At 62.0% G+C, this 49,910-nt stretch carries 53 protein-coding genes and 2 pseudogenes (1 of these 55 only partly in view); 29 read left to right on the top strand and 26 right to left on the bottom strand.

Going from position 1 to position 49,910, the window contains the following annotated elements; translation table 11 throughout:
• Window positions 1-612, bottom strand: partial view of a DEAD/DEAH box helicase gene (locus tag HU762_RS23635; RefSeq protein WP_186641041.1) — the start only. 3,702 nt of this gene lie to the left of the window's left edge; the window shows 612 of its 4,314 coding nt (coding positions 1-612); its start codon is at window positions 610-612; the stop codon falls past the left edge of the window.
• A 205-nt stretch (window positions 613-817) separates the two neighbouring features.
• Between HU762_RS23635 and HU762_RS23640 the strand changes: the two genes are divergently transcribed.
• Together HU762_RS23640 and HU762_RS23645 are read left to right on the top strand one after the other, a co-directional pair.
• On the top strand, window positions 818-1,702 hold the full coding sequence (locus tag HU762_RS23640) for a sugar nucleotide-binding protein (protein ID WP_186641043.1): 885 nt from the start codon (window positions 818-820) through the stop codon (window positions 1,700-1,702).
• A complete protein-coding gene (locus tag HU762_RS23645) occupies window positions 1,695-2,624 on the top strand; it encodes an NAD-dependent epimerase/dehydratase family protein (protein WP_186641046.1) in 930 nt (309 codons plus the stop codon). Before HU762_RS23640 ends, HU762_RS23645 begins: the two co-directional genes overlap by 8 nt.
• 93 nt (window positions 2,625-2,717) lie before the next feature.
• Here the strand turns inward: HU762_RS23645 and HU762_RS23650 are convergent, their stop codons facing one another.
• The 5 genes from HU762_RS23650 to HU762_RS23670 all read right to left on the bottom strand — a co-directional run bounded on the left by HU762_RS23650 (window position 2,718) and on the right by HU762_RS23670 (window position 6,683).
• Window positions 2,718-3,416, bottom strand: coding sequence for an OmpW family outer membrane protein (locus HU762_RS23650; protein ID WP_186641048.1), 699 nt, complete (start codon window positions 3,414-3,416; stop codon window positions 2,718-2,720).
• A gap of 98 nt (window positions 3,417-3,514) precedes the next feature.
• Window positions 3,515-4,033 carry a DUF3299 domain-containing protein gene (locus HU762_RS23655; RefSeq protein WP_186641050.1) on the bottom strand — a complete coding sequence of 173 codons (519 nt, stop codon included), beginning with the start codon at window positions 4,031-4,033 and terminating at the stop codon, window positions 3,515-3,517.
• 11 nt (window positions 4,034-4,044) lie between these two features.
• Window positions 4,045-5,310: an ABC transporter permease gene (locus HU762_RS23660; protein ID WP_186641051.1), complete on the bottom strand. Its 1,266-nt coding sequence runs from the start codon at window positions 5,308-5,310 to the stop codon at window positions 4,045-4,047.
• A gap of 1 nt (window position 5,311) precedes the next feature.
• Complete coding sequence (locus tag HU762_RS23665) at window positions 5,312-6,022, bottom strand: ABC transporter ATP-binding protein (protein ID WP_186641052.1); 711 nt, start codon at window positions 6,020-6,022, stop codon at window positions 5,312-5,314.
• 70 nt (window positions 6,023-6,092) lie between these two features.
• Entirely contained in the window at window positions 6,093-6,683 is a 591-nt protein-coding gene (locus HU762_RS23670) for a DUF2796 domain-containing protein (protein ID WP_186641053.1), read from the bottom strand.
• Window positions 6,684-6,802: 119 nt separating this feature from the next.
• On the opposite strand from HU762_RS23670, the gene HU762_RS23675 reads away from it, so the two are divergent.
• The gene (locus HU762_RS23675; protein ID WP_186641054.1) at window positions 6,803-7,162 is read left to right on the top strand and encodes a hypothetical protein; all 360 of its coding nucleotides are present in this window, start codon (window positions 6,803-6,805) and stop codon (window positions 7,160-7,162) included.
• Here the strand turns inward: HU762_RS23675 and trxA are convergent.
• The 3 genes from trxA to HU762_RS23690 all read right to left on the bottom strand — a co-directional run bounded on the left by trxA (window position 7,156) and on the right by HU762_RS23690 (window position 9,228).
• Complete coding sequence (gene trxA / locus HU762_RS23680) at window positions 7,156-8,028, bottom strand: thioredoxin (protein WP_186641055.1); 873 nt, start codon at window positions 8,026-8,028, stop codon at window positions 7,156-7,158. The two genes, HU762_RS23675 and trxA, sit on opposite strands and share 7 nt — an antisense overlap.
• Window positions 8,029-8,113: 85 nt before the next feature.
• Window positions 8,114-8,767, bottom strand: a complete 654-nt coding sequence (locus HU762_RS23685; RefSeq protein ID WP_186641056.1) for a 50S ribosomal protein L11 methyltransferase — start codon at window positions 8,765-8,767, stop codon at window positions 8,114-8,116.
• Window positions 8,764-9,228 (bottom strand): YbaY family lipoprotein, encoded by a 465-nt coding sequence (locus HU762_RS23690; RefSeq protein WP_186641057.1) that lies wholly within the window; start codon window positions 9,226-9,228, stop codon window positions 8,764-8,766. Before HU762_RS23690 ends, HU762_RS23685 begins: the two co-directional genes overlap by 4 nt.
• 127 nt (window positions 9,229-9,355) lie before the next feature.
• Between HU762_RS23690 and nrdR the strand changes: the two genes are divergently transcribed.
• From nrdR to HU762_RS23750, 12 genes are all read left to right on the top strand, one after another.
• The gene (gene nrdR, locus HU762_RS23695) at window positions 9,356-9,820 is read left to right on the top strand and encodes a transcriptional regulator NrdR (RefSeq protein WP_163006734.1); all 465 of its coding nucleotides are present in this window, start codon (window positions 9,356-9,358) and stop codon (window positions 9,818-9,820) included.
• Complete coding sequence (ribD, locus tag HU762_RS23700) at window positions 9,817-10,950, top strand: bifunctional diaminohydroxyphosphoribosylaminopyrimidine deaminase/5-amino-6-(5-phosphoribosylamino)uracil reductase RibD (RefSeq protein ID WP_186641059.1); 1,134 nt, start codon at window positions 9,817-9,819, stop codon at window positions 10,948-10,950. The genes nrdR and ribD overlap by 4 nt, the downstream gene beginning before the upstream one ends.
• Before the next feature lie 46 nt (window positions 10,951-10,996).
• Window positions 10,997-11,674, top strand: coding sequence for a riboflavin synthase (locus HU762_RS23705; RefSeq protein ID WP_186641061.1), 678 nt, complete (start codon window positions 10,997-10,999; stop codon window positions 11,672-11,674).
• Window positions 11,675-11,690: 16 nt separating this feature from the next.
• A complete protein-coding gene (gene ribBA / locus HU762_RS23710) occupies window positions 11,691-12,782 on the top strand; it encodes a bifunctional 3,4-dihydroxy-2-butanone-4-phosphate synthase/GTP cyclohydrolase II (RefSeq protein WP_186641063.1) in 1,092 nt (363 codons plus the stop codon).
• A 107-nt stretch (window positions 12,783-12,889) separates the two neighbouring features.
• The gene (gene ribE / locus HU762_RS23715; protein WP_181288414.1) at window positions 12,890-13,366 is read left to right on the top strand and encodes a 6,7-dimethyl-8-ribityllumazine synthase; all 477 of its coding nucleotides are present in this window, start codon (window positions 12,890-12,892) and stop codon (window positions 13,364-13,366) included.
• Window positions 13,363-13,863 carry a transcription antitermination factor NusB gene (gene nusB, locus HU762_RS23720; protein WP_186641065.1) on the top strand — a complete coding sequence of 167 codons (501 nt, stop codon included), beginning with the start codon at window positions 13,363-13,365 and terminating at the stop codon, window positions 13,861-13,863. The genes ribE and nusB overlap by 4 nt, the downstream gene beginning before the upstream one ends.
• Before the next feature lie 16 nt (window positions 13,864-13,879).
• A complete protein-coding gene (thiL, locus tag HU762_RS23725) occupies window positions 13,880-14,845 on the top strand; it encodes a thiamine-phosphate kinase (protein ID WP_186641067.1) in 966 nt (321 codons plus the stop codon).
• Window positions 14,842-15,345, top strand: a complete 504-nt coding sequence (locus HU762_RS23730; protein ID WP_186614572.1) for a phosphatidylglycerophosphatase A — start codon at window positions 14,842-14,844, stop codon at window positions 15,343-15,345. The genes thiL and HU762_RS23730 overlap by 4 nt, the downstream gene beginning before the upstream one ends.
• A gap of 11 nt (window positions 15,346-15,356) precedes the next feature.
• Complete coding sequence (locus HU762_RS23735) at window positions 15,357-16,115, top strand: transporter substrate-binding domain-containing protein (protein ID WP_186641069.1); 759 nt, start codon at window positions 15,357-15,359, stop codon at window positions 16,113-16,115.
• Between the two features lie 109 nt (window positions 16,116-16,224).
• Window positions 16,225-16,842, top strand: coding sequence for a GTP cyclohydrolase II (ribA, locus tag HU762_RS23740; RefSeq protein WP_186641071.1), 618 nt, complete (start codon window positions 16,225-16,227; stop codon window positions 16,840-16,842).
• On the top strand, window positions 16,839-17,258 hold the full coding sequence (locus HU762_RS23745; RefSeq protein ID WP_186641073.1) for an MFS transporter: 420 nt from the start codon (window positions 16,839-16,841) through the stop codon (window positions 17,256-17,258). Before ribA ends, HU762_RS23745 begins: the two co-directional genes overlap by 4 nt.
• Window positions 17,258-18,043, top strand: coding sequence for a cobalamin-binding protein (locus tag HU762_RS23750; RefSeq protein ID WP_186641074.1), 786 nt, complete (start codon window positions 17,258-17,260; stop codon window positions 18,041-18,043). The genes HU762_RS23745 and HU762_RS23750 overlap by 1 nt, the downstream gene beginning before the upstream one ends.
• Before the next feature lie 35 nt (window positions 18,044-18,078).
• Here the strand turns inward: HU762_RS23750 and HU762_RS23755 are convergent, their stop codons facing one another.
• From HU762_RS23755 to HU762_RS23775, 5 genes and pseudogenes are all read right to left on the bottom strand, one after another.
• Window positions 18,079-19,956 carry a TonB-dependent receptor gene (locus HU762_RS23755; protein WP_186641075.1) on the bottom strand — a complete coding sequence of 626 codons (1,878 nt, stop codon included), beginning with the start codon at window positions 19,954-19,956 and terminating at the stop codon, window positions 18,079-18,081.
• Window positions 19,957-20,032: 76 nt separating this feature from the next.
• A complete protein-coding gene (dxs, locus tag HU762_RS23760; protein WP_186641076.1) occupies window positions 20,033-21,931 on the bottom strand; it encodes a 1-deoxy-D-xylulose-5-phosphate synthase in 1,899 nt (632 codons plus the stop codon).
• Window positions 21,932-22,044: 113 nt separating this feature from the next.
• Window positions 22,045-22,932, bottom strand: a complete 888-nt coding sequence (gene ispA / locus HU762_RS23765; RefSeq protein ID WP_186641077.1) for a (2E,6E)-farnesyl diphosphate synthase — start codon at window positions 22,930-22,932, stop codon at window positions 22,045-22,047.
• Window positions 22,929-23,171, bottom strand: a complete 243-nt coding sequence (locus tag HU762_RS23770) for an exodeoxyribonuclease VII small subunit (RefSeq protein ID WP_003185917.1) — start codon at window positions 23,169-23,171, stop codon at window positions 22,929-22,931. Before HU762_RS23770 ends, ispA begins: the two co-directional genes overlap by 4 nt.
• Before the next feature lie 247 nt (window positions 23,172-23,418).
• A pseudogene (locus tag HU762_RS23775) lies at window positions 23,419-23,667 on the bottom strand (DUF4172 domain-containing protein); the annotation flags it as partial.
• Window positions 23,668-23,899: 232 nt separating this feature from the next.
• On the opposite strand from HU762_RS23775, the gene HU762_RS23780 reads away from it, so the two are divergent.
• From HU762_RS23780 to HU762_RS23805, 6 genes are read left to right on the top strand one after another with little or no spacing between them, the layout of a single operon-like run.
• On the top strand, window positions 23,900-24,688 hold the full coding sequence (locus HU762_RS23780) for a DUF2135 domain-containing protein (RefSeq protein ID WP_186641078.1): 789 nt from the start codon (window positions 23,900-23,902) through the stop codon (window positions 24,686-24,688).
• A gap of 35 nt (window positions 24,689-24,723) precedes the next feature.
• Window positions 24,724-26,433, top strand: coding sequence for a DUF2138 domain-containing protein (locus HU762_RS23785; RefSeq protein WP_186641079.1), 1,710 nt, complete (start codon window positions 24,724-24,726; stop codon window positions 26,431-26,433).
• Window positions 26,430-27,077 (top strand): DUF1175 family protein, encoded by a 648-nt coding sequence (locus HU762_RS23790; protein WP_346656880.1) that lies wholly within the window; start codon window positions 26,430-26,432, stop codon window positions 27,075-27,077. The genes HU762_RS23785 and HU762_RS23790 overlap by 4 nt, the downstream gene beginning before the upstream one ends.
• The gene (locus HU762_RS23795) at window positions 27,074-31,642 is read left to right on the top strand and encodes an alpha-2-macroglobulin (protein ID WP_186641112.1); all 4,569 of its coding nucleotides are present in this window, start codon (window positions 27,074-27,076) and stop codon (window positions 31,640-31,642) included. Before HU762_RS23790 ends, HU762_RS23795 begins: the two co-directional genes overlap by 4 nt.
• A gap of 1 nt (window position 31,643) precedes the next feature.
• Window positions 31,644-33,263 carry a DUF2300 domain-containing protein gene (locus HU762_RS23800; protein WP_186641082.1) on the top strand — a complete coding sequence of 540 codons (1,620 nt, stop codon included), beginning with the start codon at window positions 31,644-31,646 and terminating at the stop codon, window positions 33,261-33,263.
• 3 nt (window positions 33,264-33,266) lie between these two features.
• Window positions 33,267-34,100 (top strand): DUF2135 domain-containing protein, encoded by an 834-nt coding sequence (locus HU762_RS23805; protein ID WP_186641084.1) that lies wholly within the window; start codon window positions 33,267-33,269, stop codon window positions 34,098-34,100.
• 65 nt (window positions 34,101-34,165) lie between these two features.
• On the opposite strand, the gene HU762_RS23810 is transcribed toward HU762_RS23805, so the two are convergent.
• Both HU762_RS23810 and HU762_RS23815 read right to left on the bottom strand, forming a co-directional pair.
• On the bottom strand, window positions 34,166-34,459 hold the full coding sequence (locus tag HU762_RS23810) for a type II toxin-antitoxin system RelE/ParE family toxin (RefSeq protein ID WP_186641086.1): 294 nt from the start codon (window positions 34,457-34,459) through the stop codon (window positions 34,166-34,168).
• Entirely contained in the window at window positions 34,449-34,688 is a 240-nt protein-coding gene (locus HU762_RS23815; RefSeq protein WP_186641088.1) for a type II toxin-antitoxin system RelB/DinJ family antitoxin, read from the bottom strand. The genes HU762_RS23810 and HU762_RS23815 overlap by 11 nt, the downstream gene beginning before the upstream one ends.
• A 222-nt stretch (window positions 34,689-34,910) precedes the next feature.
• On the opposite strand from HU762_RS23815, the gene HU762_RS23820 reads away from it, so the two are divergent.
• The 6 genes from HU762_RS23820 (at window position 34,911) to cyoD (ending at window position 40,073) form a co-directional block, all read left to right on the top strand.
• The gene (locus tag HU762_RS23820) at window positions 34,911-35,798 is read left to right on the top strand and encodes an MBL fold metallo-hydrolase (protein WP_186641090.1); all 888 of its coding nucleotides are present in this window, start codon (window positions 34,911-34,913) and stop codon (window positions 35,796-35,798) included.
• A 160-nt stretch (window positions 35,799-35,958) separates the two neighbouring features.
• Window positions 35,959-36,201: a DUF465 domain-containing protein gene (locus HU762_RS23825; protein WP_186641092.1), complete on the top strand. Its 243-nt coding sequence runs from the start codon at window positions 35,959-35,961 to the stop codon at window positions 36,199-36,201.
• A 14-nt stretch (window positions 36,202-36,215) separates the two neighbouring features.
• Complete coding sequence (gene cyoA / locus HU762_RS23830; protein WP_186641093.1) at window positions 36,216-37,148, top strand: ubiquinol oxidase subunit II; 933 nt, start codon at window positions 36,216-36,218, stop codon at window positions 37,146-37,148.
• 3 nt (window positions 37,149-37,151) lie between these two features.
• The gene (gene cyoB, locus HU762_RS23835) at window positions 37,152-39,125 is read left to right on the top strand and encodes a cytochrome o ubiquinol oxidase subunit I (RefSeq protein ID WP_186641095.1); all 1,974 of its coding nucleotides are present in this window, start codon (window positions 37,152-37,154) and stop codon (window positions 39,123-39,125) included.
• Window positions 39,126-39,128: 3 nt separating this feature from the next.
• Complete coding sequence (gene cyoC / locus HU762_RS23840; protein ID WP_186641097.1) at window positions 39,129-39,743, top strand: cytochrome o ubiquinol oxidase subunit III; 615 nt, start codon at window positions 39,129-39,131, stop codon at window positions 39,741-39,743.
• Entirely contained in the window at window positions 39,744-40,073 is a 330-nt protein-coding gene (gene cyoD / locus HU762_RS23845) for a cytochrome o ubiquinol oxidase subunit IV (RefSeq protein ID WP_186641099.1), read from the top strand.
• A gap of 142 nt (window positions 40,074-40,215) precedes the next feature.
• Here the strand turns inward: cyoD and HU762_RS23850 are convergent, their stop codons facing one another.
• The 6 genes from HU762_RS23850 to HU762_RS23875 all read right to left on the bottom strand — a co-directional run bounded on the left by HU762_RS23850 (window position 40,216) and on the right by HU762_RS23875 (window position 46,078).
• Window positions 40,216-41,148 carry a phosphatidate cytidylyltransferase gene (locus tag HU762_RS23850; RefSeq protein ID WP_186641101.1) on the bottom strand — a complete coding sequence of 311 codons (933 nt, stop codon included), beginning with the start codon at window positions 41,146-41,148 and terminating at the stop codon, window positions 40,216-40,218.
• A gap of 1 nt (window position 41,149) precedes the next feature.
• Window positions 41,150-41,770: a lysophospholipid acyltransferase family protein gene (locus tag HU762_RS23855; RefSeq protein WP_186641103.1), complete on the bottom strand. Its 621-nt coding sequence runs from the start codon at window positions 41,768-41,770 to the stop codon at window positions 41,150-41,152.
• A gap of 118 nt (window positions 41,771-41,888) precedes the next feature.
• Complete coding sequence (locus HU762_RS23860; protein WP_186641114.1) at window positions 41,889-42,353, bottom strand: hypothetical protein; 465 nt, start codon at window positions 42,351-42,353, stop codon at window positions 41,889-41,891.
• Entirely contained in the window at window positions 42,350-43,687 is a 1,338-nt protein-coding gene (locus HU762_RS23865) for a phosphatase PAP2/dual specificity phosphatase family protein (RefSeq protein WP_186641105.1), read from the bottom strand. The genes HU762_RS23860 and HU762_RS23865 overlap by 4 nt, the downstream gene beginning before the upstream one ends.
• A complete protein-coding gene (locus tag HU762_RS23870; RefSeq protein ID WP_186641106.1) occupies window positions 43,687-45,444 on the bottom strand; it encodes a bifunctional alpha/beta hydrolase/class I SAM-dependent methyltransferase in 1,758 nt (585 codons plus the stop codon). The genes HU762_RS23865 and HU762_RS23870 overlap by 1 nt, the downstream gene beginning before the upstream one ends.
• A gap of 10 nt (window positions 45,445-45,454) precedes the next feature.
• Window positions 45,455-46,078 carry a CDP-alcohol phosphatidyltransferase family protein gene (locus tag HU762_RS23875; protein WP_186641107.1) on the bottom strand — a complete coding sequence of 208 codons (624 nt, stop codon included), beginning with the start codon at window positions 46,076-46,078 and terminating at the stop codon, window positions 45,455-45,457.
• A gap of 159 nt (window positions 46,079-46,237) precedes the next feature.
• Here HU762_RS23875 and HU762_RS23880 point away from each other — a divergent pair, with 159 nt between their 5' ends.
• Entirely contained in the window at window positions 46,238-46,696 is a 459-nt protein-coding gene (locus HU762_RS23880; protein WP_186641108.1) for a GNAT family N-acetyltransferase, read from the top strand.
• 14 nt (window positions 46,697-46,710) lie between these two features.
• Here HU762_RS23880 and HU762_RS23885 read toward each other — a convergent pair whose 3' ends face one another.
• A complete protein-coding gene (locus HU762_RS23885) occupies window positions 46,711-46,947 on the bottom strand; it encodes a hypothetical protein (RefSeq protein WP_045157348.1) in 237 nt (78 codons plus the stop codon).
• A gap of 418 nt (window positions 46,948-47,365) precedes the next feature.
• Here HU762_RS23885 and HU762_RS26810 point away from each other — a divergent pair.
• Window positions 47,366-47,725, top strand: a pseudogene (locus tag HU762_RS26810) (DUF6124 family protein).
• Between the two features lie 174 nt (window positions 47,726-47,899).
• Here the strand turns inward: HU762_RS26810 and HU762_RS23890 are convergent.
• From HU762_RS23890 to HU762_RS23900, 3 genes are all read right to left on the bottom strand, one after another.
• On the bottom strand, window positions 47,900-48,298 hold the full coding sequence (locus HU762_RS23890) for a hypothetical protein (RefSeq protein ID WP_186641109.1): 399 nt from the start codon (window positions 48,296-48,298) through the stop codon (window positions 47,900-47,902).
• Window positions 48,299-48,344: 46 nt separating this feature from the next.
• Window positions 48,345-48,743: a hypothetical protein gene (locus tag HU762_RS23895; protein ID WP_346656881.1), complete on the bottom strand. Its 399-nt coding sequence runs from the start codon at window positions 48,741-48,743 to the stop codon at window positions 48,345-48,347.
• Between the two features lie 14 nt (window positions 48,744-48,757).
• On the bottom strand, window positions 48,758-49,910 hold a 1,153-nt coding region (locus HU762_RS23900), incomplete at its 5' end, for an RHS repeat-associated core domain-containing protein (protein WP_238340431.1).

The following is a 49,910-nucleotide window of genomic DNA, read 5'->3' on the forward strand; positions in this document are numbered from 1 at the left end:
CGGCTCGGCGCACAGCGCTTGCAACCGTTCCAGGCTCAAGGCCAGGTGGCTGCCGCGCTTGCTGGCGGCGATGGCGTGGATCTCATCGACGATCACCGTGCGGGTGCTGGCGAGCATTTGCCGGCCGGAATCGGAGCCGAGCAGCACATAAAGCGATTCGGGGGTGGTCACCAGGATGTGCGGCGCCGTCTTGCGCATCGCCGAGCGTTCTTTTTGCGGCGTATCACCCGTGCGCACGGCGGTGGTGATGTGCAGGGGCGGCAAATCCATCCGGCGCAATTGCTCGGTGATACCGGCCAGCGGGTTCTGCAGGTTGATCTGGATATCGTTGCTCAGCGCCTTCAGCGGCGAGACATAGACCATCAGGGTCTGGTCCGGTAGGCCACCCTGTTCCAGGCCGCGATGCACCAAGTCATCGAGCACCGCCAGGAACGCCGTCAGGGTCTTGCCCGAGCCCGTGGGCGCCGCGACCAACACCGAGCGGCGGTCGCCGATCAACGGCCACGCCCGGGCCTGGGCGGCCGTGACCGCCGGGAATGTCTGATTGAACCAGGCGCGAACGGCAGGGTGAAAGCCTGCCATGGCGTGGTCGGCTGCAAGGGGCAGATTCATGGGGGCAGTTTAGGCGGGTGGGGTGGGGGAGGTGCAAGTACCGCTTGAGCCTCCCATTGACGGCCCCAAGGCCTGCACAAACTCGGCGATCTACACTTTACGGATGACGGTTGCGCACTAAACCCGCAAAATGCAACGATTCCGGCGACGCCCACGGGCGTTGTCGACCAAATTCTTGTGCCAACAGACTGGGCCTGCTGACTTTATGCGAATGCGCCTTATGTTACTGGGCGGCGGAAATGCCCTTGGGCAGGCGCTGATTCGCCTCGGTGCAGAAGAAGACATCGGTTTTCTTGCCCCCCGCCCACCCGAAGACGGCTGGGATGCCGCGAGCCTGACTCAATTGCTCGACGACACCCGGCCGGACGCCTTGATCAACCTGGCGTACTACTTCGACTGGTTCCAGGCCGAGGCTGTCAGCGAGCAGCGCCTGGCCAGCCAGGAGCGGGCGGTCGAGCGCCTGGCCGAACTGTGCCAGCATCACAATATCGTCTTGCTGCAACCGTCGAGCTACCGCGTGTTCGATGGCTCCCGCGCCACCGCCTACAGCGAAAAAGACGAGCCCGTGCCCCTGGGTTTGCGTGGCCAGGCATTGTGGCGCATCGAGCAAAGTGTGCGCGCCACTTGCCCGCAGCACGTGTTGCTGCGTTTCGGCTGGCTGTTGGATGACAGCCCCGACGGCATCCTCGGGCGTTTCCTGGCCCGGGCCGAGCAGCCCGAAGAATTGCTGCTGGCCGATGACCGGCGAGGCAATCCGACGCCAGTGGACGATGCCGCGCGGGTAATCATCTCGGTGCTCAAGCAACTCGACTGCGCGGCGCCGCTGTGGGGCACCTATCACTATGCGGGCCACGAGGCGACCACGCCGCTGGCGCTGGGGCAGGCGATCCTCACCGAAGCCCGCGCCCTGCATCCTCTGGCCATCGAGTCGCCCACGCCCCAGGCCCATGCCGCAAGGCCGGACGCGGCGGAAGAACCGCAGCACGCGGTCCTGGCCTGCAAGAAAATTCTGCACACCTTCGGGATCAAGCCCCGCGCCTGGCGCGCGGCACTCCCGGGCTTACTGGATAGGTTTTATCGCCATGGCTGAAGGCCCTGTTTTAATCACCGGCGGCGCGGGTTTCATTGGTTCGCACCTGACCGACGCCTTACTCGCAAAGGGGCATTCGGTGCGCATCCTTGACGACTTGTCCACCGGCAAGCGCGGCAATCTGCCGCTGGACAACCCCGCGCTCGAACTGATCGAGGGCGATGTCGCCGATGCCGCGCTGGTCGCCCGGGCCATGCTCGGTTGCAGCGCCGTGGCGCACTTGGCGGCCGTGGCTTCGGTGCAAGCTTCGGTGGATGACCCGGTGCGCACGCACCAGAGCAATTTCATCGGCACCCTCAATGTTTGCGAGGCCATGCGCCAGGCCGGCGTGAAGCGTGTGTTGTTCGCCTCCAGTGCGGCGGTCTATGGCAACAACGGCGAAGGTCAGTCCATCGACGAGGACACGCCCAAGGCTCCGCTGACGCCCTATGCCTCGGACAAACTGGCCAGCGAGTTCTACCTCGATTTCTACCGTCGCCAGCATGACCTGGAGCCGGTGGTGTTCCGCTTCTTCAACATTTATGGTCCGCGCCAGGATCCGTCTTCGCCCTATTCCGGGGTGATCAGTATCTTCAGCGAACGGGCACAGAAAGGCTTGCCGATCAGCGTATTCGGCGATGGCGAGCAGACCCGCGATTTCGTCTATGTCGAAGACCTGGTGGACGTGCTGGTGCAGGCCATTGAAAAAACTGAAGTGGACGCAGGCGCGGTGAATGTCGGCTGGAACCAGGCCACCAATCTCAAGCAGATGCTCCAGGCCCTGGCCGAGGTCGTGGGTGACTTGCCGACGATCAGCTATGGCCCGGCGCGCTCCGGCGACATTCGTCATTCGCGGGCCGATAACCGTCGGTTGCTGGAGCGTTTCCGATTGCCAGCGCAGACGCCAATGAGCGTCGGGCTGGCGCGGTTGCTGGGGCGCTGAGTTTCCATCGGCCAAAAAAAAGGCGCCTTTCGAGGCGCCTTTTTGTGCGTCATGCATCGCTATTGTGGCAAGTGAAACCTGTGGCGAGGGAGCTTAGAACTTGTAGCCCAAGCCCACCATGTAGACGAACGGGTCCACGTCGACGTCCACCTTGGCCCGGGTGCCGCCGGCCACGGCGTTGTTGTCGACATAGGCGGTGGTGTCGATGTCGATGTAGCGGACCTGGCCGTTGATCATGATGTTATCGGTCAGCATGTAGTCGGCGCCGACTTGCCACGCCAAGCCCCAGCTGTTTTTCGCCCGGAAATTGCTGAAGCCGTTGGCGCTGGCTTCGCTGCCGACGTGTTCATCGTAGATCCAGGTGTAGTTGATGCCAGCGCCGACGTAAGGCTGGAAGGCCGACTTGGCGTCGAGCGGGTAGTAAACCACGCTCAGGGTTGGCGGCAGGTGCTTGAGGGTGCCGAGCTTGTTATTGGCCGCGCCCAGGGCGGTGCCTTTGATTTTGACGTCGTGCTCGAATGGCGAGGCCGCCAGCAATTCGATACCCCAGTTGTTGGTGAGCATGTAGGCGAAGTTCAGGCCCAACTGAGTGTCGCTGCTCATGGTTGCCTTGCCGCCCAGATCAGTGCCGGCCAGCGGGCCACGGTCGACCTTGACGCTGGAGCTGTCGGCATCCGGATTGACGGTGATGGCGCCCGCGCGAACGATGATATCGCCGGCGGTATGGGCCTGGGCGAGCGGGGCAGCGAGCGCGAGGGCAACGAGGGAAGCGCTGAGCAAAGACTTGTTCATGAGGGCTCCAGAGGGCATCGAAAATTGATGTCCCATGGTACGAAGCCGTCTAGTCCGGTCTTTTGATTCAGCTCAATGAAAGTGTGATGAGCACGGATTCACTCCGGCAGCTCATACACATAGATTTTCTCGGCCTCCATCTGATACCCGGCATCGGCCAGTTCACTGCTGGACGGCTTGACCTGCATCGGCCCTTCGACCCAGTACGGCTGGTACAACTCGTCGAGCTTGACCCCGACCTCGCTTTTCACATGCACGATCTGGTTCGACGGCGGTGGCGGCACGTGGATGCAGGCGCCGAAATACGGCACCAGCAGAAAGTCGGTGGTGCGGCCTTCCTCGCTGACTTCCAGCGGCACGATATAACCCGGCAAGCGAATCTGCTGGCCGTCCAGCGTCTTGACCACCGGGGCGTTGGGCAGGTCTTGCTTGGCCGCAGGCGCGGATTCGGCCGCCAGGGCATCGCTCATCTTCGACAGGTCGTGCAGGGGTGTCATGTTCGGCACTTCCGGCGGCGCGTCCGGTGGGATCATTTCCGACCAGGCCAGGTCCCTCGGTTCGGCCGCCCACAGCGGCAGGGCGACCAGCATCAACAGCGCAAGCAGGGCGCGGGGCATTTTCAACGTCCTCATAAACGGATCGACAGGCCATCGGCCAGCGATTGGCGATAGGCGCGCCAGGCCGGCACGCTGCCCATCAGCAGGGCGGCGACCAGAATGCCAGCCAGCAGCGTCCATTCATACTCGCTCGGCCAACTCAATGGCAGGTACAAGCCATAGGCCGACTGCACGTAACCCTGGGCGGCGGCAATGCCAACGTAAAGCAGCGCCAGCCCGGCGACCACCCCGGCCAACGCCAGGGCAAAGGCTTCGAGCACCAGCAGGCTTGCGATGTGCCACGGCCGCGCGCCCACCGAGCGCAGGATCGCCATCTCCCGACGACGCTCGTTGAGGCTGGTGAGGATCGCCGTGAGCATGCCAATCAACCCGGTCAGCACGACGAACAACGAAATCACGAACAAGGCTTTTTCGGCCGTGCCCATCAGGCTCCAGAGTTCCTGGAGTGCCACGCCGGGCAGGATGGCCAGCAGCGGTTCGCCACGGAATTCATTGATCTCGCGCTGCAGGGCAAAGGTTGAAATCTTGCTGTTGAGGCCAAGCATGAACGCAGTGATCGCCTGGGGCGTGAGGTCCATGTTGCGGGCCTGGTCGGCGCTGATGCGCCCATTGCCCTGGGCCGGCACGCCGTTTTTCCAGTCAATGTGGATCGCCTCCATGCCGCCGAGGCTGATGTGCAGCGTGCGGTCCACTGGCGTGCCGGTGCGCTTGAGAATTCCGACCACGGTGAAGGGCTTGTCGTCATGCTTGACCAGGCTGATCGCCGCCACGCCATGGGCCAACACCAGTTTGTCGCCGAGCTTGTAGTGCAACGCTTCGGCCACTTCGGCGCCGAGCACGACTTCGAATGGATCGGTGGCGAACGCCCGGCCATCCGCCAGCGCCAGGTGTTGCTGGCGGCCGTACTGGTAATGCTCGAAGTAGGCTTCGGTGGTGCCCATCACTCGGTAGCCGCGATGGGAGTCGCCGAGGGACATGGGGATCGCCCATTTTACTTTCGGGTTGTTGGCGAAGTGTTCGAAGCTGTCCCAGCGGATGTTGTTGGTGGCGTTGCCGATGCGAAACACCGAGTACAACAGCAGGTTCACCGAGCCTGAGCGAGCGCCGACGATCAGGTCGGTGCCACTGATGGTGCTGGCGAAACTGGCCCGGGCCTCGGTGCGCACCCGTTCCACCGCCAGCAGCAGGCACACCGAAAGGGCGATGGCGAACGCGGTCAGGATCGCGGTGAAGCGGCGGTTAGCCAGGCTGGCCATGGCTAGACGGAACAAATACATCTCAGACCTCGAGTGGCGTGGCGGCGCGATTGAGATCGGCCAGCGACAGATTGCGGTCGAACAGCGGCGCCAGGCTCTGGTCATGGCTGACGAACAACAGGCTTGACCCGGCTTCGCGGCATTCGGCGAAGAGCAACCGCAGGAAATTTTCCCGGGCATCGTAGTCAAGCGCTGACGTCGGTTCGTCGGCGATCACCAGTTCCGGTTGGCCGATCAAGGCGCGGGCGGCGGCGACCCGTTGTTGCTGGCCGATGGACAGGGAATCGGCGCGGCGCTCCAGCAGGCTCGAGTCGGACAGCCCAAGGTGGGCCAGCAGCGTGGCGGCGGCCTGGTCGACACTGCCGTGGCGCTGGATGGCACGTTGCGCACGCAGCTTGGAAAAGTGGCAAGGCAACTCGACGTTCTCGCGCACCGAGAGAAACGGCAGCAGGTTGAACTGCTGGAAAATGTAGCCGGTGTGATCCACGCGAAAGCGGTCGCGACTGCCGGCGCCCAGTTCGGTGAGTTCCTGGCCGAGCAGGCGGATGCTGCCGCGATCCGGCGTCTGCACGCCGCCCAGCAGGCCCAGCAGCGTCGTTTTCCCGCTGCCGCTGGGACCTTTCAGGAACAAGGTTTCGCCGGCTTCCAGGCGAAACGCCGGAATATCCAGCAACAGCGGATGCCCGGGCCAGCTGAAGCCCAGGTCGGACAGTTGGATGAGTGCTTGGGTCATGTTTGCCGCTTCAACAAATAATGGAGCCCTGTGGAAGCGAACACGCTTCCCACAGGGTTCTTACAGTGAATCAGAATTTCAGGGCTGGCGCCTTGGCCGTGACCTCAACGCCTTGCTGGCCGCTCGGGCTGATCAGCTGTACCTGGATTTTCTGGGTCGCGGGGAAGCTTTTGAACAGGGTCGCCAAGTCCAGGTTTTTCAACGCGCCAGGCGCTGCGCAGGTGAACTGGTAGTGCGCGTGGATCTCACTGTGTTCGCCGTGGTGCTCGTCGCCATCGGCGTCTTCGTCGTGGTCTTCGTGGTCCGGCTCGTCGCCGAACAACGGGCTTTCCAGCTCTTGCTGGGCCACGGTGCACTTGGCGGCGGCCGGCAGGTTGAACAGCGCCAACGGTTTTTCCAGCTTCGCCCGCGCGGCGGCGACCTTGGCCTTGTCGGCATCGCTGGTGGCGGCATGTTCAAAGCCCACCAGATTCATCGCCGGGCTTTCCAGTTCCAATTCAAGGGTCTGGCCATCCAGCGCGGCGTTCAGCCGAGCGACGCCGTGTTCATGGGCGCTTAGGCTGCCGTGCTCATGGTCATGGTCGTGATCATGCTCGACAGCCGCATGAGCGACAGCCAGCGGCAGCAGGGCGAACGGCAAAGCGAGAAGCAGACGACGCATGACGAGTCTCCGAAAGGTTATGTAATCTTATAACGAAAGTGCGCAGAGTTTGACCGTCTGCTTGGCGTCGCGCAAGGCCCATGGGAGCATGCGCAGATGAAATCTTCAGGAGCACGGTAATGTTGCGGATACGCGGAACCGTCGGCGAATGGCCGGTGGACTTGTCGATCGAAATGGATGAGGGCGACTGGGCGCAGCTCGGCGCGCAGTTGCAAGCGGTCAAATACGAAGGCGCGGCGGCACCGGCGGCCAATCCGACGGCCAAACCAGTGAACCCGGACGACGCCCAGTGGCAGATCGCCCGGGAATTGCTGCGCAAGGCGGGGCAATTGAGCGGCCCGGACCTGCTGGAGCAACTCGAAGGCCTGACCGGCAGCGCTTCGGCAGGCAAACGCCTGTTGGTGCGCCTGCGCCATAGCGCCGAGGTCAAAGTGTTGAGCGGCGGGGATACGCCGCTCTATAGCTGGGTCGGTCAGTAAAGCGCTGCGAACAGCTTGCGACGATAAGTCGTCACCAGTGGATGATCGTTGCCCAGCAGTTCGAACACCTGCAGCAAGGTCTTGTGAGGCAGGCCTTCGCTGTAGCTGCGATTGCGGACGAACAGCTTGAGCAGCGCATCGAGCGCCGGTTCGTACTGCTGGCGCGCCAGTTGTTGGATTGCCAGTTGATAGGTCGCTTCGTCGTCCTGCGGATCTTTCGCCAGGCGCGCCTTGAGGTCAGCGGCGTCCGGTAGATCCTTGGCCAGGCCGAGGAATTGGATCTGTGCCTTGGCGCCGGCCAGGGCCGCCTTGTGCTCATCGCTTTTCACAGCGTCCAGGACAGTCTGTGCCTCACCCAACTCGCCGCGCTCGGTCAGGCAGCGCGCGTAGAGGATCAGCGCCTTGGCGTTGGTATTGTCTTCGCCCAGCAGCACCTTCAGCACGGCTTCGGCGTCGGCGAAACGGCCCTCGTCGAACAGCGCCTGAGCCTGTTCGAACGGGTCGGCGGCGGCCGGAGGCGGCATCTGCACATGCGGCTCGAGCAGCGCCCGCACCGCCGATTCCGGTTGGGCCCCGGCAAAACCGTCGACCGGTTGGCCGTCCTTGAACAGCACCACCGTCGGCAGGCTGCGAATGCCGAAGCGGGCGACGATGTCTTGCTCGGCGTCGCAATTGACCTTGGCCAGCAGCAATTCGCCCTGATAACTCTCGGCGATGCCTTGCAGCATTGGCATCAACGCCTTGCACGGTGCGCACCACTCGGCCCAGAAATCCACCAGCACCGGTTTGTGGAAGGAGTTGGCGATCACCGACTGGTCGAAATCGGCGGTAGTGGCGTCGAAAATGTAGGGCGTGTCCTGGGTCATGGGAATCTCGTAGAACGCTTGAATAGCGCAACTATACGGCTTGGTGTGGGGTGGCTGAAAGGCCAGGTGCTCGCGGCGCCTGAGGTCAGCGACGGGCGTGATACAGGCTCACATGCCGAAACTCCTCGGGCTCGGCCAGGTCCGGCAAGGTCATGGCTTCGAGCATTTCGATGCGCCGGTACAACGGATGCTGGAAATCCCGCACCCGCGAATCGGCCACCAGGGCCTCGCGGCCACGGCTGAGGAACTGGTCGAGTAACGGCAGGTTGGCGCGGTCATAGAGCACATCGGCAACCAGGATCAGGTCGAAGCGATCGGCTTCGGCGAAAAAATCCGTTGAATAATTCAGCGCTGCGCCGTTAAGCGAGGCATTCGCCCGTGACGCGGCAAGCGCCAGCGGATCCAGGTCGCAGGCCACCACCTCCAGCGCCCCGGCCTTGGCCGCCGCGATCCCCGCCACGCCGGAACCGGCGCCGAAATCCAGCACCCGCTTGCCCTCGACCCACTGCGGATGTTCGGCCAAGTAGCGGGCCATCGCCAGGCCGCTGGCCCAGCAGAAGCTCCAATAGGGCGGTTCGTGGAGGATGCGGCGGGTTTCTTCCGAGCTGAAGGCACGGGCCATGTTGTCCCCGTCGATCAGCCATAACGTCAGCTCAGTGCCGGGTAACGGGCAAGGCACCAGGCGTGCGTCGCCAAGCAATTCGCCCAAGGCGTGTTGCAGGTCTTGCGGTGCATTCATGGTGCTTTGACAAATTGCAGCACGCCCAGCGCCTGGGTGGTCGGTTGGGTGATGCGTTGTTCCGGCAGATGCAAGATCAATTGGCCCGACTGGCTGGCGCGACCGCGCAGTTCCACGCGGGCGCCGACCGGGAACGCTTCGGGGTTAAAGCGCAAGCGGAAGGGCAGCGCCTGGTTGGTGCCGATCAGGCTGGAGCTGGCAAGCAACTGTTGCGGACGGTCCTTGTCGTCGATCACCAGCAGCGCCAGTTCGACTTCGGCCCCGGCCGGCACGCCTTGCAAGGTGCCACTCAGCTCGCGCTGATGGGCCGGCAGCGGCCCCAGTTCGGTGGCCTGCCGGGCTTTTTCCTGGGCCTGTTTCGGCGCCGGGGCCGGGGCGGGCGCGGCGGGTTTGGGGGCGTCGCTGCTGCACGCCATCAGCAGGCTGAAAAAACTGAGCAAAACGAGCGATCGTAGCGGCATGTGTGGCTCCAGCAAGGTGAATTCCATGGATCTGACGGTAAGCCCGTCTGTATACCGTAAACCCTATGGCTTGTCTTGCCAGTGGGATGCGCTACCATGGCCCTCCCTTTTTTTGTTGCCTGCCACCATGCACTGTCCCTTCTGCGGTGCCAACGACACCAAGGTCATCGACTCGCGACTGGTCGCCGAAGGCGAACAAGTCCGCCGCCGCCGCGAATGCCTGGCCTGCGGCGAGCGTTTCACGACGTTCGAGACCGCTGAACTGGTGTTGCCGCGCCTGATCAAGACCGACGGCAGCCGCCAGCCGTTCGACGAAGAAAAACTGCGCGCCGGCATGCAGCGCGCCCTGGAAAAACGCCCGGTGAGCGTCGAGCGCCTGGAAGCGGCGCTGGTGCACATCAAGCACAAGCTGCGCGCCACCGGCGAACGCGAGGTCAAGTCCCTGGTAGTCGGCGAGTTGGTGATGGCCGAGCTGCAGAAGCTCGATGAAGTCGCCTACATTCGCTTTGCCTCGGTGTACCGGCGCTTCCAGGACCTGAACGAGTTCCGCGAAGAAATCGACCGCCTGGCCCGCGAACCGGTGAAACAATGACCGGCCCCGCGCAGCAAGCCATCCTCGACGCCCATCACATGGCCCGTGCCCTGGAACTGGCGCGGCGTGGGCATTACACCACCCACCCCAACCCCCGGGTCGGCTGCGTGATCGTGCGGGACGGGCAGATTGTCGGCGAAGGCTGGCACATCCGTGCCGGCGAACCCCATGCCGAAGTCCATGCCCTGCGCGCCGCCGGTGCTAACGCCCGGGGCGCCACCGCCTACGTGACCCTTGAGCCCTGCAGCCACCACGGGCGCACGCCACCCTGCGCCGATGCGTTGGTCAACGCCGGCGTGAAGCGGGTAGTCGCGGCGATGCAGGACCCCAATCCGGAGGTCGCCGGACGTGGTTTGCAACGGCTGGCCCAGGCCGGTATCGCCACCGAAAGCGGTGTGCTGGAGGGCGAGGCACGCAAGCTCAACGAAGGCTTCCTCAAGCGCATGGAGCTGGGCCTGCCGTTCGTGCGGGTCAAGCTCGCCATGAGCCTCGATGGCCGCACCGCCATGGAAAGCGGCGAAAGCCAGTGGATAACCGGTCCGGCTGCACGTTCGGCGGTGCAACGCCTGCGAGCCCAGGCCAGTGTGGTGCTGACGGGCGCCGATACGGTGTTGGCGGACAACGCCCGGCTGACCGTGCGCGCCGACGAACTCGGGTTGGACGCCGAACAAACCGCGCTGGTCATGAGTCGTCCGCCGCTGCGGGTGCTGGTCGACGGTCGCCTGCGGGTGCCGCTCGATGCCGCGTTCTTCAAGGCCGGCCCGGCGCTCGTCGCTACTTGCATGGCGGTGGAAGAACAATACGCCAACGGTCCCGAGTGCATGATCGTCGCGGGTGATGACGGCCAGGTCGATTTGCGGCGCCTGCTGGTTGAGCTGGCGAACCGTGGCGTCAACGAGGTGCTGGTGGAGGCCGGTCCGCGCCTGGCGGGGGCATTCGCCCGACAAGGGTTGGTGGACGAATTCCAGATTTTTGTCGCCGGCAAGTTCCTCGGTTCTACGGCGCGGCCATTGCTTGATTGGCCGCTGGCGCAGATGAAAGACGCGCCGCAGCTGAAAATCACCGACATTCGCGCCGTGGGCGATGACTGGCGAGTCATCGCCGTCCCCGTTCCGCTGGCCAGCGTATAATTCCCGGCTTTCGCCCAAGCGACGGCCTGTTCTCGAGGAGGACTCCATGTTTACCGGCATCATCGAATCCATCGGCAGCATCCGCGCACTCACCCCCAAGGGCGGCGATGTGCGGGTCCATGTTGAAACCGGCAAGCTCGACCTGAGCGACGTCAAGTTGGGCGACAGCATCGCCGTGAACGGCGTCTGCCTGACGGCCGTTGAGCTGCCGGGCGATGGCTTCCTGGCGGATGTCAGCCGCGAAACCCTCGACTGCACGGCGATGAACGATCTCAAGAGCGGCAGTCCGGTCAACCTGGAAAAAGCCCTTACGCCGACCACCCGCCTGGGTGGGCACCTGGTCAGCGGCCATGTCGACGGCGTCGGTGAAGTGGTCTCGCGCACCGATAACGCCCGTGCCGTGGAGTTTCGTATCCGCGCCCCGAAAGAACTTGCCAAGTACATCGCCCACAAAGGCTCGATCACCGTCGACGGCACCAGCCTGACGGTCAATGCGGTGGATGGCGCCGAATTCCTGCTGACGATCATTCCGCATACCCTGAGCGAAACCATCATGGCTTCGTACCGGCCTGGGCGCCGGGTGAACCTGGAAGTCGACTTGCTGGCCCGTTACCTGGAGCGCCTGCTGATGGGAGACAAGGCCGCAGAGTCTGACTCTTCACAACGGCGGGCGGGTAACATCACTGAAAGTTTTCTGGCCGCCAACGGCTACCTCAAATCCTGACCCAAGGGGGTGCCGCGTGGCGCTCAATAGCATCGAAGAACTGGTTGAAGACATCCGCCAAGGCAAGATGGTCATCCTCATGGATGACGAAGACCGCGAGAACGAAGGCGACCTGATCATGGCCGCCGAATGCTGCAAGGCCGAACACATCAACTTCATGGCCAAGCACGCCCGTGGGCTGATCTGCATGCCGATGACCCGCGAACGCTGCGAACTGCTGAAGCTGCCGCTGATGGCGCCGCGCAACGGCTCCGGGTTCGGTACCAAGTTCACCGTGTCGATCGAGGCCGCCGAAGGCGTCACCACCGGTATCTCCGCCGCTGACCGGGCGCGAACCGTACAGGCTGCCGCTGCTGCCGCCGCCAAGGCTGAAGACATTGTCAGTCCCGGCCACATCTTCCCGCTGATGGCCCAGGCCGGCGGCACCCTGGCCCGCGCCGGCCACACCGAAGCGGCGTGCGACCTGGCGCGCATGGCCGGTTTCGAGCCCGCCGGTGTGATCTGCGAAGTGATGAACGACGACGGCACCATGTCCCGCCGTGCGGAACTGGAAACCTTCGCCGCTGAACACAACATCAAAATCGGCACCATCGCCGACCTGATCCATTACCGGATGATCCACGAACGTACCGTTCAGCGGATTGCCGAGCAGCCACTGGACAGCGAGCTGGGCCAGTTCAACCTGGTGACCTACCGCGATTCGGTGGAAGGCGACGTGCACATGGCGCTGACCCTGGGCACCGTGTGCGCCGAAGAGCCGACCCTGGTTCGCGTGCACAACATGGACCCGCTGCGCGATTTGCTGATGGTCAAGCAGCCGGGCCGCTGGAGCCTGCGCGCCGCCATGGCCGCCGTGGCCGAGGCCGGCAGCGGCGTGGTGCTGTTGCTCGGGCATCCGCTCGACGGCGACGTGCTGCTGGCGCATATCCGCGAAACCACCGAGCAGCAACCGGTGAAAAAGCCGACCACCTACAGCATCGTCGGTGCCGGTTCGCAGATCCTGCGGGACTTGGGCGTACGCAAAATGCGTCTGATGAGCGCACCGATGAAATTTAATGCGATATCCGGTTTCGATCTGGAAGTTGTAGAATACGTGCCCTCCGAATAATGGCCTGCGGATTCCGGCATCGACGGGATTTGCGGCGCTGTATTCGAGACTAATATCACTGAGGAGTGCGTATAGAACGCGCTCCGGCTCTTTAAGAGATCTGACGAATGACCCTGAAGACCATCGAAGGTACCTTCATCGCCCCCAAAGGCCGCTACGCTTTGGTAGTAGGCCGTTTCAACAGCTTTGTGGTTGAGAGCCTGGTCGACGGTGCGGTCGATGCCCTGGTTCGCCACGGCGTGAGCGAAGGCGACATCACCATCATCCGTGCGCCTGGCGCCTTCGAAATCCCGCTGGTTGCGCAGAAAGTCGCTCAAAAGGGCGAATATGCGGCGATCATCGCCTTGGGCGCGGTCATTCGCGGCGGTACTCCGCATTTCGAATACGTGGCCGGCGAATGCACCAAGGGCCTCGCCCAGGTGTCCATGGAATTTGGCGTACCGGTCGCCTTCGGCGTGCTGACCGTTGATTCCATCGAGCAAGCCATCGAACGTTCCGGCACCAAGGCCGGTAACAAAGGTGCCGAAGCTGCCCTGTCCGCCCTGGAAATGGTCAGCCTGCTGGCGCAGTTGGAGGCCAAGTGATTAGCGACGAAAGCGATCGTTTCAATCCGCGCGATCCGAAGCCGGCCGATGCCGGCAAACCTTCGAAGAGCGTCAAGCGCCGCGAAGCCCGTCAGCTCGCGACCCAGGCCCTGTACCAATGGCACATGGCCAAGCAGTCGCTGAACGAGATCGAAGCGCAGTTTCGCGTCGATAACGATTTCAGTGATGTCGATAGTGCGTACTTCCGCGAGATCCTCCATGGCGTCCCGGCGCACAAGAGCGAAATCGATATCGCCCTGGCACCTTGCCTGGACCTGACCATCGATGAGCTGGACCCGGTTGAACTGGCCGTGTTGCGCCTGTCCACCTGGGAACTGATGCAGCGCGTCGACGTACCGTATCGCGTGGTAATCAACGAAGGGATCGAACTGGCGAAAGTCTTCGGTTCCACCGATGGCCACAAGTTCGTCAACGGCGTCCTCGACAAGCTTGCCCCGCGCCTGCGTGAAGCTGAAGTGAAGGCGTTCAAGCGCTGATTGCGCTTGAAATCCCATGGGGGAGTTTGAGCTGATCCGTCATTACTTCGCCGCCGCGCCCTGTGCGCAAGGCGGCGAAGCAGTAGCGCTCGGAATCGGCGACGATTGCGCCCTGCTGGCCGTTCCTCCCGGGGAACAGCTGGCGGTTTCCACCGACACGCTCGTGGCCGGTGTGCATTTTCCAGACCCTTGCGACCCGTTCCTGCTCGGCCAGCGCTCGTTGGCCGTGGCGGTGAGCGACCTGGCCGCGATGGGCGCCAACCCGCTTGCCTTTACCCTTGCCCTGACCTTGCCAACGGTGGCCGCCGATTGGCTGCAGGCCTATGCTCGCGGTTTGAGCCAGATGGCCCAGGCCTGCGGCGTGGCATTGGTCGGCGGCGATACCACGCGGGGGCCGCTGAGCCTGACCCTGACCGTTTTCGGCCGCGTGCCGTCCGGTCAGGCCTTGACCCGCAACGGCGCGCAGCCCGGCGATCTGCTCTGCGTCGGCGGGGAGTTGGGCAATGCCGCTGGCGCGTTGCCGCTGGTTCTTGGCGAGCGTAGCGCCGAGCCTGACGTCGCCGAGCCGCTGCTGGCGCATTACTGGTCACCGCGACCGCAGATCGACTTGGGCCTTGCGCTGCGAGGCAAGGCCAGCGCGGCGATGGATATTTCCGATGGCCTGTTGGCCGACTGTGGGCATATCTCATTGGCGTCCGGCGTGGCACTGACGGTTGAACGGGACCGGTTGCCGCTGTCCATGCCACTGGTGACGCTGCTTGGCCAATCGGGCGCGGAACACGCCGCCCTGAGCGGTGGCGACGATTACGTGCTGCTGTTCACTTTGCCGCCGGTCCGATTGTCGAGGCTTCTGGTCGAAGGCTGGCCGATCCATGTGGTCGGCAGTGTCACGGCGGGGCAGGGCGTCACGCTGGTCGACAGCCTCGGACGTGACATTACCCCACAGATCCGGGGCTACCAACATTTTCGGGAGACACCGTGACAGATCATCCCAATCAGGTTCCGGCAGAATTTGTTCCGCCTTCGGTCTGGCGTAATCCCTGGCATTTCCTGGCGTTCGGCTTCGGTTCGGGTACCTTGCCCAAAGCACCGGGCACCTGGGGCTCGCTGGTTGCGCTACCCTTCATACCGTTGTGGCAGATGTTGCCCGATTGGGGCTACTGGCTGATGCTCGGCATCACCATGCTGTTCGGCTTCTGGCTGTGCGGCAAAGTGGCGGATGACCTGCGAGTGCACGACCATGAAGGCATCGTCTGGGACGAGATGGTCGGCATGTGGATTACCCTGTGGCTGGTGCCGGAAGGCTGGTACTGGTTGTTGACGGGTTTCCTGGTATTCCGCTTCTTCGATATCCTCAAGCCGTGGCCGATCCGCTGGATCGATCGGCAGGTACACGGCGGTGTCGGCATCATGCTCGACGACGTACTGGCCGGCGTCTTCGCCTGGTTGGCAATGCAAGGGTTGGTGTGGTGTTTCACCTGAGGGATCGAGGCATGGGCGTAAGCCGCGCACTTCTGCTGTTGCTGTGTTTCGGGGCCTTGCTCGGCTTCCGGGTGGCCGAAGCGGCGCCGCTGCCGGGCAAGATTCGCGCGGCCAGCGAGGAGTGGGCCGATTACACCCAGGCCGATGGCCAGGGCATGGGCTGGGACATCTTGCGCGCGGTGTTCGAGCCTGAAGGCGTCAAGCTGGAAATCCGCAGCGTGCCCTACACCCGCTCGATCGGGTTGGTGCAGCGCGGCGAGGTCGACGTGCAGGTCGGCGCCTATCGGGATGAGTCCGAAGGCGTGCTGTACCCGAAGTGGCACTACGACGTCGATCACATCTATGCCTTGGGACTGGCGTCCAAGCCGACGCCCACCCTGGCGACGATTGGCAACTATCGGCTGGTATGGATGCGTGGGTACGAATACAACAACTACCTGCCCAACATCCGGCGTTTCAATGAGATCCACCGGTCGGTGGGTATCTTGCCGATGCTGATTCACGAGCGAGCGGATTTTTACATCGATGCGTCGATGGAAATCGAAGAAGTGCTGGCCAAGGCCGACGATCCCAAGCAATTCAAACTCTCGCCGTTGATTAACTTGCCGCTGTACCTGGGCTTCGCCAACAACGAAAACGGTCGTGTGTTGCGTGCGCTGTTCGACCGACGCATGGAAGTGCTGGCGAAGAGCGGCGAGTTGAAACCGATTTTCGAACGCTGGAAGCAACCCTATCCCTTCGACGAGCACGGTAAACCACCGAAGCCGTGATCAAACTTTTTGATGTTTATGGCCGATAATTCAGCCTAAGCGTCTGCGGGAGCCTGCTGTTACAATGCCCGCCTCTGCGAAACTCCAGTACTAGATCAGGAGCACACCGGTGCCTGTCGTTTTTGTTGCCGCTTCCAAGCTGCCAACGCCCTTTGCGCAATTCACCATGCATGGTTTCCTCGATGAAACCACCGGTCGCGAGCACGTCGTGCTGAGCTTGGGCGATTTCGCCGACGGTGCTCCGGTGCTCGGTCGCCTGCACTCCGAATGCCTGACGGGCGATGCCTTGTTCAGCCAGCGCTGCGATTGCGGCTCGCAACTCGAAGCCGCGCTGCAGGCGATTGCCCGCGAAGGCCGTGGCGTGCTGTTGTACCTGCGCCAGGAAGGGCGCGGCATTGGCCTGCTGAACAAGATCCGCGCCTATGAACTGCAAGATGGCGGCGCCGATACCGTGGAAGCCAACGAACGCCTGGGGTTTGCCGCCGACATGCGCGACTACAGCATTTGCCAGCCGATGCTCGAACACCTGGGTATCCAGTCGTTGCGGTTGATGACCAATAATCCGCGCAAGGTCAAGGCCTTGACCGACATGGGCATCGTGGTGGCCGAGCGTGTGCCGTTGCACACCGGGCATAACCCGCACAACAAACTGTACCTGGCGACCAAGGCCAGCAAGCTCGACCACATGATGGGCAACGAGCACCAGGGCGAGGTTGACCGGGCGTGACGCGCGGTCAGGTTCGGCGGCGGCTGTCCGTCAGTTGGTGGCAATACTTGGCGCTGGCCTTGCTGCCGCTGTTCGTGATCAACGCGGTGTTTGGCCAGGGCGAAGCGATTCTGCCGGTGCTGGCGATGCCATTGTTCATCGCCGGCGTGGCGTCGATGTTTGCCAGCCTGCGGTTTTTCAGTGGCTATAAAAAAGCCCTGATCGCCACGCAAAAATCCCTCGATACACCTGAAGAGCCTCAGGCCTGGATCACCCTCGCGGCCCGGCGTCGCGCAGCCTTCCTGGCCGCCGGCTTGCCGGCGTGGATTGGCGCATTGGCAGTATTCGTCGGTCTGGAAGCCGTGCCGCTGATGCTGTTGGCGCTATCCACCGCCGTGCTGTTCTACCTGTATCGCATTCCGCGCCAGCTCGGCTGATGCGCCTTTGGCTGGCGGTCCTGCTGCTGGCCGCCAGCGCCTCGACGGCGGCGGCTTCCCGCGTCGTCAGCCTGGCGCCGTCGCTGTCTGAAATCGTCGTCGAACTGGGTTCTAGCGACCTGTTGGTGGGCGTGCTGGACGGCGGCGATCGCCCACCAGCCCTCAAAGACCTGCCTTCGGTGGGGCGCTACGGCCAACTGGATATGGAGCGCTTGCTCAGCCTCAAGCCTGATTTGCTCCTGCTCTGGCCTGGCAGTGTCGGCCCGGCCCAGCGCGAGCAGCTCAAGGGTTTGCACATCCCTGTCTACGTCGCCGAACCCCGCAGCCTCGACCAACTCATTACGCAAATCGAAGAAATCGCCCAAACACTCGGCCGCCCGGAACGGGGTGCTCAGCGGGCCGCGCAGCTGCGCGTGCGTCTTGAGGCACTGCGCCTGCGCTATCGGCGGGACACGCCATTGGCGGTGTTTTATCAGGTCTGGGACCGGCCGTTGTACACCGTGGGTGGCGGGCAGATCATCAGCGATGCGCTGGCCACCTGCGGTGCATACAACGTCTTTGCCGACCAGGACCTGCCGGCGCCACAGGTGAGCGTGGAGTCGGTGTTGCAGCGTAAACCGCAAATGATCCTGGCCACGGACCAGGCGCAGCTCGATGCCTGGAAAGCCTGGCCGGTGGCGCAGGGGCGGCTGTTGCTGGTCACTGACAAGGGATTGGAGCGGCCCAGCGGGCAGATGATCGAAGCCGTTGCCCGGTTGTGTGAGCTGATCGCGCCGCACCGGTAGGCCGCGACGTCGTCATCGCGGTGCACGGGTTCCGATCAGAGGCTCGGTGTCCACGTCACGCCAAGCAACCAGGTCCGTCGCTCTTCGCGATAACCATATTGCGCCCCGTCGTGGCTATACAGCGCCCGGCTGTAATCCTTGCCCAGCAGGTTATCCACTTTCATTTCCAGCTTCACCTCCCGGGTCCACGCCCAACTTGCACGCAACCCGAGCAGGGCATAGCCGCCCAGGCCATTGCGGTTGTTTTCATCATCGTAGCTGCCGCTCACCGCTTGCCAGCTTGCGCCGAGGCCCAGGCGATCGAATTGCCGGTCCAGATCCAGGCTCAAGGTCCGGCGGGCGCGGCGGGCAAGGGTGTGGCCGCTGTCATGATCGCGTGGATCGATAATGGCCAGGCCCAGGTTGCCCTGCCAGCCGAACAACTCCTGTCGCAAGGCCGCTTCGAACCCGTTGATCCGTGCTGAGGCAACGTTCTGCGGACGCGAGTTGCTGCCAAAGATGATCGCGTCTTCCAGGTCGGTGCGGTACAGCGACATTTCCAGGCGGGCGCTGTCGCTCAGTTGGCTGCGCCATTGCAGCTCATAACTCCTGGCGGTTTCGGGCGCAAGGTCCGGGTTGCTGAAGTCCGGGTAGTACAGGTCGTTGAAGGTCGGCGCGCGGAAGCTTTCGCTGTAGGTCAGCAGCAGATCGTTATCCGGGTTCAACGGCAGCGTGAGGGTGCCGCTCCAGCTATTCTGGCCGCCAAATTGCTGGTTCTGGTCGCGGCGCAGACCCAGTTCGGTGGAGAATTTTTCGCCCTGGAAGCGATGCTGGATAAAGGCCGCGCGGTTCCAGCGGCTGTCTTCGTCGAACGGCGTGCTGCTGTTGACGCGGTCTTGATACCAGTCGCCGCCGACGACCAGGCTGTTGCGCGCGTCCAGCGTCACGTCGTTCTGCCAGGTCAGCGAATCACGGTAGGTGTTGAAGGTTTCGCGTACATCGCTGAGCTTGTCGAAGGTTTTCTCCCGGTTCTCGCTATGGCCGAGTTCGAGGCGCGATTTCCATCCGTTGTTGATCCGTCCATCCACATAGCCGCTGAAACTGCTCACTGCAAATTCACTGTAGGGCTGTTGGGGCAGGGACGCGAAGGTGTTGAGGTCGAAACGGCCGAACGGATTGTCGTATTCGCTTTTGCCACGGTTATCCAGCAGGTTCAGGCCCACTTCCAGGTCATCGCTGGGCGCATGACTCAGGCTCAGGCTGAAGGACTGGTTGCGGTTGGCATCGGCGTCCCGGTCGCTGGCGTAGGATTGGTGAGTGCGATTGCTCCCCTCGGTTTCGTCCAGGCTCGCACCGAGGTTGAAACGGGTCTGCTGGTCACCGCCGGACAGGCCGAGGCTGCGTTCCCAAGTCTGCTGGCTGCCAACACCCAGGTGCAGGCGCGGTTGCAGGCCTTGTTCGTTGCTGCGCCGAGTGAAAATCTGAATCACGCCGCCCACCGCATCGGCGCCGTAGATCACCGAGCGCGAACCGCGCAACACTTCCACCCGTTCGATCTGGTTGATGTTCAGGCGCTGCAAGTTACTGTCGCCGGACGTGGCGTTGCCGATACGCTGGCCATCCACCAGCACCAGGCTCTGGGCCGATTTTGTGCCGCGAATGTAAATCCCCGGCAGGCTGCCGCGTCCGCCCAGCGGCGCCACCTGCACGCCGGGCACGCGGCTGAGCAGATCGGTGACGCTGGCGGGTTGCAGGCGTTCGATGTCGTCGCGGGTGAAAACGGTATTGGCGGCGCTGCTGTCGTTGCGGGCTTCGACCTGGCGGTTGGCGCTGATCACGATGTCGGGCAGCTTCAGGGCTTGGTCGCGTTCGAAGGTGTCCGCCAGCAGATCGGGGGCGGGTAGCAGAAGGGTGAGGGCGAGACGGAGTTTCATGGGGGTTCCGCAATGTCGGGTCTGCACCGACCTTGTGGGGCAGACCCGCCCCCACAAGGTCGTGCGCTGGATGAACTTACAGACCCAGCAACTGCAACCGCAGACGCACCGACGCTTCGAGCCCAACCTCGTCCAGCCCACATTCGGCCAGCATCTGTGCAGGCTTTGCGTGCTCGACATAGGTGTCCGGCAGGCCCAGGTGCAGTACGGGCTTGAGGATGTTGTCCCTGGCCAGGTATTCGCTGACCGCCGAGCCGGCGCCGCCCATGATGGCGTTCTCCTCGATGGTCACCAGCAAGTCATGGCTGCCGGCCATTTCGCGTACCAGGGCTTCGTCCAGGGGTTTGACGAAGCGCATGTCCACTACGGTCGCATCGAGTTTTTCCGCGACTTTAAGCGCCTCGGCCAATTGCACGCCGAACACTAGCAGGGCAGTTTGCTTGCCTTGGCGACGGATCACGCCCTTGCCGATCTCGATCGGTTCCAGGTCAGTTTCGATCGTCGCGTTCGGGCCGTTGCCGCGAGGGTAGCGCACCGCCGCCGGACCATTGAACAGGTGGCCGGTGGTGAGCATTTTGCGCAATTCGTTTTCATCGCTCGGCGTCATTACCAACATGCCGGGGACGCAGCGCAGGTAAGACAAGTCGAAACTGCCGGCGTGGGTCGGACCGTCTTCGCCGACCAGGCCCGCGCGGTCGATGGCGAACAACACATCGAGGTTCTGCACGGCCACGTCATGCACCAGCTGGTCGTAAGCCCGTTGCAGGAAGGTCGAATAAATCGCCACCACCGGTTTCGCGCCTTCGCAGGCCATGCCGGCAGCGAAGGTCACGGCGTGCTGCTCGGCAATCGCCACGTCGAAATAACGTTGCGGGTAGCGTTCGCTGAAGGCCACCAGGTCCGAGCCTTCCTTCATCGCCGGGGTGATGCCCACCAGGCGCGGGTCGGCGGCGGCCATGTCGCACAGCCACTGGCCAAACACGCCGGAATACTTCGGTCCGCCGGCCTTTTTCGGCGCGGCGGCCGGGGCATCGAGCGGTTCGAGCTTGGTGATGGCGTGGTAGCCGATCGGGTCGACTTCCGCCGGGGCGAAACCCTTGCCCTTCTTGGTCACTACGTGCAGGAACTGCGGGCCCTTGAGGTCACGCATGTTGCGCAGGGTGGCGATCAGCGTGGGCAGGTCATGGCCGTCGATGGGGCCGATGTAGTTCCAGCCCAGCTCTTCGAACAGCGTGCCGGGGACCAGCATGCCCTTGGCATATTCTTCGGTGCGCCGGGCGATTTCCCAGGCGCCGGGCAGGCGCGACAACACCTTCTTGCTGCCCTCGCGCATGCTCGCGTAGGTGCGGCTGGAAAGGATCTTCGCCAAGTAGTTGGACAGCCCGCCGACGTTGCGCGAGATCGACATGTCGTTGTCGTTGAGGATCACCAGCATGTTGGCGTTGACTTCGGGAGCGTGGTTAAGCGCCTCGAACGCCATGCCCGCGGTCAGTGCCCCGTCGCCGATCACGGCAATCGCCTTGCGCTCGCTGTCCTGCAGGCGGGCGGCAATCGCCATGCCCAGGGCGGCGCTGATGGAGGTGCTGGAATGGCCGACGCCAAAGGTGTCGTATTCGCTCTCGGAACGGCGCGGGAAGGCCGCGATCCCGTCTTTCTGGCGCAGCGTGCCCATGCGGTCGCGGCGGCCAGTAAGGATTTTGTGCGGATAGGCCTGATGCCCGACGTCCCACACCAGCCGGTCATCCGGGGTGTCGAAGACGTAATGCAGCGCGATGGTCAGCTCGATGACGCCCAGGCCCGCGCCGAAGTGCCCACCGGTCTGGCCGACCGTGTAGAGCAGTTCCAGGCGCAACTCATCGGCCAGGGTTTCCAGCTCGGCTTCACCCAGGCGACGCAGGCCGTCCGGCGTGTTGGCGCGGTCCAGCAGTGGCGTGCTCGGGCGTGTGCGGGGGATCTCTTGGAACGTCGTCGGCATCAGGCGAATCGTTATAGGTATAGAAAGAGGCGGCAGTTTACCTTATGCATCGCAAGCTGCCCACGCGTTGGCCGGAACTTGGCCGATACGCAGTCTGAAAGGTTGACCCTGTATCAGCTGCGTCGTTCGACGATATAACGCGCCAGCTCGCGCAGCGGCTCGGCCGCCGCGTCAAACGGTCGCAGCGCGGCCAAGGCCTGGTCACGCAGCTCCAGGGCGTAGGCCTTGGCGGCGTCGAGCCCGAGCAGGGCCGGGTAGGTCGGCTTGTCCCGCGCGATATCGGCGCCCTGGCGCTTGCCCAGGGTCTGGGTATCGCTTTCGACGTCGAGGATATCGTCCTGCACCTGGAACGCCAGGCCGATGGCCCGGGCATAGGTTTGCAAGGCTTGCAGTTGTTCAACCGTTGCCCGGCCACTGGCCAACGCGCCGAGCCGGACGCTGGCTTCTATCAGGGCGCCGGTCTTGTGCCGGTGCATGTATTCCAGGGCGTCCTGGTCCAGCTTCAAGCCCACCGAGCCGAGGTCGATGGCCTGGCCGCCGACCATTCCAGCGGGACCAGCGGCCAACGCCAGCGTGCTGACCATGTCCAGGCGAATCTGCGCCGGGCAGTTACTCAGGACAGGGTCGAGCAGGGCGCTGAACGCCAGGCTCTGCAAGCCATCGCCGGCCAGGATCGCGCAGGCTTCGTCGAATTGCTTGTGGGTGGTGGGTTGGCCGCGCCGCAGGTCGTCATCGTCCATGGCCGGCAGGTCGTCGTGTACCAGCGAATACGCGTGGATCAGTTCAACCGCGCAGGCGGCGCCGTTGGCCTGCTCGGCCTTGCCGCCAAGGGCTTCGCACGCTGCGTAGGCCAACAGCGGACGCACGCGCTTGCCGCCGTTCATCACGCTGTAGCGCATGGCTTCGTACAGTCGCGCCAGTTCCGGGCTCGGGGCGCTGAACAGGGTGTCCAGCGCGGCATTGACCCGGGCCTGGCTGCTGGCCTGATACGCGCCGATCATTCAGGCTGTTCCGCGTCGAAAGGCTCTTCGGTCAGCTCGCCGTCACGTTCGAGCAGCAATTGCACCTTCTGCTCGGCCTGGGCCAGCGCCGCCTGGCAGTCGCGAGTCAAGCCGATACCTTGCTCAAAGGCGGTCAGCGAGTCTTCCAGCGACAATTCGCCGTTCTCCAGCCGTTCGACCAGCGTTTGCAGGTCGGCCAGAGATTGTTCGAAATCCAGTGCAGCTTTTTTGCGGGCCATGGCGGCTATTCCGGTTGACTATTAAACCGGCGCGACACTAGCAGACATGGGGTTTTGGGGCAAATCAGGGCCGCCAGGCTGCAACCCCTATCAGCAAGGAGGTAAACCTGTGGCGAGGGGATTTATCCCCGCTGGGTTGCGAAGCAGCCCTAAAAGCTGACACCTCGGAGTGTCAGCTGGATTGAGTCCTCAGCTTTGGGGTCGCTTCGCAACCCAGCGGGGATAAATCCCCTCGCCACAAATGATCTCAAACAGCGGGATAGTTGATTCTGTACCGGGTACTGCGTCCGCCACCGGGCATCCGCGCCAGGCAGCCTTTTTCCAGCAGATCCGCCAGGTGTCGCGTTGCCGTCGCCTTTGAGACCTTGGCCACGGCCTGGTATTGAGCGGCACTGATCCCCTGTTCGAACCCTTTTTCACCTCCATCGAGTAGCTGGTTAAGCACTTTGGTCTGTTCAGGGGTGAGAGCTGAGGCGCGATGGGCCTGCCAGAACCGTGTCTTGCCCAGATGAATGAGCCGAATAAATCCTCTATTCGGCTCACGCCTTTCTCAGTACGTGATTTCCCACACAGAATCGCGTGTTCCCCGATTGTGAAAAATCCGTCAAATGGCTACTCTTCGCGCCATCTACGGCCCCGTGCGACGGGGCCTCCAGACGAAACCCGAATAAAGACAAACAGCGCCGAGGAAGGGCGCCGGGTTGCGTCGTGCATGGCAGGAGGCATACGTGCGTTTTCTTTCTCTATTGATCGGGTTGCTCGGTGCGCCGCTGGCGTGGGCCGCGCCTTCGGCTGAGTTGTCGGAGCCGGTCGGCGGCTGGCGCTACAGCGGCTTGCTCGATCGTACCGAAAACCCGCAAGTCGCCTACCCCACGCCGCCCATCGACCGCGGCGTGCAGCGCAATCGCACGATGATCGAGGGTCGGATCAAGGACATGGGCTCGGCGCGCCAACCCCATAGCCTGGCGGTCAACGGCAATCCACTGAATCTCTATACCGACGACGAGGGGCGTTTCGCCCGGCCGTATGCGTTTGGCGCCGGCTCCAACAGCGTCGAGGTGCGCAGCTCCGAAGGCCAGTCCCTCAAGCGCGTGCAATTCTATGAAGCCAATAACCTGCGCACCCCTGCGCAGATCCGCGTGGTGCTGGGCTGGGACGATCCAAAAGCCGAGCTCGACCTGCATATCGTCACACCCGACGGCCAACATGCCTTCTTCGGCCAACCGGCGCTGAGCAATGGCGGCGGCCTCGACCCGGACGGCGTCGATGGTCCCGGCCCCGAGATGTTCACCATGACCGCGCCGATGCACGGCACCTACCTGGTCTACGTGAACTATTGGGGCAACTACGGCAGCGGCGGCTACAACTTCGATGAAACCAGTAACCAGAACGAGGTGATCACCTCGCAGATCAACCTGGTGCTCAACGAAAACACCGTCGATGAAAAACGCGAGACCTTTGTCGTGCCCCTGCGCGCCATTGGCGATCTGTTGCTGGTCAAGACTTTCAACTACTAAGTATCCGCTCCGCGGATGAACAGGCCCTAGTGAATATGAGCGACGACACTGCTTCCCCGACCACGCCGACACCTGTCGCCAAACCTGTGCGCCGCTGGCCGGCGATACTGATCGGGCTGTGCCTGGTCGCCGGTGTGGCCGCCGGGTTGGGCTGGTTCATGACCAAGCCCAAGGCGCCGCCCATGGAGCTGGCACTGGAAAAGCTCGGCGTGAGCCGCCCCGACGGTTTGCTCGAAGCGCATTCCCTGAGCCAGTTGCCCAAGGACTTGCTGGCAGTGCCGTTCCTCAAGGCCACGCTCACCGAGGATTTCGTCTTCTATTACGAAGCCCACGCCGACCGCCTCGGGTTGATCGGCAGCCTGCGCCGGATCATCTACGAGCATGACCTCAAGCTGCAGGACAGCCTGATCGAGGCGCTTTTCGACCAACCGGCGGACGTGGCGCTGTGGCGCGGTGCGGACGGTCGGCTCAAGGATTTCCTGTTGGTGATGGATCGCGGCGGCCTGGCCAAGGTGCTGGAGCCGTTGGCGAAAGTCGCCTTGGACGACACCCAGTTGAGCAAGCTCGGCGACTTGAAAGTGGGCGGCGATGAAGTCGCGCTGTACCAGCTCAGTTATAACGCCAGCAAATCCCTGGTCTTCGCCTCCCATGGCGACAAGCTCGTCGTGCTGTCCAACCCGACCAAGCTTTACGACAAGGGCAATGGCCCCACCGATGAACCCGGCATGGTCTCGACCCAGGCCATCGAGGCCTTGCTGGCCGGTGAAAAACTTTTCCCCGAAGCTTTTGGCCTGCCGCCCAAGGCGCCTGAGACCAAGCAACGCATCTCGGTCAATGCCAGCGTGCTTGCCATGGGCTACCAGCGTTTCATCCCGAACTTCGCCGGGTTGCGTTTCGACATGGACGACAAGGGTTGGCGCAGCTTCCTGGCCATGGACGAGTTGGAAAACCAGCCGGACTTCGACTTCAAGCCAATCTGGCAAGCCATGCCCATGGGCGCCAGCGCCTGTGTCGCCCTGCCGCTGGCGGCGGAGCAACAGAAGCCGCTGCTGGTTAAACTCGGCGCCGACGACAAGGCCGCCCAGGCCATGGTCGACCACATGGCCGGCTCGGCGGGCCTGTGCTGGTACGCCGATTCGCGCCTGTACACGCCGCTGCTGGTGGCAAGTTTGAATGACGACGACGGTAAGCTCGACGCCGACCTGGGCAACCTGTTCGGTTCGATGGTGGGCGCCTACGAAAACAATGTTGCCGAGCACGCGTTCCCGGTGGTCGAGAAGCAAGAAGGCTCGACCCACCATTGGCAGCGCCAGGTCAGTTCCAACTTCGGCCCTTACCTGGCCAAGGACGCCGCGCAACCTGAGTCCATCACCGGCAAGGCGTTCATGCGCGTGAGCCTGGCGCGCCACGGCTCGACGTTGCTGTTCTCCCTCGATGACAAACTGGTGGACAAGGCCCTCGGCACCCTCGACAAACGCTTCCCGCCCATGGCCGACGTCGTGCCCAAGGACGTGCTGATGCCGATCTACTTCGGCCCCGATTCCATGGCGCAACTGATGCAGCGCGAAACCCTCGACAGCTTGCCCCAGGACATGGAGCCGGTGTTCTACAACGCTGCGCAAACCTACCTGATCCCGAAACTGCGCACCCTCGGCGGCTACGGCAAATACGCCCTGACGTTGCCTGAAGGCAGCGAGCCGGACGGCCATTGGCAGTGGCTGCCGCTGGAATGGAAAGCGCTGTGACAGCACTGATCCGCAACCCGGCGTTGGCGTTGCTACTGGCGTTGCTGCTCGGCGGGCCTGCGCTTGCCGTCGAGGCGCCGCCGCTGGACGCCCAGCAATCCCAGGTCTTTCGCGCCTGGTTCGTGCGCATCGCCCAAGAGCAACTGACCAAAGGCCCGAGCCCGCGCTGGTATCAGCAGGATTGTGCTGGCCTGGTGCGCTTCGCCGCCAACGAAGCGCTGAAGGTCCACGATGACAAATGGCTGCGCAGTAATGGCTTGTCCAATCGCTACCTGCCGCCGGAGTTGCCCCTGAGCGATGCGCAGCGACGCCTCGCCCAGCAATGGCAGCAGGGTGGCGGCAAGGTCGGGCCCTATGTCAACGCGATCAAGCTGATCCAGTTCAACAGCCGCCTGGTGGGTCGCGATGTCACCCAGGCCCGGCCCGGCGACTTGATGTTCTTCGATCAGGGCGACGACCAGCACCTGATGATCTGGATGGGCCGCTACATCGCCTATCACACCGGCACCGCTACCCCAACTGACAACGGCATGCGCTCCGCAAGCCTGCAACAACTCATGAACTGGAAGGACACCCGATGGATACCCGACGCAGCCAACCCCAACTTCATCGGCGTCTATCGACTCAACTTTCTCACCCAATGACCGGTGCCCGCATGCTGCGCTTGTGTTCGAAACTGCCCCTGCTGTTTGCCTTGTTGCTGGCCCCCCTGGTGAATGCCGAGGACAGCGTGGAGCCCAGCGGCTACACGCCGGTGTCCGGTGAAAGCTTCTTCCTGCTGGCCGACAGCAGCTTTGCCAGCGACGAGCAGGCGATGGTCCGTCTCGAAGCGCCGGGTCGCGATTACCGCCGGTTCCGCATGGAGCCCTACGGCGGCGCCGATATCCGCGTCTATCGCATCGAAAAGCCGCTGGACTTCCTCAAGCGCCAGAAGAACCTGCACCGCGTGGTCAGCGACGGCCAGTTCAAGGGTGAAGGCCTGTCCAACACACTCGCGTACCTGTGGGACAACTGGTACCGCAAGTCTCGTCGAGTGATGCAACGGGCGTTCTCCTACGAGTCCCGCCAGCAGGTCACCGAAGAAGTGCCGGAACTGAAGATCGGCAATGCCCTGGTTGCGCCGACACCGTACGACGCACCAGCGCAATTCGCCTTGATCCCCGGTTTGCCGGTGGTCAGCCAGTTCCGTTACCCGCTGTGGCAGGCCAAGCCGATCCAGCCGCCAGCCGGCGTCAACCTGGCCGGTTCGTCCAGCGACTTCGTCAGCGTCGCGCCGGGCAATGTCTATGTGCCGCTGGGTCAGTTGAAGCCGGGCCTGTACCTGGTGGAAGCGCTGATCGGTAAATATCGCGCGACCACCATGGTCTTCGTCTCCAACACCGTGGCCGTGAGCAAGATTGCCGGTGACGAGCTGTTGGTCTGGGCCGCGCGCAAGCATGAAGGGCGTTCGGTGCCCAAGGTCAACGTACTGTGGACCGACGGCCTGGGCGTGATGAGCAGCGGAGCCACCGATGAAGATGGCCTGCTGCGCCTCAAGCACGTCAGCCCGGAGCGTTCGTTCGTCATCGGTGAAGACGAAGAGGGCGGGGTGTTTGTCTCGGAAAACTTTTACTACGACAGCGAAATCTACGACACCAAGCTCTACGCCTTCACCGACCGGCCGCTGTACCGGCCGGGGGATTGGGTGTCGCTGAAAATCGTCGGACGCGAGTTCAAGAACGCCCGTGAATCGGTGCAACCGACCGCCGCCGACGTCAACGTCAGCGTGCTCGACGCCACCGGCACCGCGTTGCAAACCCTGGCCTTGAAGCTGGACTCCAAGGCCGGCGCCCAGGGCCGTTTCCAACTGCCGGAAAACGCCGTGGCCGGTGGTTATGAATTGCGCTTGCGCTACAAGGACCAGCTCTACAGCAGCGCCTTCCGCGTGGCTGAATACATCAAGCCGCACTTCGAGATCGCCCTGAACCTCGCCAAGCAGGATTACCGCACCGGTGAGCCGGTCAAAGGCAACCTCGTGTTGCTTTACCCCGACGGCAAGCCGGTGGCGAATGCCAAGGTCAGCCTGAGCCTGCGCGCCCAGCAACTGTCGATGGTCGATAACGAGCTGCAATACCTGGGGCAATTCCCGGTTGAACTGACCAGCAGCGAAGTGACCACCGACGGCAAGGGCAATGCGACCCTCGACCTGCCAGCCGCCGACAAACCGAGCCGCTATACCCTCACGGTGTTCGCCAGCGATGGCGCGGCGTATCGGGTCAAGACCACCAAGGAAATCCTCATCGACCGTGGCGCGGCGAATTTCCGCCTGAGCGCCCCCCAGCGGTTCAGCGCCGCCGGCCAGAAAGTGTCGTTCAGCTACGCCAATGAAGGCGCCAGCGAGCAGAGCAAAGCCGTGACGCCGGGCAGCTATGCCTGGGTACGTTTGGAAGACCAGACCACTGGCGAGGGCAAACTCGCCGCCAAGGACAAGGGCTTCACGCTTACGTTTGACCGTCCCGGCACCTACAACCTGACACTCAAGGACGACCACGGCCGGGTCATCGGCGCCGCGGCCCATGCGGTGACCGGCGAAGGGATCAAGGCGGTACCGGGCACGGTCGAGATCGTCTTCGACAAGCCCGAATACCACACGGGTGACGAAGCGCTGGCGCTGATCACCTTCCCCGAGCCGGTCAGCGACGCGCTGCTGTCCCTGGAGCGGGACAAAGTCGAGGCCACCGCCCTGCTGACCAAGGGCGCCGACTGGCTGAAGATGGAAAAGCTCAGCGATACCCAGTACCGCGCGCGCATTGCCGTGAAAGATAATTTTGCGCCGAACCTGACCTTCTCCGTGCTGTACACCAAGGGCGGCCAGTACAGCTTCCAGAACGCCGGCATCAAGGTCGTTGCGCCGCAGATCGACGTGGCCATCACCACCGATAAAGCCACCTACCGGCCGGGCGACACCGTGACCGTGGACCTGGGTACCCAGTTCGCCGGCAAGGCGATCCCGGCGCACCTGACCGTCAGCGTGGTCGATGAAATGGTCTACGCGCTGCAACCGGAAGTCGCGCCGACCATCGACCAGTTCTTCTATCACCCGCGTCGTAACAACGTGCGCACCAGCGCCAGCCTGTCGTTCATCAGCTACGACGTAGCGCTGCCGGGCAGCCCCGGCGCGCCGGGCAAGGCCAACCGCAGCGAGCGCGGGGTCAAGGTGCTGGAACGGCCGCGTCGTGAAGACGTCGACACCGCCGCATGGCAACCGGAGCTGGTCACCGACGCCAACGGCAAGGCCCGCTTCACCTTCAAGATGCCGGACTCGCTGACTCGCTGGCGCATCACCGCCAAGGCGATCGCCGACGACGGCCAAGTGGGCCAGAAGAAGCAGTTCATCGCCTCGGAAAAACCGCTGTACCTGAAGTGGAGCGGCCCGACCCGTTTCCGCGTGGGCGACAAGCCGCAACTGGGCCTGTTCGTCTTCAGCCAATCGGAAAAACCGCTGAAAGCCGAGCTGCTGATCCGTTACGCCGGCGCCGAACAGCGCGTCGTCGCGGACCTGAAAAGCGGCATCAACTACGTGGCGTTGCCTGCCATGGAGCTGAGCAATGGCGACTTGACCGTGCAGTTGCAATTGAACGGCGAAACCCAGGACGCCCTGGCCATGCACTTGAACGCCAGCGGCAACGGCTGGCAAGTCACCCAGAGCCAGCGCCTTGACGTGGCCAGCGGCGACACCCCGCTGACCCTGCCGGCCGACGCCAGCGATATTCGCCTGCGCCTGGATGACAGCCCGCAAGCGCTGTTCCGTTCGGCCCTCGATGACCTGCTGAGCTACCCGTACGGCGGCGTCGAGCAGACCGCCAGTCGCCTGTTGCCGTTGAGCATCGCCTACCCGACCCTGGCGTCGAACCCGCAGATCCGCGACCGCTTGCGGTTGATCCTGCAGAACAGCCGCCTGCGCCTGGTGCAAATGGCCGGCCCCTCGGCGAGCTTTACCTGGTGGGGCCAGGACGGTGAGCCGGATGCATTTCTCACCGCCTATGCCTATTACGCCGACTGGCACGCCAGCCAGGCGCTGGACCTGAGCCTGCCGCCGGAACACTGGCAGCGAGTGCTTGAGGTCTACGCCAAGCAGGCCGGCGATACGCCGCTGTTGCAACGTGCGCTGATCCTGTCGTTCGCCAAGCAGATGCAACTGCCGGTGAACACCTTGCTCAGTGGCTTGATGGATGATCTGGCGAAGGCCAGCGAAGACAGCACCGAGAGCGTGCTGGACAGCGGTGAAGACAGCCTGGTCATGTACGCGCCGGATTCAGCCCTTGGCCTGGCCAGCGCCCGTGTCCTGACGGCATCGCTGGCCAAACAGGCGAAAGTGCCATTGCCAGCGGCCTTCAGTCGCCAGGCAGACGCCGCGCAACAGCAGTTGGAGCTCAGCTCGCAACCGTTTGTCGAGGCCTTGCTCTTGTCGTTGCAGAGCTTCGACCAGACGCGCGCAACTGCATTGTTGGAACGCGTGCTGCCACAGCAATCCACCCTTGAACGAGCCCTGGCCCTGACCTGGTTGCAACGCAGTATCGAGCAGGCGGCTCCGGCCGCGGCCCTGGCGCCGGGCGAAGGCTGGGCAGCCAAGCAAGGCGCGACCGGTGAAACCTACTGGCAGTGGCAGGGCGCGCAGCTTCCAACGATGCTGACCCTGACCGGCGCCCAGGAGCGTCCATTGCAAGCGGCGTTGAGCTTCCAGAGCCAGCAAGCGCCCTTGGCGCCGATGGCCGTGTCCATCACCCGACGCCTGTCGCGCCTGGTGCCGGGCGACGAGGCCTTCACCTTCAAGCTCGAAGCGGTGGGCAACAAACCGTTGTCCAGTGACAGCCTCTATCTGGATGAAGTGATCATCAACAGCAAGGCCCCGACCCCGCTGCGCTACGGCATGCTCGAAGTGCCGCTGCCGCCGGGCGCCGATGTGGAACGCACCACGTGGGGCATTCAGTTGATGGGCAAAGCCGACAGTGAGCCGACGTCCCTGGAAAAGGCTCGTTTCGAGCCGGGCCAGATGGCCTACGCGGTGCCGGTGGATGCCCTCAGTGGCGAGCTGCGCTTGCGACACTTGGTGCGCTTCTCCCAGAAGGGCCAGTTCAGCGTGCCGCCGGTACGTTTCACTCAGGTCTACGCGCCACAGAACCAGGCTCGGGAGCAGAAACCGGCCCTCGGTCAGGTCACGGTCGACTGACATGCGCAAGCGGTGGGGCTGGTGGTGGCTGTGCTTGATTCCTGCGCTGGCAACAGCGCAGGAGGAACCGTTGCGCCTGGCCTTCGACGGCGAACTGCTGCGAGTGAGCCAGACTCAAGTGCTGGACCGCCAGCCACTGCCCGATTCGTTGCAAGCGCCGCTGGGCAGTCTGTGGAAACTCTTCGTCTACGCCTGGCTGGTGGACACCGATGCCCGCGAGCCGGTGTATGAATGTCGCGGTGAATCGAAAGAGGAAGTCTATTGCTGCACCGCCGGAAAGAGCATTGGCCGCGACCAGGCGCTGGTGAAGTCCTGCGGCTTGTATTTCGAACCGCAACGCCTCGGGCTTTCGGCCGCGGGCTGGCGTGATTACTGGCAGGTCCGCCAAGCACCGAATTGGTTGTTGGACTTGCCGGCCTTGCAGCCGCAAACCCAAGTGCCTGTCGCGCAATTGCTCAAGGCGCTGGCCACGCTGCCGGCCCAGGATCAAGCCCGCCGGGTGTTACTCGACGTCGTGCTTGGCGCGGCAGACGGGCGAGTGGTCGGCCAGTTGGGCGGGCGTTTGCGGGTCAAGACCTGGAGTTGGCTGGGCGACCAGGGACCTGCGTCGCGACAGGGCGGTTTCGCCGGTTGGCTGGTTGACGGTACGCCGGTTTGGGCCGGTGGCCGCGGCACCAGCCAGCAAATCCTGAAGAACTATGGCGGTGGCCTGGCCACGGCCTTGCCATCCCGCTGGCCGGCGGAAACCGGGCGTTGCGTGGAGGTCGACCTGTTTGCCCGCTATCCCTTGCAACGGGTGATGTCCGGCGATCGCCCGGCCACGGTGGGTCAACTGCGGGGCGACTATCGCGTCGAGTTCACCAATGGTAATCAACTGGACATCCACAGCGATGGCGAGCTGTTCCTGATGCCCGGCAAGCTGGTGGCGCGCCTGGATCGGGAGGAATACGTCGCTCGGGTCTTGCAACGCGAAGCCAAGGCCGAGCCCGTCGAAGCCGCCAAGGCGTTGGCCGTGGCGATCCGCACCTACCTGCTGCAAAACGCCCAGCGCAATGGCGATTGCCTGAGCATCGACGACAGCAGTCATCGCCAGCGCGTCGCGCCGCGTCCGGCAGCGCCTGAAACCCGTGCCATTGCGGCTTGGACCAGCGACCTGGTGCTGGCCGGCACCGATATCACTTACCACTCCGACCAGGCCGGCCCGGACAAATTGTCCTGGGCCCAAGCCGTCGAGCAGGCCAACGGCGGCCAGCGTTATGACGCCATCCTGCTACACGCTTACCCGCGTGCCAGCCTTAGCCGCTGGGACAATCCGGTGGCGTCCTGCGAAGCGCTGCCCGCCGCCCAGGAATGGCTGCTGAAACAGCGACGGGGCTGGCGTGAGCGGCTGGAAAGCGAAGTGGGCTACAACGAAATCAGCGCTTTCGCCGTCTGCCGCGTTGCCTTCGGCCGGCCTTACGTTGACCGCGAGCGCCAGCGCATTTATGTGCGCGGCGTACTGACGCTGCAAGACCGTCTCGACCTCACACATGAATACCTGCACCTGGCCTTTGAAGCTCATCCCAACGGCCAGGACGAAACCTATATCGAAGGGCTTGCCCGTCACCTCTTGCTGGAATAGACCATGACACTCCGTTATCCACAGGTCTTGCTGTTGCTCTGCGCCCTGACCGCGTTGCCACCGGCCATGGCCGCCGACTCCATCAAGCTCGACACTCCCGTCGGCGGCTGGCGCAGCGGTGCGCCGGGCGGCGAGGGCGAAAGCTTCAGCCAGACCGTCAACTACCCGGCCTCGTCGGTCAACACGCCTGCGGGCCAGGCCGACACGGCCCGCATCAGCGGCCAGATCAAAGGAGCACCCAAGGACAGCAGCGCGCCGGGCCAGCTCATCGTCAACGGCGTCAGCCTGCCGCTGAAAGTGGATGAAGAAGGCCGTTTCGACCGCCCGTTCTCATTCCCCAACGGCAGCAACAGCGTTGAAGTGCGCAGCGCCGACGGCCAGCAGCGCCACCGCACGCAATTCCTCAACACCAGCGGCGGCGCCACCCCGGCCAAGCTGCGGGTCCTGCTGACCTGGGACAGCGACGGCACCGACCTCGACCTGCACCTCGTCACTCCCGACGGCGCCCACATCTGGTACGGCGACCGCGCCGTGGCCAACGGCGCCGCGCTCGATGTCGACGTCACCACCGGCTATGGCCCGGAAATCTTCGCCATGCCCGCGCCTATCAAAGGCCAGTACCTGGTGTACGTGAATTACTACGGCGGCGGTTATCGCAGTGACGAGGACGAAGAGGGCGACGGCGAACAAGTGGAGCAGGCGCAACAAGCCCTGACCACGGCCCAAGTCACCGTCATCACGGAAGAGGGCACGCCGAGCGAGAAGATGGAAACGTTCGTGGTGCCGATGCGCGCGGTCGGGGAACTGACGTTGGTCAAGAGCTTCAGCTACCCCTGAGCCCGCCCCGAACAGCAGTGGATGCAGAGTTAGTCGGCAGAGTTTTCCACCGTGGTGAGAGGTGATCAGTTGGATGAGATACGCTCCTGCGCATCTTGATAAGCTGCCTCTCGCTCACGCTTACCTATCGCAACTACGAATACCACGACTTCTTGGTCGATAACCTGATAGATCAAGCGATACCCAGCGCTGCGCAGTTTCAATTTGTAGCAGTCCGGGAGTTGTCGGAGTCGATTGGCTTCGACGCGAGGGTTTTCAAGTATTTCGAGAAGCTTCTTTTTGAACTGCTGTCGTAATGTATCGCCTAGCTTGTTCCACTCCTTCAGGGCACGTCGATCAAACTCCAGGCTATAGGTCATCCAGGCTTACCTTAACCCTTTGAGGGTTAGCGAGACGCTCCGTCACAACGGCAATGAGCGCCTCATCTTCCTCGCTGAGTAGCGCAGCTTTGAAAGGCAGCTTGCCTCGCTCCGCCACGTACTGGAGTGTTTGGCGTAGCAGCTCAGAAGGTGTAACGCCGAGCTTTTCCAGCTCGGCAAACGACCGCTGCTTGAGATCGTCATCGATGCGAATATTGATGGAAGCCATGGGGTAATACCTGTAATGACGTTTGGCGTTACGTTACAAGTGTCTCTTCTATCCGGCAAGCTTGGCGTTGCTGCTCCCGCTATTTCCAGACGAGTCGCCCTATCGCAAGAATAGCGGCCCGCCCGTCGCCTTCTCGGAATTCCCTCAACTTCCCGCCAGTCGATTCCACAGAGTCCGTTAAAAACCTGCAACAAAAGCCCTGCCCGGGAAAGGAGGCCAGCCATGCGCATCCATCATTTGAACTGCGGTTGCATGTGCCCGGTGGGTGGTGCGCTGTTCGATGGCTACAGTCGAGGGCTGACCGCGTGCCTGGTGTGCCATTGCCTGCTGATTGAAACCGACACCAACGGCTTGGTCCTGGTAGACACCGGTTTCGGCCAGCGGGATGTGCAGACGCCCGAGCGGCTGAGTCGTTTTTTTCGCGTGTTCAACAACATCAAGTTCGAGCATCGCCTCACGGCTTTGGAACAAGTGCGGCGCCTGGGCTTCGATGCCAATGACGTGCGACATATCCTGCTGACGCACCTGGATTTCGATCATGCCGGCGGGCTCCAGGATTTTCCCCAGGCCCGGGTGCATGTCATGCGTGACGAGATGGCGGCGGCGCGTTCCGCTGACGGCTGGATCAGTCGGCGACGGTTCCAGGCGCGGCAATGGCAAGGCGTCGACAGTTGGGAGTTCTACAATACCGAAGGCGACACCTGGTTTGGTTTTGACTCGGTGCGCGCGCTGGTCGGCGCCGAAGAAGAGGATATTTTCCTGGTGCCGCTCCAAGGCCACACCGCCGGCCACGCCGGGATTGCCCTGCGCACCGCCAATGGCTGGATGCTGCACGCCGGCGACGCGTATTTTTTTCACGATGAAGTGCATCGACCCGAGCGCCACTGTCCTGCGGGCCTGAAGTTCTATCAGTACATGATGGACACCCACCGCCCGGCACGAATCCGCAATCAGAATCGCCTGCGGGAGTTGGCACGGACCCAGGACGGGCACGTCGAGATTTTTTGCAGCCACGACGCCAGGGAGTGGGAGCGCGCCACCCTCCAGGCTCGCACGGTCCGGGTGGACTCCACGGCCATGCCCTCGGCAGCGGGCAGACAGTCTTCCTGACCCGATCCAACCTGAAACAGCTTTCCCTTTGCCCACGTCTCGTGGGCTTTTTTTGTCAGCGCTGCCGTTCGTCACCGTTTCCAGATGTTTCTTTCAACTTAGCCGTGGGGGGCAATTCTAAAAATCGTGTACCCCAATATCACTGCTTAAGGAGAAGGCCATGCCTGCTTCTCACGATCTTTATCAGGATTTGAATTGCAGCAAAGAGGCGGTTCAACAACGTCGTCAACAAGACCCGGAGCTTGATCGCCTGCTCGATGAATACACGGACGTGGATAACCAAGTGTTGGCAGCCGAATCAATTTCGGCGGGCAACGTCGAGGATGACGACATCCGCAGACTCAAGGAACAGCGCCTGGCGATCAAAGACAAGATCAGTCAGCAACTGGCAAACACTCAATAAGCGAAGCGTCAGACATGCGAACTCGACTGCCTTGTTACTTGATAAGGTTGTTGCTGGTCGGCGGGATGCTGTTGCTCGGTGGTTGCGACATGGTGTTGTTCAATCCCAAGGGACAGGTCGGCGTTGACCAGCGCAACTTGATCATCCTCTCGACGTTATTGATGTTGCTGGTGGTGGTACCGGTCATCGTCATGACGTTCGTTTTCGCAGTGAAATACCGCGCCTCCAACGAAAAGGCCAAGTACACGCCGGAGTGGGCCCACTCGCGCAAGATCGAAACGGTGGTCTGGGGCGTTCCGTTGGTGATCATCATCATCCTGGGCGTGGTGACCTGGAAGTCGACCCATGCCCTGGACCCGTACCGGCCGTTGGACTCGGACGTGAAACCGATCGTGGTGCAGGTCATCGCGGCAGACTGGAAATGGGTGTTCATCTATCCGGAACTGGGCATCGCTTCGGTCAACGAACTGGCCATGCCATTGGATACACCGGTGAACTTCAAGGTGACGTCCGACGGCGCCATGACCTCGTTTTTCGTCCCGGCCCTCGGCGGGCAAATCTATGCCATGGCCGGCATGCAGACGCAGTTGCACCTGATCGCCAACGAGGCCGGGGAATACCGGGGCATCGCCGCCAATTACAACGGGCCGGGTTTCTCTGACATGCACTTCCAGACCCTGGCCACCGATGCTGCGGGCTTCGACAAGTGGGTCGCCGATGTGCGGGCGGGGCACAAGCGCCTGGACAAGGACAGCTACGCCCAACTCGCCCGGCCCACGGTCAAGCATCCGGTGGAACATTACGCGTCGATCCAGCCGGACTTGTTCCAGAGCATCATCGATAAATACGAAGGCATGAACCGTTCCCGTGAAGTCGAGCATCGCATGCACGACATGCAGGGCAGCATCGAGCCTCCCGTCGGGGCTCAACGGAAAGCGCAGGAGTAAGGCATGTTTGGAAAACTGACGCTAGAGGCGATCCCGACGGATGAGCCGATCATCATGTGGACCCTTGCGGTGGTGGGCCTGGTGGCCTTGGCCGGCATGGGCGCCATTACCTATTACCGCAAATGGACCTACCTGTGGAAAGAGTGGTTTACCTCGGTGGACCACAAGCGCATCGGCGTGATGTACATCGTCGTGGCGCTGGTGATGTTGCTGCGCGGTTTCTCCGACGCGATCATGATGCGCACGCAACAGGCCATGGCGTCCGACGGCTCGCCCGGCTATCTGCCACCGGAGCACTACGACCAGATCTTCACCGCCCACGGCGTGATCATGATTTTCTTCATGGCGATGCCGTTGGTGGTGGGCTTGATGAACATCGTCGTGCCCTTGCAGATCGGCGCTCGGGACGTGGCGTTCCCGTTCCTCAATGCGTTGAGTTTCTGGCTGTTCGTCGCCGGTGCGATGCTGGTGAACATCTCCCTGGCGATCGGTGAATTCGCGCGTACCGGTTGGGTCGCGTACCCGCCGTTATCGGGCTTGTCCTATAGCCCCGGGGTCGGGGTGGACTACTACATCTGGTCATTGCAGATATCCGGCGTCGGGACGTTGCTCACTGGGGTGAATTTCTTCGTCACCATCCTCAAAATGCGTACACCGGGCATGACCCTTTTCCGCATGCCGGTGTTCACCTGGACGGTGCTGTGCACGGCGGTGCTGATCCTCGCGTCGTTCCCGATCCTCACTGCGACGCTGTTCATGCTCAGCCTCGACCGTTACCTGGACATGCACTTTTTCACCAACGAGCTGGGCGGCAACCCGATGATGTACGTCAACCTCATCTGGGCCTGGGGCCACCCGGAGGTGTACATCCTGATCCTGCCGGCGTTCGGTATCTTCTCCGAGGTGGCGTCCACTTTCAGCCGCAAGCGCCTGTTCGGCTATCACTCGCTGGTCTGGGCGACGATTGCGATCACGATCCTGTCGTTCATCGTCTGGGTGCACCACTTCTTCACCATGGGCTCGGGGGCGAACGTCAACGCGTTCTTCGGCATCATGACCATGATCATCGCCGTGCCCACCGGGGTGAAGATCTTCACGTGGCTATTCACCATGTACCGCGGGCGGGTGCGCTTTGAAACGCCGATGCTGTGGACGGTCGGCTTTATCGTCACCTTCAGCATCGGCGGCATGACCGGCGTGCTGCTGGCGGTGCCCGGGGCGGATTTCCTGCTGCACAACAGCCTGTTCCTGATCGCCCACTTCCATAACGTGATCATCGGCGGCGCCGTGTTTGGCTACCTGTGCGGCCTGACGTATTGGTTCCCCAAGGCCTTTGGCTTCAAGCTTCATGATGGTCTGGGGCGGGCAGCGTTCTGGTGCTGGATCATCGGTTTCTACTTCGCCTTCATGCCGTCCTACTTCCTTGGCTTCATGGGCATGACCCGGCGCTTGAACCATTTCAACGTGCCCGAATGGGAGCCATGGTTGCTGGCGGAGTTGTTCGGCGTCGGCATCATTCTCTGCGGCGTGGTCTGCCAGATCCTGCAGTTCTACTTCAGCATCCGCCAGCGCCACCAGAACCGCGACCTCACGGGCGACCCGTGGGACGGCCGCACGCTGGAGTGGTCCACCGCCTCGCCGCCGCCGTTCTACAACTTCGCCCAGCAACCGGTGGTGGAGGGCATCGACGCCTACTGGGGCATGAAGGAGCGCGGCCAGAGAACCGTCGTCGAAGCCGATTTCCAGAGCATCCACATGCCGCGCAACACGGCGATGGGACTGGTCATCAGCCTGTTCAGCCTGATCATGTGTTTCGCCCTGGTCTGGCATATCTGGTGGCTGGCCATCGTCGGGCTGGTCGCAACCATCGGTGGCGTGATCTGGCGCAGCGCCGATGACGACATCGATTACTACGTACCCGCCGAAGAGGTGGCGCGGATCGAAAATCAACGCATCAAGGCATTGGCGGAGGCTTGATCCATGTCCAATCTCGTCCAGCCAAACGCCACGGCACCGGAATCCGAACACGGGCACTCGGACGCCAGCTCCATGACCCTGTTCGGCTTCTGGGTCTACATGATGACCGACTGCATTTTGTTCGCAACGCTGTTTGCGACCTATGCGGTACTCGGTCAGAGCGTCGCCGGCGGCCCTGGCTCCGCCGACATTTTCGAATTGTCCTACGTGCTGACGGAAACGTTCATCCTGCTGTTCAGCAGCATTACCTACGGCTTCGCCATGCTCGCCCTGAGCGCCGGCCAAAAGCAAAAGGTATTGGCCTGGCTCGGCCTGACGTTCGTTCTCGGCCTGGCGTTCATCGGCATGGAAGTCCATGAGTTCCACAAACTCATCGCCGAAGGCTACGGCCCCAACCGCAGCGCGTTCCTCACCGGCTTCTTCACGCTGGTGGGCACTCACGGCCTGCACGTCACCACCGGCCTGATCTGGATGGCCGTGGTGATGTTCCAAGTGCAACGCAACGGTTTGACCACCGTCAACGCCACCCGCATGGGGTGCCTGAGCCTGTTCTGGCACTTCCTCGACGTGGTGTGGATCTGTGTGTTTACCGTGGTCTATCTGTTTGGAGTGATGTAGATGAGCAATCTTCAGAGCAGCGTCGATGCCAGCCACGGCAGCGCAAAGTCCTACCTCACCGGGTTCGTTCTGTCGGTCATCCTCACCGTCATTCCGTTCGCGCTGGTGATGTATCCCACGCTGCCCAAATCAATGACGGCCGGGATCGTGGCGGTATTTGCAGTGATCCAGATCGTCGTGCACCTGATCTATTTCCTGCACCTCGACTTCTCACCGCAACAACGCTGGAACCTGACGGCGCTGGTGTTCTCGACGGTGGTGATTGCGCTGTTGGTGGGGCTGTCGCTGTGGATCATGTACAGCGTGCATCACAACATGTTGGCGCACTAAATCGCCCTGCGAGCTGCCTTTGTGGCGAGGGAGCTTGCTCCCGCTGGGTCGCGCAGCGGCCCTAAGATTTTGGGTCTGCTGCGCAGCCCAGCGGGAGCAAGCTCCCTCGCCACAGAAACCTCTTCAGCCTCACAGGTTTATTTCACGTCCACCAATACCGAACCAGATGAAAGAAGATCGGCGCGGCGAAGCACACCGAGTCCAACCGGTCGAGCATGCCGCCGTGGCCTTCGATCATGTGCCCCCAATCCTTGACGCCGCGGTCGCGCTTGATCGCCGACATGACGATGCCGCCAGCAAAGCCCAGCAGGTTGATCAGCAAAGCGATGAGGAACGACTGCCACGGGTTGAACGGCGTGATCCACCACAACGCGCCACCAATCAGCGAGGCCAGGAAAATCCCGCCGACAAAGCCCTCGACGGTTTTCGACGGCGACAGGTTCGGCGCGATCTTGTGCTTGCCGAACAACTTGCCGCAGACGTACTGCAACACATCCGACAGCTGCACCACGATCACCAGGTAGGCGATCAGCAGTAGGTTGCGCCCTTCGAAACCAACAATGTCCAAGGTCAATAAGGCTGGCACGAAGGAGATGCAGAACACCGCGATCATCAGCCCCCATTGCACCTTGGAAGCGCGCTCGAGGAAGTGCGTGCTGTCGCCGCCCAAGGACGCGAGGATCGGCAGCAGCAGGAACACGTACACCGGGATGAAAATCGAAAACAGCCCGTACCAGTCGAAGTAGATCAGCAGGTATTGCAGCGGCAACGCCAGGTAGAACGCCGCTACCAGGGCCGGGTAGTCACTGCGCCGCGTGGGCGTGAGCGTAAGGAATTCCCGCAGGGCGTAGAACGATACCGCGTAGAACAACAGGATCACCGCCGCGTTGCCGAGCCAGAACGCGATGCCGATCACCAGCACCATGATCCACCAGGCATTGATCCGGGCGTTGAGGTTCTCGATGACCGAGTTCGGCGCGCCTTTTGTCCGCAGCTTGAGAATGAAACCGACCAGCGAAGCCAGCAGCAGAATCGCGCCGATCCCGCCAAACAACATCAAGGTATATCGATCCATGTCAGACGTGCTCCGGGGCCAGCGCCAGCAGTGCGGCGCGGCTGCGTTCAAGAAATTGCTCTTTGCTTTCGCCGTCCTCGATGCGCAGCGGCGCACCGAAACTGGTGGTGCACAGCAGCGGCAGCGGCAGCACCCGGCCCTTGGGCATGACGCGGTTGAGGTTGGCGATCCACACCGGGATCACTTCGACCTCGGGGTGGCTTTTCATCAAGTGGTAGATCCCACTCTTGAACGGCAGCAGGCCTTCCTCTGGATTGCGCGTGCCCTCCGGGAAGATGATCAGCGAGTCGCCGTTTTCCAGTGCTTCGAGCATCGGCTGCAAGGGGCTGTAGGACGGATCCTTGCGCTCACGATCCACCAGCACGCCGTTGAACACCCGGTTGATGATGTAGCGACGCATCGGGCTGGTTTGCCAATAATCGGCCCCGGCAACCGGGCGAGTGAGCTTGCGCAGCGCCGGTGGCAGCGAGGCCCAGAGCAGCACGAAGTCGCCGTGGCTGCTGTGGTTGGCGAAGTAGATCCGCTGCACCGGCGTCGGCGCGCAGCCGAGCCACAGGCTGCGAGCGCCGGTGACCATGCGCGCGGCGGAGGTGATGAGATTGGCGACCACGGGTTCGAACATGAGGATTCCTTGTCCTGAGAAACATAAGTATCTGCACAACGTTTACTGGCCGGCACCGATAACTGTGGCGAGGGAGCTTGCTCCCGCTGGGCTGCGCAGCAGCCCCAAGAGGCCTGTATTAAACACCCAGACCCGAGAAAACCAGCCAGGGACTCGCCAGGACGAAGCTCACCGTCAACAGCGCCTGAATAGCCACCACCCAGGCTTGGCGGCGAAGCAGTCGCATCGAACCATGGCTGCGCTCGGGCCATGACCGCCCGCCGCGCTCGACCGGTTGCAGGCCGAGATTGGCCAGGGCCGTGTCCAGCGCCTGGGTGCGTTCGGTCAGCGGTTTGCCGGCATCCGCGACGATCTGAAACAGATCGGCATCGAACGCCACGCGAAACGCCAGATATTTTTCCTGCATGCCGAGGACGAACACGCCGAAGCTCAGCAGCAATAGCCACGGATCGATGCTACCCACCAGCCATTGACCCAGGCCGATCAGTGCCGCCAACAGGGTCAAGCCGGTGGAAAACTGGTCCAGTGACTGACCGCGCCGCAACAGGCTCGCCACGGTGTGCAGTTCCATGTCGCTGCTCATGACCATGCCCCGAATCCCTTGGATAGTTGTTCCAACGCCTGGCGATGGGCCGGGTACAACACGATGCCCGGCCGGGCTTGGCGAATCTGGGCGATGGCCGCGTCGACACTCTCGGCGCGACCGCTGTCCAGCAACCACGCCGCCACGGCGGTGGCACTGCGCGAATACCCCAGGGCGCAGCAGACCAGCACCGGCCCGCGCTGACGCAGGCTTTCGATGGTCTGCGCGGCATTCAGGCACTGCTCGGCCGTCGGTGCCGTCAGGTCGAGCACCGGCAAGCTGCGATAGGCGATTGCCGTACTGTCCATCGACAACTCGGCGCAGAGGTCGAGCACGCCAGTAAACGGGCTGCTTTTAAGCGTCGCCGACGTAGGAATTCGCCCGAGCCAGACGTCATCCGCCACCTGATCCGGCTGCGGATGCTTGCGCGTCCACACGCGGGAATTGATCCAGGCCGCCGCCAGGTAGGGCGCCAACAACCAACGCACCGCCGGGCTCAACCGGCCATCTTCACGCTTCTGGAACCCGCTCGCGCCGAACACCAGGTAGTTCAGCGCGACCATGAGCACCGCCACCGCCGGCCAGATCAACCAGAGCCACGTGCCACCGAAAGCAAACGCCAAGGTGAAAAACGCCACGGCGCCCAGGCCATAACGCAAGGCCAGTTTCCGGCGGGTGGGGTCGTTCGTCAGCTGGACACTTCGCAGCGGACTCGGTCGGTCCAGCGGCCACAACCACACGCACAACCAACCGGCCAATGCGCCCGTGGGCACGTCGACAAAGTGGTGTTGATACGTGGTCAGCACCGACACGCCAATCAAGGCGAACCAGCCGTGCATCAACCAGCGCCAAATACCTTGCAGGTGGCGTTGATAGCAGACCCAAAGCACCACCAGCAGCGCGATGTGCAGCGACGGTGCTTGGTTGAACGGCTTGTCGAAGCCCGCCAGCACGTCGAACATCCAGCCGAACACACCATCCATTTCTGGCCGTGGGAAGGTAAACGTCAGCGGCCAGAGCAGGAAACAACTGACCGCAATCACCTGGGCCGTGAGCAGGCGCAAGGCGTGGCGCTTGAGTTCGTCGCGGCTGTTGGGCAGCAGCAGGGACAGGCCGTACAGCAGATCAATCGACCAGTACGGCACGATGGTCCACGCCATGAACGGCATATGGCTTTCCCACGCGAACACCAGGCTGCCAACGTCGTCGCGCTGGGACGTGATCCAGGTGGCGAAGCCGTAGGTGCTGAAGAACAGCGGCGCCAGCAACAGCAGCCAGAGCACCGCCGGTTTCAGCAGTGCCGGTTCGCGGGCCGGAGCAATGACGGCGCTCATTACTGCACTCGCTGGGCCAGGGAAACGCTGAAGATGCCCCACTCATCGACCCGCAGGGTGATCTTGCGGAAACCCGCCGCCTCAACCAGTTGATCCATTTCCGCTTGCGTACGTCGGCGCATCACCCAGGCCTGGCCGGCGCGGTGGCTGGTCAGGGCGCGGGCGATCAATTCCAGTTGCGGGTGCCATGGCTGGCCGGTGTAGACCAGGAATCCGCCAGGCTCAACGGCTTCGGCCAGACCGGCGAGGGAAGCGCCGACCATCTGGTTGTCGGCAAACAATTCGTACAAGCCGGACACCACGGCCAGGGTCGGCTTGGGCTCCAGCGTCGCCAGGTCCTGACGATCGAAGGCATCGCCTTTGACGAACTGCGCAATGTCACCCAGGCCTTTTTCAACAATCAGCGCACTGCCGTCGCGCACGTTGATGTCGCTGTAGTCGCGCAGCAGGATCGATTCCGGCAGCGGACTGACGCCTTGCAGCGCTTCAAGAATGTAACGGCCATGGCCGGCGGCGATGTCGACGATGCGCACCTCGCGGTCCTGCTCGCGCAACTTGCCCATGGCCAGGCGCAGCAACTCCTCGACGTGCAATTTGCGCTGGCGAATGCCGCGCCAGCCGATGGAGTTCAGGTAGTTCTGATCGATGACTTTGCCCAGCGCCGAAGTGCCGGTGGGGCGATTGCGGTAGACGTAATCCAGGGTGCTACCGGAGTCGAACCCGGTGTCGAAACCCAACTTCACGCCAGCCGACAACTTGCTGCCAAAGCGCATGCTGGCGCGGGTCATGCGCCAGTAAAGGTCACGCAGCGAATTGTGCGGCAGCGGCGTGGCCAGGGTTTCCGCTTCGGCGCAGGTCACGCCCAGGCGATCGGCATCCAGCAGGGAAGGGCGGTCCAGCGGGCGGGCAAAATTTTGCAGGATGAAACGGCGGGCGCTGGCAATGGCCGGTGCGCGATTCTTCTCACCGAGGGTGTCGTGGAAGAACCCCGGCAGGATGTGCTTTTCCTTGTGCAGGCTGCCCAGTCGCTCGAAGAACTGTTCCTGGGGTTTGCGATGCACGACGAAGTCGGAACCGGAGATCAACAGCTGCGTCGGCACCTGGATCGCCTGGGCATCGGCGACAACCCGGTCGGCCGCTTCGTACAGGCCCAGCAGCACGTTTACCGAAATCGCCTTGGTGATCAACGGGTCGCTGTCGTAGGACGCCACGCGCTCCGGGTCATGGCTGAGGAACTTGGCCTTGACGTAACTGTTGACGAAAAAATTGCCACGAAACTTGCGCATCAGCGCCAGGCCCGGACGGGCAAACGGCACGTAGAGCTTGACCTTGAAAGCCGGCGACGCCAGCACCAGCGAGCGAATGCGCGGCGCGTAGTCGTGGACCCAAGTGGACGCGATCACCGCGCCGACGCTTTGCGCCACCACGGCGATGTTCTGTTCGTCGATCTGATGCGTGGCGCCGATGTGATCGCAGAACGTCTGCACATCCCGCGCACTGGTGGCGAAACTCGGGCTGTCGCCGCGAGCGCCCGGCGACTGGCCATGGCCGCGCGCGTCCCAGGCGAAAAACTCGAACCCGGGCAAATCCAGTTCATCCACCAGGTGCGCAATGCGCCCGGAGTGTTCATGACCACGATGAAACAACAACACCGCCTGACGGGGTTCACCCGCAACAGTGTCGAGAGCCGGCCAGTGCCGGTAGAACAACTCCACGCCATCATGGGTGGTGAACGTCAATTCCTGGGCTTCGCGCATTGCAACTTCCTTATGCTGAGGGGGCGTTTTCCGACACTTGGCTCAGGCCATGACGGACCCGATTGACCAAGGTATAAACCAGCAGGGCGGCAACCACCGCCATCACACCATTCACCCAGAGCGCCCCGAGCCAACCCAGGGCAATACCGGTCGCCAGCACACCGAATACAAAGGCGCGATCACTCTTGCCCATCGGCCCGTCATAGCGCCTCGAAGCCCCGACCATCGCCCCCAGCACGCCGGCGTATTCGCTGAACAACGCCAACAGCGCGACCAACAACACGAGCAGAAGACTGGTATCGGCAAACAAGGCAAAAGGCAGGATCAGGGCGGCGTCGGCGATGATATCGCATAGCTCATTCAGGTAGGCGCCCAGATGCGATTGCTGGCCAAACTCCCGCGCCAGCATGCCATCCACCGCATTCAATGCCATGCGCAGGAACATCCAGACCGGCACCAGGACGAAAATCCAAGGATGGTTGGCGAACCAGGCAACCACCGCTCCCACCAACACGGACACGATGCCGGCCAGGAGCGTGACCTGATTGGCGGTGACGCCGTTGTTGTAAAGGCGCTGGACGGTGGGGCGGAGCAGATTCTGGAAGGCGGGTTTGAGTTGATAAATGGAAGGCATCTGGAATGAGATCTCGGCCGGATTCAGGAGCTGGGCTTGTTCAGGTGCGAGATTACGATAGGTTAGGGCTTTGCTGGTGGGTATTTGCTGGGAATGAGCGCGGGTAGGCATCTGGATGGGTCTTCGCGCTGGAAAATTGACTGCATAAGGACCGTTCACATGCTGCGAGTAGATTGGCTCGTCAACCACATGGATAAATGCAACCTGATGGCCGAGTGGCTTTATCGGGAGTTCAGCTATGAATTCGCGCACCAGTCGCTTGTCAGCTGGCAGGAAGAATTCTGTGCGGGGCAGCGTAATGGCCGGTGGAAATGCCTGATCGCCTTGGAGCACGATCAGCTATTGGGCGGTGCCTCGCTGGCAAGTGACGACCTGCCTGAGCGCCCCGAACTCGGCCCTTGGCTGGCCTGCGTGTTCGTCCACCCGGATGCCCGACGCAGGGGACTGGCCGCGCAGTTGATCGAAGGTATCTGTCGCCATGCGAAAGAGGCGGGGTCCAATACCTTGTTCCTGCACACTCACAGCCAACGGGATTACTACGCCAAGCTTGGCTGGGAAGTGCTGGAGCGCTTCGAGGCTTGGGGCAAGGAACAGTGGCTGATGTCGCGGTGTTTGTGATCGCGGTATGCGCGCTAGCCTCCAGCCCGCAACGGACCGCCGACCGGGACATACTCGACCGGCGCTTCCCCGGGCAGGTTTTTTATGGGGTCTTCGGCGTAACCGTAGCCTTCTTCCTTCAGGTTGATGGAATGCACGCTGTGCTCACGGGCGGTGCTGTCGGTGAGCTTGGTGAACAGACGGTGGTCGGCGGGGAGGGTGAAGCGGTCGCCGGGGTGGAGTTGGGCGAAGGTGAGGGTGGGGTGGTTCATGGTGGCGGGCTCCGAGGTTTGGTTGCTCTCTTTAGAATTGAGGGGATGTGCCGGGATTGGGTTCCGTTTTCTTACAGCCGTCGTCCTGAAATCCGCAGCATCGATAGCTGGCCGACATCGTCTTGCGCCTTTGCCTACAACTACGCCAGAATCCGCCGGCTTGTGCGCCTGGGGCCGCGTCGGTAGCTTGAGTCCTGTCACTGCTCATCAGTGATCGGGTTTAGCAGCTCGTGGTGAAACAGGTTGTGCAAGGCGTCATCCAGTCAGGATTCCCCCATCCTGCACTTGATGGTAGCTGTGCGCAGGGCGTCCTCGGACGCGCCGGTTTCTTGTTTCCCCGGTCTGCTAACCTGCGTACAGCTGCCTCCCATCGTTTAGCAGCGAGCGGGTGATGGCTCCAATGACAGGAAGCAAGACGATGGCAAAAGTTACTCCGAATCCTCCCGAGGCAGATGATCACGTCTCTCGTGCACAGTCCGCTCGCAACAAGAAAATCGACGATGCTGCCACTCGCGCTTTGGATTTCTATCTGTAACCTAAGCCCAAAAACGAAACGTCCGACAAGCCCAACACTATTTTTCGTATCGATCCTGACGTCGATTCTGAGTGTTTGCTTGCGAATTTGAGTGAGAACCTGGCTTCGGCTAATGCAATGATTAGCGATTTGGCGTTTGATCTGGATGGGTCAAGGCGACATATTGCGTTGGGGATTTTGCAGGTAATTGAGGTGAGTGAATTGTTGGCGAATCGGGTGTTGGATATTGTTGAGGTGAGGTAGAGGAAAAGCGTTACGCGTAAAAGATCTTCTTGGCGAGATCTTTTACGCGGCTAGAGTTCTACGATTGAAGTTTCACGTATATATGATGATTGCCGGAAATTTTGTAAAGCTTAAAAATTTGATGTCACGCTCTCGCAGAGTGAACGCTGAGCTATCATATATCAGAAGTAGGTGTCACAAGTTTTCGCCTATAGATTGCACCCATCGCTTGTGATAATCAAACTGAGTTTTAATGTCGGTGACTATATCCTTGTCCTCGTAATCAAAAATCTGAACGATATTCTCTCTGCCTGCGGCTTTGCCCCAGGAAACTTCGTAAGCTACTAATCCGTTGGCCATTTGCGAGCACATACGTGAAGGGTATACATTGATTTTCGAACCCTTGCACAGGAATTTAACATGGGGGAAGTCTTGTCTTGCCTTGCCGAGACACATGTAATAATCAAAGTCTGTGAATGTTTTTTCTGGCTCGCCCGGAATTTTTACTGTCAGGGCTATATTTCCTCTATCGTATTCAAGGGTTGCGTGATTGATTTTACCGTGAAGCTCAATAGTTATTTTTTTGATGGTCATTTTATGGGATTACCTGCCGGAAGTGCGCATCAGTAAACTGTCCTAGCTACTCTGCGTCCATAATTTTTCTATACTTGTCGAAAATGGCCTCAGCGTGTTTGTCGCCCGAGATAAGATTCTCGTAAAATAACTCGTCACTAGCCCATTCTGAGAAAACCAATTGGGTCTCATTTTCGCTATTGCTACTTTCTTTGAAGTTAAGCTGCCAGTGGGTTGAGAGGCGTTTGTCTGTGATCTCAAAAAAATCCGCAGCGACGGGGATAGGGTATTCGTCGTAGTCGTCGGGACATAGATATAACCAAGGGCAGTTATCCCAAAATTCAATGCCGTAGGCGACGTACTCTTTGCCTATTTCCAAATCCAGTTCGCCATCCGGAAGAGATATGTAGCGTTTTAGACGTTTGAGTGTTTCTGGTGAGAGCATGTCGCTGTTTAAATTGTTCACTATGCATCTAACTTTCATTTCTTGATATCTCCGGGTGGTACTGATGGATCATTGCCCCAAGGCTTTATGTCGTCATTGCTATGCTTTTTGAATTTAAAATCCATTACTTCGTCTGTACTCGGGTCCCAAACGTAATGCACTACGGAATCGTTTCTGTTATTGGATTTTGTCTTTAGTTCCCATTTCTCCATTCCTTTGAATTTTGGATCGTCAAGGCCCTTTATGATTCTTTTTCCGCGGTGTTCTTTTGCGGCCTGCAATGTCATCTGATCCTGAATACTTCTAGGATCTCGACTCCATTTGTCTGGTGTTGGTGAGGCCGGAGGCGGTGGAGACTCCTCATCCACCCCAACCTTAGCCGCCGGATCCTGCTCTCCAACCGCCGGCTTTTTACATCCATCACCCGGACAGTCGTCCAACCCCAACGGATCCACCCACCCCGTCGGGTTCAGGGTATACCGATACCCGTTAAGCCCTCCCTTGAGCTTGCTCGGATCCGCCGTCAGGTACCGTCCCGTCTCCGGATTGTAGTACCGGTGCCGGTTGTAATGCAGGCCGCTTTCCAGGTCGTGGTATTGCCCTTGGAAACGTAGCGGTTGATGCAGTCGGGGGCCGTCGCCGTGGCGCAGTTCGGTAAGTTTGCCGTAGCCGTTGTAGCGCGCGGCCCAAACCACTTCGCCTTGATGACTGGTCAGTTCCTGGGGCGTGCCGAGGTGGTCGAGGTGGTAGTAGAACGGCGTGGCTTTTTCTGGGCCTTCGCCTTCGAGCAGGGCGAGGGGGCGGAAGGTGCCGGGCTCGTAGACGTAGCTTTGGTAGTGCTGGTCGCTGCTTTCGGCGATGACCTGGTCGCCTTGCCAGATAAATTCGCTGGTCTGGTCGTCCACGGTCTTGCTGATGCGTCGGCCGAAGGCGTCGTAGCGGTAGGACGTTTCGTTGCCGTCCGGGCTGGTGACGCCGATGAGGCGGTGTTGGCTGTCGTAGCGGTATTCGGTGACCAGGCATTGGGCCGTGCCGCGGCGTTCGCGGACGAGGTTGCCGTAGGCGTCGTAGTCGTAATGGCGGTCGCCCTCCATCAATAGGCGGTTGCCCTTGAGGGTGGTCGGGCCGGGGCGGTCCTGCATCAGCAGGTTGCCGGCCGGGTCGTGGGCGAAGCGTTCCGGGGCTTGG

The organism is Pseudomonas sp. SWRI92, from assembly GCF_014268685.1.
GTDB lineage: Bacteria > Pseudomonadota > Gammaproteobacteria > Pseudomonadales > Pseudomonadaceae > Aquipseudomonas > Aquipseudomonas marvdashtae.

Bases quoted from the DNA above. Each gene is read 5' to 3' on its own strand.
- ispA (WP_186641077.1), bottom strand. From the start codon at position 22,932: ATGATCGGCGCGTATCAGGCCAGCAGCCAGGCCCGGGTCAATGCCGCG.
- HU762_RS23885 (WP_045157348.1), bottom strand. From the start codon at position 46,947: ATGAACCACCCCACCCTCACCTTCGCCCAACTCCACCCCGGCGACCGC.
- ribD (WP_186641059.1), top strand. From the start codon at position 9,817: ATGACCGGCCCCGCGCAGCAAGCCATCCTCGACGCCCATCACATGGCC.
- HU762_RS23820 (WP_186641090.1), top strand. From the start codon at position 34,911: ATGCGCATCCATCATTTGAACTGCGGTTGCATGTGCCCGGTGGGTGGT.
- HU762_RS23855 (WP_186641103.1), bottom strand. From the start codon at position 41,770: ATGTTCGAACCCGTGGTCGCCAATCTCATCACCTCCGCCGCGCGCATG.
- HU762_RS23640 (WP_186641043.1), top strand. From the start codon at position 818: ATGCGAATGCGCCTTATGTTACTGGGCGGCGGAAATGCCCTTGGGCAG.
- thiL (WP_186641067.1), top strand. From the start codon at position 13,880: ATGGGGGAGTTTGAGCTGATCCGTCATTACTTCGCCGCCGCGCCCTGT.
- HU762_RS23670 (WP_186641053.1), bottom strand. From the start codon at position 6,683: ATGCGTCGTCTGCTTCTCGCTTTGCCGTTCGCCCTGCTGCCGCTGGCT.
- HU762_RS23890 (WP_186641109.1), bottom strand. From the start codon at position 48,298: ATGACCATCAAAAAAATAACTATTGAGCTTCACGGTAAAATCAATCAC.
- cyoD (WP_186641099.1), top strand. From the start codon at position 39,744: ATGAGCAATCTTCAGAGCAGCGTCGATGCCAGCCACGGCAGCGCAAAG.
- HU762_RS23810 (WP_186641086.1), bottom strand. From the start codon at position 34,459: ATGACCTATAGCCTGGAGTTTGATCGACGTGCCCTGAAGGAGTGGAAC.
- HU762_RS23865 (WP_186641105.1), bottom strand. From the start codon at position 43,687: ATGAGCGCCGTCATTGCTCCGGCCCGCGAACCGGCACTGCTGAAACCG.
- HU762_RS23795 (WP_186641112.1), top strand. From the start codon at position 27,074: ATGACCGGTGCCCGCATGCTGCGCTTGTGTTCGAAACTGCCCCTGCTG.
- HU762_RS23815 (WP_186641088.1), bottom strand. From the start codon at position 34,688: ATGGCTTCCATCAATATTCGCATCGATGACGATCTCAAGCAGCGGTCG.
- cyoA (WP_186641093.1), top strand. From the start codon at position 36,216: ATGCGAACTCGACTGCCTTGTTACTTGATAAGGTTGTTGCTGGTCGGC.
- ribE (WP_181288414.1), top strand. From the start codon at position 12,890: ATGACCCTGAAGACCATCGAAGGTACCTTCATCGCCCCCAAAGGCCGC.
- HU762_RS23755 (WP_186641075.1), bottom strand. From the start codon at position 19,956: ATGAAACTCCGTCTCGCCCTCACCCTTCTGCTACCCGCCCCCGATCTG.
- HU762_RS23805 (WP_186641084.1), top strand. From the start codon at position 33,267: ATGACACTCCGTTATCCACAGGTCTTGCTGTTGCTCTGCGCCCTGACC.
- HU762_RS23770 (WP_003185917.1), bottom strand. From the start codon at position 23,171: ATGGCCCGCAAAAAAGCTGCACTGGATTTCGAACAATCTCTGGCCGAC.
- HU762_RS23880 (WP_186641108.1), top strand. From the start codon at position 46,238: ATGCTGCGAGTAGATTGGCTCGTCAACCACATGGATAAATGCAACCTG.
- nrdR (WP_163006734.1), top strand. From the start codon at position 9,356: ATGCACTGTCCCTTCTGCGGTGCCAACGACACCAAGGTCATCGACTCG.
- HU762_RS23870 (WP_186641106.1), bottom strand. From the start codon at position 45,444: ATGCGCGAAGCCCAGGAATTGACGTTCACCACCCATGATGGCGTGGAG.
- HU762_RS23655 (WP_186641050.1), bottom strand. From the start codon at position 4,033: ATGCCCCGCGCCCTGCTTGCGCTGTTGATGCTGGTCGCCCTGCCGCTG.
- HU762_RS23850 (WP_186641101.1), bottom strand. From the start codon at position 41,148: ATGGATCGATATACCTTGATGTTGTTTGGCGGGATCGGCGCGATTCTG.
- HU762_RS23800 (WP_186641082.1), top strand. From the start codon at position 31,644: ATGCGCAAGCGGTGGGGCTGGTGGTGGCTGTGCTTGATTCCTGCGCTG.
- HU762_RS23645 (WP_186641046.1), top strand. From the start codon at position 1,695: ATGGCTGAAGGCCCTGTTTTAATCACCGGCGGCGCGGGTTTCATTGGT.
- trxA (WP_186641055.1), bottom strand. From the start codon at position 8,028: ATGACCCAGGACACGCCCTACATTTTCGACGCCACTACCGCCGATTTC.
- HU762_RS23650 (WP_186641048.1), bottom strand. From the start codon at position 3,416: ATGAACAAGTCTTTGCTCAGCGCTTCCCTCGTTGCCCTCGCGCTCGCT.
- HU762_RS23690 (WP_186641057.1), bottom strand. From the start codon at position 9,228: ATGCCGCTACGATCGCTCGTTTTGCTCAGTTTTTTCAGCCTGCTGATG.
- cyoC (WP_186641097.1), top strand. From the start codon at position 39,129: ATGTCCAATCTCGTCCAGCCAAACGCCACGGCACCGGAATCCGAACAC.
- HU762_RS23825 (WP_186641092.1), top strand. From the start codon at position 35,959: ATGCCTGCTTCTCACGATCTTTATCAGGATTTGAATTGCAGCAAAGAG.
- dxs (WP_186641076.1), bottom strand. From the start codon at position 21,931: ATGCCGACGACGTTCCAAGAGATCCCCCGCACACGCCCGAGCACGCCA.
- HU762_RS23785 (WP_186641079.1), top strand. From the start codon at position 24,724: ATGAGCGACGACACTGCTTCCCCGACCACGCCGACACCTGTCGCCAAA.
- HU762_RS23705 (WP_186641061.1), top strand. From the start codon at position 10,997: ATGTTTACCGGCATCATCGAATCCATCGGCAGCATCCGCGCACTCACC.
- HU762_RS23685 (WP_186641056.1), bottom strand. From the start codon at position 8,767: ATGAATGCACCGCAAGACCTGCAACACGCCTTGGGCGAATTGCTTGGC.
- HU762_RS23750 (WP_186641074.1), top strand. From the start codon at position 17,258: ATGCGCCTTTGGCTGGCGGTCCTGCTGCTGGCCGCCAGCGCCTCGACG.
- HU762_RS23875 (WP_186641107.1), bottom strand. From the start codon at position 46,078: ATGCCTTCCATTTATCAACTCAAACCCGCCTTCCAGAATCTGCTCCGC.
- HU762_RS23665 (WP_186641052.1), bottom strand. From the start codon at position 6,022: ATGACCCAAGCACTCATCCAACTGTCCGACCTGGGCTTCAGCTGGCCC.
- cyoB (WP_186641095.1), top strand. From the start codon at position 37,152: ATGTTTGGAAAACTGACGCTAGAGGCGATCCCGACGGATGAGCCGATC.
- HU762_RS23675 (WP_186641054.1), top strand. From the start codon at position 6,803: ATGTTGCGGATACGCGGAACCGTCGGCGAATGGCCGGTGGACTTGTCG.
- HU762_RS23660 (WP_186641051.1), bottom strand. From the start codon at position 5,310: ATGTATTTGTTCCGTCTAGCCATGGCCAGCCTGGCTAACCGCCGCTTC.
- HU762_RS23860 (WP_186641114.1), bottom strand. From the start codon at position 42,353: ATGAGCAGCGACATGGAACTGCACACCGTGGCGAGCCTGTTGCGGCGC.
- HU762_RS23735 (WP_186641069.1), top strand. From the start codon at position 15,357: ATGGGCGTAAGCCGCGCACTTCTGCTGTTGCTGTGTTTCGGGGCCTTG.